Consider the following 42,303-nt stretch of genomic DNA (forward strand, 5'->3'; position numbering starts at 1 on the left):
TCGGTGCACGACTTGTGAATGCACCTTTTGAAACACCGGTTGGTGCAATAACGGCTTGTATTGGAGTCCCTTTCTTCCTATACCTTGCACGTAAAGAAGGGAGGGGAGAGATATGAGGGAAAAACGCTTTTCTCTGACTCTAGGGGTTCTATTCCTTTTACTAGGTATAATGGTTCTTATCAGTTTGAATATGGGTGTTGTCCAAATCGCTCCTCTGGATGTATTGAAAACATTAATAGGAAATGGTACGGAGAGACAGAAACTTGTATTGCTTGATTTCCGTCTTCCATCGATGTTTCTCGCTTTATTTGTCGGGGCCGGGCTCGGAGTTTCGGGTGCCATTCTCCAGGGGATTACCCAAAATGATTTAGCTGACCCAGGCATTCTTGGTATCAATACAGGAGCAGGCTTTGCTGTCATTATTTATATTTTCTTTTTCCAACAGTCGATGGCGATGGTTAGTGGGATCGGTATTTATATTTTGCCTGTGTTTGCGATTGTAGGAGCTTTTGCAGCTGCTTTAATTGTTTATGCTTTAGCATGGAAAAAAGGTGTGAACCCGATTCGCTTAATTTTGGTCGGTATCGGAGTGAATGCCGGATTCAGTGCAGCGTTGATCATTTTTCAAGTGAAAATGAACCCACAGGACTTCAACCAGGCGCTTGTCTGGTTGGCCGGGGACCTCTGGATGGGAAGTTGGAATTTAGTTTTTGCGGTTGTTCCGGTTGTCATCTGTCTTATTGGGTGGACGATCTACAAGTCTAAGACTTTGAACATTATGAATCTCGGGGACGCGATGTCTATGGGATTGGGAGTCCGGGTTGAAAAAGAACGGCGTGCCTTTCTGTTAATAGCTGTCGGGCTTGCCGGTCTCTGCGTCGCAGCAGGGGGCGGTATTGCATTTCTTGGGCTCGTCGCACCGCATGTCGCACGTCGGATTGTCGGACCGAAACATGAACGGATGGTTCCCGTCGCTGCTTTGATTGGAGCGATGTTTTTAGTAATGGCAGATACGATCGGAAAAAATATCATCGCACCCGCTGAAATTCCAGTGGGGATTGTCGTTTCGATCATCAGTACCCCTTATTTTGTCTACTTGCTTATGAAAACCCAATAGAAAAAAGGAGTTTGCAATTATGGAAGATTTGTATGATGTAACGATCATAGGTGGAGGCACGACGGGGCTTTACTCTGCCTTTTATAGCGGAATGCGGGATATGAAGACGAAAGTGGTGGAATATCAACCAAGTGTTGGCGGTAAGGTCTCCTTTTTTTATCCAGAGAAGAAAGTTTATGATGTCGGTGGACTTCCTGGAATTACAGGGGAAGATCTTGTACAGAACGTGACAGAACAGGCAGAAAGTATGGAGCCGACATTTGTGACAGGGATGAAGGTTGCCTCTATCGAAAAGCGAGAGGACGGGGTTTTCGTACTGATGACAGAAAACGGGGAAGAGCATTTTTCTAAAACGGTGCTAATCGCTTCTGGATTGGGAACGTTCGAAATGCAGCCATTAAAAGTAAAAAACAGCAAACGTTATGATGGGAAACAAATTCATTATACGATCCAAAACCTCGAGCAATACCGGGATCAGAAAGTTGTGGTCGTTTCACAAAATCGTGTTGGCATCGATTGGTCTCTAGCGCTGGAAGGAGTCGCCGAAGAAGTGCATATCGTCAATCGCAGCGATGAATTCAAAGCTGTATATGAGCAGGATGTAGAAAAACTAGAATCCTCTTCCGTAAGAATTCATAAGGAACGGGAAATCAATGAGGTGCATGGGGACGATAGGATGACTGGAATTGTACTCGATGACGGGACGGTTTTAGATGTCGATCATATCCTCGTATACGAAGGGTTGCAAATTGATAAAAGTTTGTATGACGAATGGGGATTGGAGACGGATAAAGGCCGGATTCCTGTTACTACTGACATGGGTGCAAGCATTCCTGGTGTGTTTGTAGCTGGTGATGCTGCTGTTTATCCGAGTAAGACGATGTTGATTGGGTCAGGGTTCAATGAAGCGATGGCGGCTGTAAATAGTGCCGCGAAGTATCTTGATCCAAAAGCGAAAGCTCAAGTATATAGTACGGTGATTTATAAGCATAAAGAGTGATAGAAAAAAGCCCGAACCGCCAATGTGAGCGTGGTTCGGGTTTTTTTCCTTTTTTGTAAGAGCTGGAAAGGAATATAATCCGAATCCAACTGAAAAGGTTAAATGACATTAAAATAACGTGCTTCTGGATGGGCGAAAACCATTGCAGTTACGGATGCTTCTGGTTCCATCATGCACTCTTCCGTCAACTCGATGCCGATGTCTTCCGGACGGAGGAGCTGGAACAACTTTTTCTGATCATCAAGGTCCGGACAGGCTGGGTATCCGAATGAATAACGCTGGCCCTGGTATTTCGCAGAAAATCGCTCTTGCATTGTAAAATCAGTAGGATCTGGGAAGCCCCACTTATCGCGAATCTGCTGGTGTACCTGCTCTGCTAATCCTTCCGCGGTTTCAAGGGCTAATGCTTGAATCGCATGACTTTCCAAGTAATGCCCTTGTTCTTTCAGCTCGACAGCCCGCTTGCGGATGCCTTTTCCAGCCGTGACGGCGAAAAACCCGACATAATCCATTTCGCCACTATCAACCGATCGTAAATAATCGGCCAAACATAAGAATGGCTCTTTGTTTTGTCTTGGGAAGGTGAAACGTTCGATGACTGTCTCTTGATCTTTCGGGTCGTAAATCAGTACATCGTCTCCATCGGATTGTGCTGGGTAAAAGCGGTACATGGCAGTAGGCTGTATCCATGCTTCCGTTTTTGCTCTTGCTAATAATCCATCTACAACCCCTTTTAGATGAACTGCTTTTTCGTTTCCCTCAGCGAGCAGTTTATTGAATTTTCCCTTTAGCCCGAGATGATGCCCGATGAGCATCTGCATGTTGATGTAAGGTTCGATATGGGCGACAGGATGCTCGCGAATGACATGCTTTTCAAAATCGTGTGGTTGGTATACAGGTACGGTCTTAGATACGGACGATTTCGGTTTTACAGCAACAGCCGTACCGCCCGTGTCTTTAGGAGCAGTTTTGGTAACACGTGAAAGGGCTGCCGCTTGTTTTTCCGCCTGTTCTCCAAGAAATTGATCACGCTGATCATCATTACTGAGCTGATTTGAGATGGAAAGACCATCCATGGCATCCTTCGCATATAGGACAGGGCCCCCATACTCGGGGGAAATTTTCGTATGGGTGAACTTCCGGGAAAGAGCAGCACCACCGACGAGGATCGGTAAGTCGATTTCCTGCTGCTTCAAATCCTGAGCTGTTAATACCATTTGTTGGGCAGATTTGACGAGCAAACCAGACAGCCCCACAATTGTAGGTTCTTCCTGTTTGATTTGCTGGATCAACTCTGCCGGTGTAACCTTGATCCCTAAGTCGACGACATCGAACCCATTGTTGCTCAAAATAATTTCCACAAGGTTTTTGCCGATGTCATGTACATCCCCTTTAACGGTTGCAAGCAATACCTTTCCTTTTTTGTTCGATGTGTCGCCTTTTTCCATATGTGGTTCCAAATAGGCGACAGACGTCTTCATTACTTCAGCGCTTTGTAAAACTTCCGCGACGATGAGTTGATTGTCATTGAACAGGCGGCCAACTTCTGCCATACCGTCCATTAACGGTCCATTAATGATAGCAAGAGGCGTTTCATATTCGGCCAGCGCTTTTTCTAAATCAGGCAAAAGACCTTCTTTTGTCCCTTCTACAACGTAATGAGCAAGGCGCTCCGCGAGGGTCATCGTGGACGTCGGTACTTTAGTTTCTTTTTTCTTACCTCTATAAAAAGCGGTGAATGAAGCCAGGGTCTCCTCACTTGTTTGGAAAAGGAGCTCATCGGCTAAGTCGATTTCTTCCGCGGCAATGGATGCATAACGTTCTAGTTTTTCTGTATTAACGATCGCGTAATCGAGTCCTGCCTTGGTGCAATGATACAAGTATACAGCGTTCAATATTTCGCGGCCGACGGGTGGCAATCCGAAGGAGACGTTACTGACGCCGAGAACGGTCTGACATAAAGGGAGGTGTTCTTTGATCAGTCGTATCCCTTCAACCGTTGCCTCTGCCGAACCGATATACTGTTCATCCCCTGTACCGACAGGGAAAACGAGGGGATCAAAGATAATGTCCTGTGGGTTTATGTTGTATTCTTCGACGAGAATATCATGTGACCGTTGAGCGATTTCAAGTTTCCTTTGTGCTGTGACAGCCATGCCTTCTTCATCGATCGTCCCCACCACTAGTGCTGCACCGTACTGTTTGACGAACGGGAGCACTTCCTTGAACCGTTCTTCCCCGTCTTCTAAGTTGATGGAGTTAATGATCACTTTCCCTTGCGAATAGGTAAGTGCTTTCTCTATGACATCGACATCGGTCGAGTCGATTACGAGTGGAACTTTAACCTTGTTGACGACTTGTTTCATGAATGCTTCCATGTCCTGGATTTCGTCGCGGTCCGGGTCAGCCAGACAAATATCGATGACCTGTGCCCCTTTTTTCACTTGAGCACGGGCAATCTCGGAAGCTTCTTCAAACTTCCCTTCTGCAATTAGACGCTTAAATTTCCTTGAGCCGATGACGTTTGTGCGTTCGCCGACGAGAATCGGGCGATCCCCGGGATCATCATAGATCAGTGGCTCAATGCCAGAGACTGCGTGAGCATGAGCGTCAGGAGCTGTTCGTGGCTGGTATTTTTCAACCGCTTCCGCAATGGCACGGATGTGTTCAGGTGTGGTTCCGCAACAGCCACCGACAACGTTCAGCCATCCTTTTTCAGCAAAACCAGCCACTTTTGCAGCGAGCGATTCCGGAGTTTCATGGTAAACGCCTTCTTCGTCGGGAAGGCCAGCGTTCGGGTAGCAACTGACTGCTGTTGTTGCGAGCTCAGACAAGGAACGGAGGTGGTCACGCATGAACTCCGGGCCTGTTGCACAGTTCAATCCGACAACACTCGGTTTCATATGCTCTAGGGAAAGATAAAAGGCTTCAATGCTTTGACCGGCGAGGGTCGTCCCCATTGGTTCGATCGTTCCGGATACTATCAACGGCATTTCTTTTTGCAAGTCTTCGGTTGCCTTAGTAATACCTAAGAATGCCGCTTTCACATTAAGCATATCTTGACTCGTTTCTAATAAAAGGATGTCGACGCCACCTTTTATCAGACCGCGTGCCTGCTCTTCATAAGCATCTGCCAGTGCTTCGAATGTGGTACCCCCAGTAACGGAAAGGGTTTTCGTTGTAGGCCCCATCGCACCGGCAACGAAGCGGGGGCGGTCAGGGGTGCTGTAACGGGCCGCTGCTTTTTTGGCTATTTTAGCTGCTTCGATATTGATTTCTTCTGCCAGGTGTCCAAGGTCATATTCGTCTAACACAAGATCTGTCGCCCCGAAGGTGTTTGTTTCGATAATGTCTGCTCCTGCCTCCAGATAGCGGGAGTGAATGGAATCCAGTAAGCTTGGATAAGTAAGGTTTAAGTATTCGTTACACCCTTCATATTCCTCGCCTCCGAAGTCTTGTGGAGAGAGGTTTGCTTCCTGTAGCATCGTCCCCATCGCCCCGTCAAGGATAAGAATTTTTTTCTGCAGTTGTTCATCAAACCATGCGGATGCCATTGGAAACCTTCCTTTCTCGCTTTGCGCTTTGCTCTTTTATATATTTCGTCAACTCAACGGTTATATCGTAACGCAAAAATGGAGTGATCAAGTAGATTCCGTTGAATAGATCCAGTGCCGTATCAATTAATGATTTGGAGATACGGATGCCCTCTGCTTGTGCTTTTGTTTTGTCTGTACCGGCAAGTTCCATTTTTTCCAGGACCTCTTTGGCAAGCGTGATTCCTGGTACTTCGTTGTGTAAAAATTCGGCGTTGCGTATGCTCGTCAGTGGCATGATGCCGATGTAAATGGGAGCTTCTATATGTTTTGTTGCTTCGTATGCTTCAATCATCTGCTCTTCATTGAACACAGGCTGACTGATGAAATAATCTGCTCCATATTTGATTTTCTTTTCCATTCGTCCTACGGCGCGGTTCAAGTTGCGCACGTTGGGATTAAAGGCAGCGGCTACAGAGAATGAGGTACTTTCGCCTAAAGATTTACCGGAGAATGAAATGCCTTTATTCATCTGTTTGATGTAATGAATCAAATCGAACGAATTCAAATCATATACGGAGGTGGCACCAGGGAAGTCGCCTATTTTTGTCGGGTCCCCGGTGATCGCTAGAAGTTGACGGATACCAAGCGTGTGCAACCCCATCAAATGAGATTGTAACCCGAGCAGGTTGCGGTCCCGGCAGGCGATGTGGACGAGTGGGTCGATATCGTACTTTTCTTTGATAATAGAAGCAATAGCTGTGTTACAGATGCGTGGGGAAGCGAGTGAGTTATCAGCAAGTGTTAGAGAATCTATACCTGCTTCGCGTAATGCTTCAGCTCCTTGTAAAAAGCGCTCTGTCTTCAGTTTTTTCGGTGGATCGAGTTCGACGATAATCGATCGTCCTTTTTTTGCTTTCTCATGGAGGTGTGGGCGAGTATCCTTTGGTGCGGCAGCTATGACTTCTGTCTCTTTAGTAAAAGGAACCACCTTATCCTTAATAGGTGCTTTACCTTTGACGCGAGCGACAATCGCTTCAATATGTTCAGGTGTTGTGCCGCAACAGCCGCCAATGAGTCTTGCCCCTTGTTCATAAAGAGATTGAGCACTTTTCTGAAAGTAGGTCGGGTCGGTCGGATAGACGAGTCTACCATCCTGGAAAGCTGGTAAACTGGCATTTGGATATGCGGACAGTACTGCTGTTTCAGGAAGAGGGACTTCTTCTAATGACTGTATCGTATGGTAGGGGCCGAGGCGGCAATTTACGCCTACCACGTCTGCGCCTAAGTCTTCCAGTTGTTTCAGGGCAGCTGGAAGAGAGGTGCCATCCTGAAGGACACCTGCTTCGTGCATCGATACTTGAGCAATGATTGGCAAGTTGGTTTCTTTTCTGGCAATCTCTAATACAGTCCTTATTTCTTCTAGGTCGTAGTAGGTTTCAAGCAGAAGGCCATCGACTTTTTCAAACAGAAGGCAATAGAGCTGTTCACGGAAACTCCGTTTGATTTCTTCTATGGAAACGGCTTGTTTCCGCACGCCACGAATGCCTCCGATTGTTCCGACAACATATCGCTTCCCCCCCGATGCTTGTTTGGCAAGGCGAACTGCTGCTGTATTGATTTCTTTCACGTGATCTTGCAGGCCATAACGGGTGAGTTTAATATAGTTAGCCCCGTAAGTGTTTGTCTGGATAACGTCGGCTCCTGCATGCACATAGGCACGATGGACATTCAACACTTCTTCCGCATGGGAGAGGTTTAGTTCTTCAAAACATCGGTCAATCCCATAAGAGTAAAGAAGGGTGCCCATCGCTCCGTCTCCGATTAAAGTTTTATTTTGTAAATCTTCGCGTAAGTCCATGGTTCAACCTCCTGTTTGTAAAAGTGTGTAGGCTTCTGTTTTCCCGAGTGCCTGCTCAAAGTCTTTGATCAAGTCGTCTGGGTTTTCAAGTCCGACAGACAAACGGAGCAGGCCATCCGTAATGCCGCGTTTCTCGCGTTCTGCTTTCGGCATGGAAGCATGAGACATTCTTGCAGGGTAGGAAAGGATGGATTCGACTGCCCCAAGACTGACGGCATAGACGGGAAGCTCTACATGCTTAGTGAACTGACGGACAGCCACCTCGTCTTTTAAACGAAACGAAAGGACGGCTCCGGAACCTTCGGCTTGGTGAGAATGGATCGAGTTGCCTGGGTGACAACGGAATCCTGGATAATACACGTGTTCCACTAGAGGATGATTGCTTAATGCATCTGCGATTTTTACAGCAGAAGCGGCGGATTGTGTAATTCGGCAATGCAGAGTTTTCAAGCCGCGAAGCACGAGCCAACAATCGTGTGCGCCTAGAATGGATCCGAATGAATTTTGTAAAAAGCCGAGTTGTTCTCCGATTTCTTTATTTCGAGTGGCGGCGAGGCCGGCGACGACATCGCTATGCCCAGCGATGAATTTTGTTGCACTATGCAAAACAAGGTCAGCGCCAAGGTCAAGCGGACGCTGTAGAGCAGGGGTCATGAACGTGTTGTCGACAAACGTCCAACAATTGTTCGCTTTCGCTAATTTCGCAACGGCACGGATATCCGTGATTTCCAGCGTCGGATTTGATGGCGTTTCGATATACAAGAGCTTCGTATTCGGTTGGATAGCAGTGGCCACGGAATGGAGATCCGTCATATCTACGAATGTGTGATCGATTCCAAACCTTTGAAGAACGTCATGGATCATTCGGAATGTCCCGCCGTACACATCCTGGGTAATGACGACATGATCTCCTTTCGACAAAAGCATGAACGCGGTGGATATGGCCGCCATTCCTGAGGCGAAGGCGTAGCCGTGAGTTCCGTTCTCAAGGCCGGCGATCGTGTCTTCGAGTGCTGTTCGCGTCGGATTGCCAGACCGGCTGTAATCATAAACGCCTGGCTGATCGAAGTCCTGCTGATGGAAGGTGGATGATTGTTGGATCGGAACGCTGACGGCACCTGTGTTCGGGTCGAATTTATGGTCATTGTGCAACAGACGAGTTTGCAAAGAATGATCGGTCATCGTAATGATTCCTCCTTAGGTAGTTGATTCAACGTGTATTCTAGATCTTGAATTAGGTCATCGATATGTTCAACACCGACAGAAAAACGAAGCAGGCGGTTACACACGCCGTAGCTGATACGAGTTTCTTCTGGGATATCTGCATGTGTTTGGGTGGCCGGATAGGTAATGAAACTTTCCACACCCCCGAGACTTTCCGCAAAGCTGATGAGCTTCAAATGCCGTAAAAAAGGGTCCACATATGCTTCTGATTTTAGTCGGAAGGAAACCATCCCCCCTTTTCCAGGATAAAAAATATCTGTCACCTGTGGATGGTTCTCGAAATAAGAGACGATTGCCTTAGCGTTTGATTCGTGTTGTCTCATCCGGAGAGGGAGGGTCTTCATCCCGCGCATGACGAGCCACGAATCGAAAGGGGAAAGGACGGCGCCCGATGTGTTTTGGTGAAAGGCGAGTTTTTCGGTCACGTCTTTTCCTTTACTGACGAGAATCCCTGCGAGGACATCATTGTGACCAGCTAAATATTTCGTCGCGCTATGGATGACGATATCGGCCCCTTCTGTGATGGGCTGTTGCAAGACAGGTGTGTAAAGGGTGTTATCGACGAGCAACAATAAATCGTGAGCTTTCGCCAGGGTGGAAAATTTCTTTATGTCAGTTGTGTGCATCAAAGGGTTTGTCGGTGTTTCAATATAAATCGCTTTTGTCCGCTCGTTTATATGACCGCAGAGCTGTTCGAATTGGTGGGGATCACAGTAATGGAAACGAAGATCGTATCGCTCTGCCATATACTCGAATAAGCGGAAGGTACCGCCGTATAAATCTTCGGAAACAATGATTTCATCGCCTTTTTTAAAAAGCGATAAGGCTGTCTGGATAGCGGCCATACCTGAACTGAAGGCAAATCCAGCATCACCGCCCTCAATATCAGCGATGGATGATTCAAGAATTTGACGGGTCGGGTTTCCTGTTCTTGTATAATCGAACCCGGTAGATTCTCCAAGACCGGGATGTCGAAATGGGGTAGAAAAATAGACGGGTGGATTAATAGCCCCTGTCGGTTCATCATGCTGATTTCCTGTCTGGACAAATTTTGTATCGGTGTGAGGACACATGGAATTCACTCCTTTATTAGGTTCATGCGTTTATACTTTAAAGATATAGAAAAATGAAAAAAGCCTTCTTAAAGAAGAAGGCTTTTGTGTGTAGGGCTCTTCTTCTTATCTTTCAAGTTGAATAAACAACTTGCTGGAGTTAGCACCTTTCTGGTCGCGACCAGGGGTTGCTGAGGCTTCACAGGGCCAGTCCCTCTGCCTCTCTTGATAAGAGATTCGATTGTAATTTTTTCTAATTGCTGACTACTCTACACTACTCAGAAAGTTTTGACAATATGCAAGAAAGAATTTTTTGAAAAATTTTGGTATAGAAGAAGCCTGCTTCAGAGAAGCAGGCTGTTTCATGTGAGGGCGTAGAGAACATTTTTATTTCTCGTCTGTTAATGGCAAATTCCTAAATTGTAGAGAATCGTCTTTAGCTGAAGTGCCAAAGTACCTACCCAAAACAAGTGAGTAACGATGCTGATGCTGTACCATGTCTTCTTTTTTGATAGATGATTCCTCTTCTTATACATGAAGGCAATCATGGGAATAGTTATGATGGAAAAAACAGCTGTCAGACCGAGGATGCCTTTATAATCACGAATCCATATAAAGTCGTTGAAAAGGGGGACAATAATCGTTGAAGTATAGATGACATTAAGGAAGTAAATCCCCATTGCCCAGGAGATAATCATGAATAAGAGGGTGATCAAAAGAGGATAAGTTTTCACGCACACAACTCCTCGCTTCATTAATCCGATTCGTTTACTCGGGTTAATGTTATCCTACGTTCCCATTCAGAAATTGTCAACCATTATCCATACTCTTTTTGATGGGCCTTCTTTTTCTTCAAATATTCTTCATCCTCCTGGGCTTTCTTCCATTTTACTTCGAAAATCCTGGCTGATCCGGGCTTTTTCTTCATCGATTTCCCGCTCGTTGATATTCCCGTTTTGATCATACTTCTTTCCGCTTTCGTAATTAGCATACCTCCTCGAGCGGGTATAGCCCATTTGTAGGAACTTTCTTGCCATATCCATTCCGACAAAATCTCCGTCTTGTTTGTAATCCAAAAACATTCGATAAATTTTTTCTGAAGATTCTTTGGCTATCTCTGGTATTTTGAACCTCCAGTAGGGCAGGATTTCACTTTTATAAGGCTAGACGAGAAGAACGCCTTGCTCCCCCCTGCCGACTCGATATTTTCCGGACTCTTTCCGAAAATCTATATGATCGAAATCGAGGTTATAATCAAAGGCCATATTATCCTGACCTTTCCGTGTTTTCAACACCAAACATGTTTAGTTCTAAGTCCTGGGAAAGTTTTTTGATCAGCGCACCACCGGCCGTGCTGTTTCCTTTTTCATCGATAGCGGGTCCTACGATACCCAAACCCATACGGCCGGGGATGGAGCCTATAATACTGCCGGAAACCCCGCTTTTACATGGAAAGCCAGCTTCTACGGCAAAATGGCCAGAAGAATTGTACATGCCTGAACTCATCATAATTGCTTTTACCGTGCGAAGGTGGTGGGACGGGATTAACTTTTCCCCTGTGTCCAGATCAAGGCCCCCTTTAGCAAGGAAAAGTCCAACACGAGCAAAATCATGACCGCACATCATTACAGAGTTCATGCGGAAATAAAGGTCCAGTGCATCTTCTACATCTGAAACAAGGGTCCCTGTGCTATGCATGAAATAGGCGAGAGAACGATTACGTGCTCCGTTCGCTTTTTCGGATTGATACACCTCTTCACTCATTTCGAGCTCATGATTGTTGGTGATTTGACGTAAAAATTTCAGGTAGCGGTCGAAGCGCTTCTCTGCATTTTGTCCTTTGATGAGTGCAGCAACAGCAATGGCTCCAGCGTTGATCATCGGATTGAATGGCTTATGGGTGTCATAGGACTCTAATTGACTGATCGAGTTAAAGAAGTCGCCCATCGGTTCCATGCCGACGGTTTGAAAAACGCGCTCTTTTCCAAAATCCTGGAGAGCGAGCATTAACCCGATAATCTTAGAAGTGCTCTGCATAGGAACATATTGGTTTGTATCGCCAGCAGAAAAACATTCACCATCCGTCGTAATAATCGAGATACCCAGATAGTCTTTCATCGTTTCATCGAATTGGGGAATTGTCATATTTACACTGCCGGAAGAAGCGAAAGGCCGACTGTCTTCAATGGCTTCCTGGAGGTATTCATTCGTAAGCTCTTGCATGATTTAACTCCTTTTTATTGATTTAATCATTGGACCCTCTCTCCCCTGTTAGCTAACAAGAGAAGAGGGCTTTGTGTGACTTTTGTTCTTTAGAAAAACTCAAACGATTGTCTTGTTATTATGTACCCTTTCCATAAAGGGGGGTAAACAGGGGGGATAGAGATGAAGGGCAGGGATTTTACTGCGGGAGAATAATAAAGAGACTGGCACATAAGCAAAAAGCAACCAGTTAAAATCATGAAAATAAAAACGCATGAAATCAAGATTTTCAAATCAGATTTCATGCGTTTTATTCATTTTATAATGGTTTTGTCCCAGCCGCTTACACGTTATTCTTGCTTCAAATAACGTCGATCTTTAAGGAAAAGGCGCCAGAACAAAATGAAAGCCGGAATGAGGATGCCGAACCCTACTGCATAAACGATCAACATTTGGTAGAACGTTTCTGGATTTGTAAAACCATCCGCAATCGTAAGGTCCGGGTAAATCAAATATGGGAGGTGGGCAGATCCATAGGCATAAATGGCCACGGCATACTGCAAACCGATCATGATTACAGCAAAACGAGCAAGCCCGCGGTGCCCATCCTTCTTTTTGACAAAAAGAAGCGCATAACCGATAAGGAAGAATAACAAAGATAATCCGAAAGCAATCCAGTTTTGCTGGATGTTTTCAACGATCCACGAAGCTTCTGATGGAAACGTACCAATTGTCAGCATTGCAATAGCGATACTGATGGGGCCAAGCCAGAGAGAATGTTTCCGGAATGTATCATACGCATCCCAGTCTTCTGCTTCTTTCGCATAATCCATTAAGAACATGGCGGAAATGAACAATTCCGTTGATAACCCAAAAAGGATGTGCATGTACAAGGTCGGGTGGGTGAGCAACTCCCCGTACTGTAACCGAGGATAGTCGTTTTCAAAGATGACGAAGCCTCCTAAGGTAATCGGTAGAATACTGACGAGCAACGCAGGGATGATGAGTCCTGTAAAGCCGGAAGTGAGCCGAAGTAAATCTTGATATTTCCCTGCATGATGTTGGAAGACCATGAACGTTGTCCGTATAGTTAAAAGCAAAATGCCAAGGGCCACTGGGACAAGCAGTACACTTCCGAGGAGTGTCGTCGCGAACGGGAAGAAAGTGACGACAGATACGACGAAAATGACAAGAAAGACGTTGGTCACTTCCCATGTCGGGGAAAGGAAACGGTTTGCAATCTGGGCAGCACTTTTTTCCTCTTTTTTTCCGTATATCATTCCCCAGAACCCGGCTCCAAAGTCCAGAGACCCGAGGATGGAGTAGACGAATAGTAAACTCCAAAGTATCGTAATCGCAAGTGTTGATGCTTCCATAGACTATATATCCTTTCTGGGATTGATTTTCCTTACACTCCTCGTGCTTCCAAATCTTCTCTGACAGGGTTGTGTTTGAAGTAGTATCTCATCACAAATCCAGTGACAAATAATAAGGTGATGTAAAGAGTCATGAACAGATAGAAAAGAAATCCGACACTATTGGATTTAGTCGCTGCATCTTCCGTGCGCAGTACTTGATTGATGGTCCATGGTTGACGCCCGATACAACTGAAGCACCAGCCAGCCTCGATGGCAATCATAGCAAGTGGTCCACTGACGACGAGGATCGCTAGCAGCCAATTAGGAAATTCCCTCTTCAAAACGTGTTTCCAGAACAAGGCGAGGAATGCGACCAGGATAAGTACGGTACCAATCCCTACCATCACATTGAAAAGGATGTGGACATAGAGGGGAGGCCATAATTCTTCCGGGAATTCGTTTAGCCCGATCACTTCCGTATCAAATCGGTCGTCAGCCAGGAAACTGAGGGCATATGGAATTTCAATCGCATATTTCACCCGCTGATCTTCGAGAGAGGTGTAGCCTCCGATAGAAAGAGGAGCGTAACGTTGCGTTTCGAATAACCCTTCTGCTGCTGCGAGCTTTCTAGGGTTGTACTCATGAAGCATTTGCGCAGTATCGTGACCGTTGATTGCTGTTGCTAAAGACATGAGAGCTCCAAAGTAAAGGGCGATGGTGAGAGCTTTTTTATGATACGTTCGTTCTGCACTTGAAATTTTTCTTCTCATAAGACGAAGGGCGGCAATGGAGGCAATCAGAAAAGCGACAGTTGTGTAGGCGGACAAGGTGACGTGCATGGCCGTTACACCGAAACTAGGATTGAAGAAAGCAGCCCACGTGTCAACGTCAGTGATTTCACCGTCAGGAGTGATGTTGAACCCGGCTGGTGTGTTCATCCAAGCGTGGACATCTGTGATTAAAATCGCGGACGCAGTCGCACCTAGAGCCACGGAAATAATACTTACGAGTCTTAATGTTGGTGGCAGACGATCAGCGGCATATAAATAAATCGACATAAATACCGCCTCAATGAGGAAGGCGAAAATCTCCATTTGGAATGGAAGGGCGATGACTTGTCCGACAATCTCCATGAAATCGGGGAATAGAAGCGAGATCATGACACCGACAATGGTGCCTGAAGCAATTGACACTGCAAGTAAGATAGCGAAACCTTTCGTCCATCGTTTCGCCATCAACGCATAATCCGGATCTTTTTTAATAAAGTGCAAGACTTCCGCGATGATGATCATCACTGGAAGCCCGACACCGATCGTTGCATAAATGATATGGAACCCGAGCGAAGTTCCGAACAAAGCCCGGGCCATTACGACGATATCCATTGATCTCCACCTCACAAACGATTTCAATACAACGTTTATTTTTCCAATGTGATGGTGGATTATGCGTCAGGTGGAATGTTTTTCTACTAATACCATATACTCATCAATCGTAAATGATTGAACACGGCCATCCTCAACTATGATGGAGAAATGATGTTTTTCATCAGGAGATGCCTGCAAAAACAGAGATTCGACCTCTTCTTGTTCCTTTGGATTATCGATTGTCCGTTTCACCCAGTCAGGAAAAGGCATCTGCTTTTTACGCAACAACGGTTTTTGGATGAGAAGGTCATATGGTGGGAAAAGAGAGTCCCATTCCTTTTTCTTAAGTGCACGGACATGGCTATTGTCACGCTTTTTCTCGAAAGTATTGTAAAAATGATCAAGCTGGTCTTTTTCAGGAGCTATATTGTCGATCATTAAAAATTTTCCGTTTTGCTTTAACACACGACTAACCTCTTTAATGAACATCTTAGGTGATGGAAAGTGATGGGGAGCGATGCGGCATGTGACGATATCGAAACTCTCATCGATGAAGGGCAGGTTTTCTGCATCCGCGATCACGTATTCTATATTTGTCTTGTCGGTCAAATGGGTGGATGTGTTTTGCAGCATATCTTTTGTGAGGTCTGTTGCGAAAATAGTTTTTACATATCCACTCAAAGCTTTCGCGACGTGTCCACCACCCGTTGCGATATCGAGAGCTTTTTGGGAAAGAGTGGGCTGCATCCAATTGATGATCTCGTCTAGGTCGGATTGTTTTTTATGTGTGGAACTATCGACGTATGCTTGCTTGTTTTTCGAAAAGACTTCCCGGGCATTTTGTTTGATTTCTTCAGACATGGAAAATCCCTGCTTTCTGTTAGTTGATACCTTTATTGTAAGCGGAAGAACGTCTGGAAGATAATATTGATTTTTTATTAAAAGTGATCAGAAAGGCAAATGACTCTGTGAAGAAAGGTATATTCTTCTAAAAAATGGGCGAGGATGAGGGTAATAAAGCTTTGACATACGAAGGAATCCATTGTAACATGTGGAGAAGATACGTATAGTTTCGTTGACGAGAAGAGTAGGCTTTTATACCGATCTAAAAGAGAGTCGCTGGTGGGTGTGAAGCGATGGCGGGTATTGGCTGAAGATCATCTCTGAGAAGTTCTGCTGAAATTAATGAGAGTAAGTGGAACCGGTAGGCGGCCGTTATCCGTAATGTGAACCGAGAGCCGTGCTTTAAACAAAGCATGGAATATGGGTGGTACCGCGGAATAACATCCGTCCCTGTGTAATAACAGGGGCGGATTTTTGTTTTTAGTGTGGAGTCGATTGCTCAGGGACGTACGAACTGGACTGAGCTGTAGGAGATAAAGGAAACACGGAGAGCGAAGCGATTCGATGTTGACTTATCGTACAGAAGCGAGGGAAGTTACGCTAGTCCCTAATAGCCGGAACCGGATACAATTAAGTGTGGAGGCGACTGTTCAACGGCGTATGGACTGGACTGAGACGAAGGAGATAAAGAAAACACGGTGAGCAGAGCGAACCGATGTTGCCTTATCGTACGGAGTCGAGGGAAGTCTCACTAGCCGTTAGGAGCCGCAGCCGGATACAATTAAGTGTGGAGAGGGCCTGGGAGACACGACAAGCATAAGTAAAGCCGTGTTGGGAAAGAGGTTTCCCCCAACCGGAATTACTTATGACCTCGAGTGTCTGGCCCTCACAACCGGATATAATTAAGTGTGGAGGCGATTGTTTCCTCCGATGAGTGTTAGTTCTAATTCTATTTTCTATATAAATAATAAAAGGGTAAGAGGTGGAAGAAATGCGAAGTGTCAATACGAAAGAAGCTGCTTTAGACCGCGAGAATCGTGTCAAAGATTACTGGAATAAAGAAAATGTCTTCCGTCGCTCCATGAACGAGCGCGAAGGTGCAGAAACATTTGTTTTTTATGAGGGCCCACCGACAGCGAACGGCCTTCCTCACGCCGGCCATGTGCTTGGTCGTGTCATCAAGGACTTTGTCGGACGCTACAAAACTATGCAGGGCTATCAAGTGCTTCGTAAAGGCGGCTGGGATACACACGGTTTGCCGGTAGAACTGGAAGTGGAAAAGCAATTAGGCATTTCCGGAAAGCAAGAGATCGAAGAATACGGTGTCGAGAAGTTCATTGAAAAATGTAAAGAAAGTGTCTTCAACTATGAAAAAGAGTGGCGCGAATTCACGGAATCTATCGGCTACTGGCTCGATATGGATGATCCATATGTAACGCTTCAGGACCGTTACATCGAAAGTGTTTGGTACATCTTGAGTGACCTTCACAAACGCAACTTGTTGTCCAAAGGTCATCGCGTAACTCCATATTGCCCGAGCTGTCAGACGACATTAAGCTCCCACGAAGTGGCACAAGGGTATGAAGACGTTAAGGATCTATCTGCAACAGCGAAGTTCAAAGTCAAGGGCTCTGATAATGAATTTTTCCTAGGATGGACGACAACTCCTTGGACACTACCTGCAAACGTCACGCTAGCTGTTCATCCGGAACTGGATTATATCAAAGCGAAAAAAGATGGCGAAGTGTACATTGTTGCCGAAGCTTTGGCGGAGAAAAACCTTGGTGAAGAGTACGAAGTCGTTTCCAAGCATAAAGGTCATGAGTTTAAAGATGTGGAATATCAAGCACCATTCCCATTTGTGAAACCTGAACGCGGCCACTTCGTTGTCGAAGCAGATTTCGTTAACGCAGAAAGTGGTACGGGTGTTGTTCATATCGCTCCTGCTTATGGTGAAGATGACTACAATCTTGTAAAAGAAAATAACTTGTCTTTCTTTAATGTTGTTGACGGTCAAGGTCGTTACACAGCGGAGATCGCTCCATTTGAAGGTCGTTTCGTTAAAGACTGTGATGTGGATATTGTCAAATACCTTGCGAATGAAGGGCTGCTTTTCCATAAAGAAAAATATGAACACAGCTATCCTCATTGCTGGCGCTGTGATTCTCCATTGCTTTATTACGCAATCGAGAGCTGGTTCATTAAGACGACAGAACTGAAAGATCAGTTTATCAAGAATAACCAGGAAGTGACATGGCATCCGAACCACATTAAAGATGGCCGTTTTGGTAACTTCCTTGAGAATATGGTGGACTGGAATATCGGTCGTAACCGTTTCTGGGGGACGCCACTTCCGATATGGATGTGTGATTCTTGTGATCATCAGTACGCACCGCACAGTAAAGAAGATCTTCAGGAGAAAGCTATCGGCGATATCGGCGATGTGGAACTTCACAAGCCGTATGTCGATCGCGTACAAATGACATGTGAAAAGTGTAATGGCACGATGAACCGTGTACCTGAGGTCATTGATGTATGGTTCGACTCTGGTTCTATGCCGTTTGCCCAGCAGCATTATCCATTTGAGAACGAAGATCAGTTTGATAAGCAGTTCCCGGCGGACGTGATCTGTGAGGGAATCGATCAGACACGTGGCTGGTTCTACAGCTTGCTGGCTGTCTCCACCCTGTTCACAGGAAAAGCGCCATATAAACGCGTTCTTTCTACCGGTCATATTCTTGATGAAGAAGGCCGTAAGATGTCCAAGAGTAAAGGGAACGCCTTGAACCCGACAGATCTTGTGACGAAATTTGGTGCGGATGCTTTCCGTTGGGCGCTTCTGGCAGACAGTGCTCCATGGAACAATAAACGTTTCTCAGAGCGAGTGGTTATTGAAGCGAAATCGAAAGTGATCGACACGCTTGTGAACACGCACGGTTTTTACACGCTGTATGCCAACATCGATGGCTACACCTTTGATGCGAACGAAGAAGGTGAAAAGACACTGCTTGACCGTTGGGTTCTTTCCCGCCTGAACAGCGTTACAGGCGTTGTTGCAGAAGCGCTGGATGACTACGACTTCACAAAAGCGGCGAAAGCTCTTGAGAAGTATGTAGACGAAGTGAGTAACTGGTACATCCGTCGTTCTCGTGACCGTTTCTGGGAAGAAGGCATGACAGAGTCTAAGAAAGCAGCTTACCACACGCTTCACGAAGTGTTGACGCAGCTTAGTAAGTTAATGGCACCATACACACCATTCCTTGCAGAGGATATTCACCAAAACTTGACAGGTGAAAGTGTGCACTTGGCGTACTTCCCGAATGTTAATGAATCTGTTGTGAATACAAAGCTTGAAAAAGATATGGATGCTGTCCTCCAGGTGGTTGAACTAGCCCGTGGTGTACGTAATACAGAATCCATTAAGACGAAGCAGCCGCTTTCTGAGCTTGTGGTCATTCCAGTCAACCCGGACCAAGGGAAGGCACTGGAAGAATACAGCAACATCATCCGTGATGAGATTAATGTCAAAGAAGTTGTCGTGAAACAATCCTCGGATGATCTCGTCCGCTATGAAGTGAAGCTGAACTTCCGTGCTGCAGGACCAGTTCTTGGTAAGAACGTAGGCGTGGTTAAAGGTTATCTGGAGAAGCTTTCAGATGCAGAAGCAGCGAAAGTCGTGCAGGATGAAAAAGTCGTTGTCCCAACTGGAGATGGAGAAGTCGAAGTTACAATGGATCTACTTAATGTTGAACGTGTCGCTGATGCGGGACTGTCTATGGGATCCAACCAGGACTTCCACGTCGTCCTTGATACGACGATTACAGAAGAGCTTCGTCTGGAAGGTCTCGCTCGTGAAGTAATCAGAGTCATCCAGGATGAACGTAAACAACAAGACCTTCCGATCGATTTGCGTGTCGATATTGCACTTGGTGGCGATGCGGATGTGAAGGAAGCTATTAAGCAGAATGAACAATTGATCCGGGAGAATGTTCTGGTGAAAGAGCTGACAATCGGTGAAAAAGATGGAATGAAAGATTATTCAGTCGGTGACAACCAGCTGAAACTCGCTCTTCAGAAGTGAATGAAAAAGACCTGAGCATATTTTATGCTCAGGTCTTTCTATTCGGCTGAATATTAGTTTCTCAGGGTTCTTTATGGGCGGGATAAGGTTCTTCTTGAGGGAAGGTTGTATAATAATTTTATCAAGATAAGAAGGGTTTAATTTTTCGCTATCGAAATTAATTATGAAATGATTCCTAGTTCAGGAGGTTTTACTATGTTCAAAAAAATGGCCAGCGATGCTTTAGGGTTAAGTGATATTGGGAAAATCATCAAGAAAGAAGATTTTGATAAAGCGCAATCCGATGATTTTGTATTGACAGAGGACGGGGAGAAGATCCATTTCTTAATCAAGTCAAAAAGTGATGAGTATTGTTTTACGAACCGGGCGCTCATCCATCTGGATGGAGACAAGGCTACAAGCAGCAAACGAAATATTTATCGGTACGATTATTACCAGCATCCGATCCGTAATGTTTCTATAGAGACGGCAGGAACCATCGACTTGGATCTTGAAATTAAATTTTATATCGGCGACCAATATATGAGCATAGATATTGCCAAAGATGAAGGAGAGGCTATTGCTGATTTGTATAAATCACTGGTTGCTATTTCTCAAATTCAAGAGGAGAATCAACGCCAAACGAATTTTGCCAAAGACAGCATTGCAATGGCCCAGGATCTCATCCATGATAATCGTTTCCACGAGAGTGATATATCCAAGGAGTTCAGTGAAGCGGCTAACTTTGCTTATGGCTGGTTTACCGAAAAGTATAAGGAAAATACGAGAAAAGATTTTGACGATGTGTTTGAAAAATATATTCATAACTAAGGAAAGGGCTTGAGCATCTATGCTCAAGCCTGTTCTTTTATCATAGTGCCAGCGTATTGATCGTGGGGAAGTTTTGTGCCGTCTTCGAACCTTTTTGGATTTTTTAAGTAATTTAACATGAGGATAGTGTCACGGTAAGCCATGCGCTTGATGATTTGCTTTGGTCTTATGGATGAACCGTTTTCACTCTCTACTTGCAGTCCCATCAGCTTAAGCCCGACGGTCTGGTTGCTCCGGCGAATTTGGGCATATTCAAGGCTCCACATGACGAGAGTCGGGGTAATGAGTGCATGGAAAGCTTCGTTTTTAATTTTTTTACGCAATAACTGCTCGACACCTAATGTAACAACTGTTGAGATGCCGAAGTCGATACAGATAGCTTTCATTCTTTTTTTGTTGATAATATCCACGTGATCTCCTCCTTTCTTCCATAAAATACTAAAAAGGGGGAGAAGTCCAGTGTTTTGTATAAAAAATTGCCCACCCAGAAGAATTCTGAATGGGCAATTTTTAATGGATTTCAGTCTCTTTCAACTCATAAAGCGGTACTTTTTGTACGATATTCGGCTGATCCACCGGATGAATGCGTGCCATTTCGTTACGCTCTATCACTTCTTCGATGTAAATTTCACGATCCTCATGCATGACATGAATCATGTCTTCCGATTTGAAAATTTCTTTAGCGCGTTCTTTGTTCATTTACTCAAGCCCTCCTTTATTCCTAATATTCGCTAGAGAGGGCGCGGATATTCTTTTAGTACATAAATGGAGTTATGGCATTTTCCCCCCGGCGATAGGGAACTTTAAACAAAATCATGCCCGCGACAGCATCCGATCGAGCGCTTTTTTGGCATCAATGGCAATAGAATCCTCTACACGGATTAGATTTTGAGGATCGCCCTCCGCCAATGACTCGAGCGACCAGGCGAGGTGGGGAAGGTCGATGCGGTTCATCGTCAGGCATGGGCACATTCGCGGGTTCAGCGAAATGATGTGCTGGTCTGGATGTTCCTGAATGATGCGGTTGACGAGATTCATTTCGGTTCCGATCGCCCACTTGCTTCCAGGAGGTGCCTGTTTAATCGCTTGAATGATAGCATTCGTCGATCCTGAAAGATCGGACAGCTCAACAACCTCACGACTGCATTCAGGATGAACAATAATTTGCATCGTCGGGTGCTCCTTCCGAACTTGTTCCACATTACCCACTGTAAAGTTTTCATGAACAGAGCAGTGTCCTTTCCAGAGAATCACTTTCACATTTTCTAACGGACCATCATACAAAAGCTTTTCCATTATCGGGTCCCAAACGGCCATGTGATCGAGCGGAATACCTAAATCATAAGCGGTGTTACGACCGAGGTGCTGATCTGGTAAAAACAAGATACGTTCTTTTTGGGAAAAAGCCCATTGTAACATGTCGGCTGCGTTCGAAGAGGTGACGGTTGCGCCTCCGTGTTTTCCGACAAAAGCCTTGATGGCAGCAGTCGAGTTCACATACGTGAGGGGAAGGATCGTTTCATCAAAAGTGGCCATCAACTTCTCCCATGCTTTTTCCGTTTGCGTCATGTTCGCCATGTCTGCCATAGAGCATCCAGCACGCATGTCAGGGAGATAGACGTGCTGATCGTTACGTGTCAGGATATCGGCTGTTTCGGCCATAAAATGTACTCCGCAAAAAACGATCGCTTCTGCCTCGTGCTGGGAAGCAGAGAGTTGCGCAAGCTTTAAAGAATCTCCACGGGCATCAGCAAATTGGATGACTTCATCTTTCTGATAATGATGGCCTGGAAGGAACAATCTTGAGCCGAATTCTTTTTTTACTGTGAAGACGATTTTCTCAAGTTCTTCCGGGGACATTTCAAGGTAACGTCCAGGTAATGTGTTTTTTTCTATTGTTTCAAAAAGGTTCATCGAACTTCCTCCTTCATAGATGTAACGCGTGCACTGAAATCAAGGGCAGGAGCGGAATGGGTCAAGTACCCGAGTGATATATAATCTAGATTGAGCCCGCGGTAATCAGGCAGTGTGAACTTTGTAATTCCTCCGGATGCTTCTTTTGTTATCGATGCAGGAACGAGAGTGGATAAATACTCGATTTCTGCTGGGGAACGGTTGTCGAACATAATACAATCCACCCCGGCCTCTACAGCTTCCATGACTTGTAGTTCTGTTTCTGTCTCCACTTCAATTTTCACCATATGGCCGATTTTGTCTTTTGTAGCCGCGACCGCTTTTTTAATCGATCCGAAAAATGCGATGTGATTATCTTTCAACATTACTGCATCATACAACCCGTTCCGGTGATTGAATCCGCCACCAGTGCGGACTGCATACTTTTCAAAAGCGCGGAGGCCTGGTGTTGTTTTCCGTGTATCACAAATACGGATGTTTTCATCGGCGAGGGTATGAACCGCTTCATGCGTCAAGGTCGCAATTCCACTCAATCTCTGAACCAGGTTGAGAATGACACGTTCCCCTTTTAACAGTTCAGTAATAGGCCCCTCTATGGTAGCCAGGGGTTTTCCTGAAGACAGGAGATCTCCATCCCCTGCGTGCAGGTCGACATGAATGGCTGGATGCAGCATGTGGTAGCCATCTCGAATGATGTGCTCTCCACAAAAGGTGCCAGCAGACTTGGAAGTGAACACAATGCGTCCCCATTGATCTTCAGGAAAAAGAAGGTCACTGCTGCAGTCATAATCACCGATATCTTCTATAAGAAATTCCTCAAGCTTGCGCTTACGTGTTAACTGGTTCATGAAATCTCCCCATTTCGAAAGTTCTTTGCTGGATGATTTGTCTGTTTTGCCAGGTCATTTGTTCCTCAGGGAAATCGCTTCGGTGATGTCCTCCACGACTTTCCTCCCGCTCGAACGCTGATTTAGTAATCAACCAGGCGGTTTGCGCCATAAATACGGTTGTCATTTGTTCGGTTGTGAGCATGCTCATGTCAAAGGTATGCCATTGTTCTACATGATAGGATTCAAGCCATTCCAACTGTTGTAAAAGGGAATCCTTATGCCGGATGATGCCGACATTTGCCATCATTAACTCCTGCATCCTTTTCCGGGAGGGAAGGGGAAAGGGAAAAGCAGGCAATTGCACACTTTTATTTTCTTCTTCCTCTAAAAGAACAGGTTCTTTTTCATTTAAATGCTGCGCGAGCCTTTTTCCATAAACGAGTCCTTCTAACAGAGAGTTGCTGGCAAGACGATTAGCTCCATGGACCCCCGTGCATGCAACTTCCCCGATTGCATACAAGCCTTGAATCGTTGTCCGACCTAAAGTATCGGTTTCCACCCCACCCATGGAAAAGTGGCATCCGGGAACTACCGGGATGAGTCCTTCTGCAACGTTGATTCCATTTGATACACAAAGGTTAGTAATACCAGGGAACTTATCCTGGAAATCGTCGATCATGCGGATGTCGAGATAAACATCGTGACTGGCTTGCCTTTTTTGAAAAATGGTTTGAGAAACGATGTGCCGGGGAGCCAGGTCTTTGAGTGGATGGATATCATCCATGATTGGTTGCTTTCGTCCATCGATAAGGATGGCACCTGCGCCGCGAACCGCTTCGGAAATCAATCCTTTTGGTTGACCGTTTATGTATAAAAGGGTCGGATGAAATTGGATGAATTCCATGTCAGTAAGCGTTGCACCAGCCTGGTAAGCGAGTGCCATTCCGTCTCCTGTTACAGAACATGCGTTAGAAGTAAAGGAATATACCTGCCCGCACCCGCCTGTCGCTAAGATAGTATCGGGTGCATAACACTCATGAATAATCCCTTGTCTATCTTTACTTCTTACGCCCTGACAGGAATTATTTTCGTTCAACAGTAATTGGAACACGAAGTGATATTCGAAAACTTGAATGTTGTCGGGGACTGTTGCTTTCAAATGATTGATAAGCACTTTGCCTGTCTGGTCACCGCCGCCATGGACAATTCGGTTTTGGTGATGTGCTCCTTCTTTTCCAAGTGCGAATACGTTGTCTTCGCTACGATCGAAATTACATCCTCTTCGGGCAAGTTCTTCGATAATCGCTGGTGCTTCTTGAGTCATTCGGAGAGTTGAGGCATGGTCGTTTAGTGACCTTCCGGCAATGACTGTGTCGACAAAATGGAAATAGGGATGATCTTTATCGCCCATAGCAGCTGCAATTCCGCCTTGCGCCAAAGCAGAATTTCCGTCACCGAAAGATGTTTTTGTGAAAAGAATCACATTTTTGTCTGTGCAAAGATGTTTGCAAAGTTGTAGGGCAGCCACGCCGCTTCCAATGATGATCACATCCGCTTTTTTCATTGACATCAAAACCCCCAAAACTATACATGTGTATTGACACCTATGTTTACATATTATTAAACTATTGACAAGAGTTTTGACTGAAATGAGGGAGAGAAAATGAAAAGGTATTTCGATTATGCGGCAACCTGCCCTTTGGACGAAGATGCTCTTAATGCTTACGTCCATGCGGCCCGCAACTACTTTGCCAATAGCAGCAGTCTTCATGACCCTGGTTCAAAAGCAAAACAATTATTGGAGCACTGCAGAAGAAAAATGGCTGAACTGCTTCTTGTTGAAGAGGAAGGCGTTTATTTTACAAGTGGAGGTACAGAAAGCAACGAAATCGGGTTACAAGCTTTGCTGGATGCAAGTCAGGGGAAACATATCGTCACAACAGATGCAGAACATTCATCGGTCAGGAATCTTATGAAAAAATATCAAAAAGAAGGGTATCTCCTATCAAAAGTTCCTCTGACAACAAAAGGGATGGTCGACATGAAGGCTTTCGAACAGGTGGTTTGTGAGGATACAGCGATAGTAGCGATTCAGCATGTAAACGCAGAAATTGGTACCATCCAGCCTATTAGGAGTATTTCTGCCATATGTCGGGAGCGGGGAATTTTACTCCATAGTGATTGTGTACAGACCTTTGGAAAAGTGGATTTGTCTGAAGTTGCGCCTTATGTGGACAGTCTCTCTGTATCCAGTCATAAGGTGTTTGGACCAAAAGGTGTCGGTGCCGTGTATGTTAGACCAGCGCTATCCTTTATGCAGAGAATTCCAGGTAGCACGCATGAGTCGGGTGTCCGTCCTGGAACCATTAATATTCCAGGCATAGCAGGTTTTACAGTAGCCGCTGAAAAAATGGTGAATGGTCTTGAAGATCAGCAACAGCTCTTCCTTCGTTTGAAACAAACATTTTTGGAAGAGATGAAAGGGAAAGCGTGCGAATTAATCGGTGAAGTTTCTGATAACCCCGTTCCAATCATCGGTTTGTGTTTAACCGATATTGAGGGCCAATGGGCAATGCTTGAGGGGAATCGGCGAGGTTTTCACTTTTCTACAGGAAGTGCCTGTGGTGTCCAATCCACCGATCCTCCAGCGACACTGCTGGCAATGGGACTGTTGGAACCACAAGCTAAAACTTTCATCCGTATTTCTTTCGGTCATGAACAAACGGCATCCGATGTCGAAGAGCTTGCTCGCTTTTTAACGGCGATTTTAAGGAAGGTAGAAAAAGTGTGAATATTGATGGGTTATCCCAAGGGAGAGTGCAGTTTTCTACACGTATCTGCGGGTCAGGGGTAAGAGGATGTCCTACGAGTACATAGTTTGTCCCTTTCTCACATAGGTTGAAGGGTGAGAGGGGGAAGCAGATGGGTTTATTGCATGAGTTCAAGCAGTTTGCGGTGAGGGGAAGCGCCGTGGATATGGGAGTCGGGATGGTGCTGGGAGCGGCTTTCAGTGGGTTTATCGATTCATTGGTTACAGACATCTTGCTGCCGCCTGTTGGAGTACTGTATACGAAAATGAATTTCGAAAATATGTTCCTGAGTCTTGATGGTGTGAATTATCCTTCCATCACTGCCGCTAAAGAAGCGGGAGCAGCAACGATTAACTACGGCCTGTTCATTACGGTATCGGTTCGTTTTCTGATTATCCTGTTTGCTGTTTTTCTCGTTGTGCGGCAACTTAACCGTTGGAAAAAACCTCATCAAAACCCACTGCACGCTATGACGAAAAAGGAGTGTCCGTACTGTTGTATGCCTATTCCTACCCAGGCGGTGATCTGCCCGAATTGTTCTTCGGCGTTAGAAGTGCATCCATCCCCCCGGCAACACCGTAGTACCCCTAAGTGGCGCATCAAATAAAATGGTGTAACCGTCCATGTGGAGGCAAGGATAAACTCCATGTATTATGCACGAATAAACAGAAAAAACCCCTCTCCCTTTCAAATGGAGTATAGTGTGAATACTCGTTTCTGAAAAGGAGAGGTGTAGAAAGGGGGAACGGGGGGTTGAAGCAATAAAAAGATTACTCTTCTTCATCATCCATGGCATCGTCATCTTGCATGTCATCTTCAGAACCTGAACTATCGTCACCTTCTGTATCACTCTCGTCCTCACTCATATCATCTTCCGTACCCGTATCCCCGTCGCCCATATCGCTTTCTGTGTCATCCGTTTCTTCCTGATCTTCCATTTGGTCTTCTTCCATGTCACCACCATCTCCACCCCCACAGCCGGCTAAGGTGAATACAGTTGCAATTCCAAGGGTCATCAGCCACTTTTTCATTTTCTTCCAACTCCTTCCCTATTTGTAGCCCCTATCCCCTTTTAAAAACCATTTAAACTTAAAAATGAAACTTGAGGCTTTGGACCTCGTATAGAAGTCAGAGGTGGTTTTTTTGAAAAAAGTTATCGTATTTATTCTGGCCTTGACTTTGAGTTATACACTTGTCCAGTGGGGATCAGGTTGGATGCTTACTCTCATGTATGATAGTGGTCCATCCACTTTAGTTATGGAAGAAAGCAACACATTCTTGATTCGTTTGATGCCTATGCTGGTCCTGATTTTGCCATTAGTTATGGCCTTTTATATTACAGTCTTAATTTGCCGAGGGGGAGAGGGGAAGAGATGGAAATTGTAAATGTCGGTCATCGGCCGGATCTTTTTGAAAAATCGATACATGTATTTTGGGACCAGTGGGGAAATCGGCTCCAGGTTGTTAGCTCATGCTTCTAAAGAGGTGGCGGAGCTTGGCTTTTTGGATTTCTACTTGTCATCAGATCTTGAGGGTTACTATGAAAAATATGGCTGGAAACATGAAGGGCAAGCTTACGGAGTTTTTGGTGATCCCATTAAAGTTTTTCAAAAGAGAAGCGGTTGATATCCAATAATTTCAAAGTGTAAAACATTATTGATTCTTGCCTAATTGGACATTCTACGTATATGAATGCGTAGGAGGTATTATGGTGGAGAACAAAGTCAGCCGTTGGTGCTTGCTCAGTATGGCTTCTATTCCTCTCGTCATGACATTAGGGAATTCGATGCTGATTCCTGTCTTGCCGATTTTTGAAAAAAAAGTGGGGATTACATCTTTTCAATCCAGTACTATTATCACCAGTTATTCCTTAGCGGCGATTTTTCTGATTCCGGTGGCAGGGTATTTGTCAGATCGCTTTGGAAGAAAAATTATTATTCTTCCCAGTTTGATTTTAGCGTTCATCGGCGGTATCATCGCTGGTTTCGCTTCATGGAAGCTGGAGGACCCTTTCATTTGGATAACAGTCGGCAGGGTTTTACAAGGGATGGGAGCTGCTGGTGCGACGCCTATTATTTTGCCGCTTGTCGGGGACCTTTATAAGGATGATGATGAGCAAGCGAGCTCCTGTTTAGGGATCATAGAGACTTCAAACACGTTTGGCAAAGTACTCAGTCCAATTCTGGGTTCGTTATTTGCTGCCTTTTTATGGTTTTTGCCGTTCTTTTCTATTTCCTTCTTCAGTTTAATTTCGATTGTCCTTGTCTTCTTTTTTATCAAAGTACCTAAAGGGAAAAAGGAAAAACCGCAGCCATTCAAGCAATTCATCAAGAAGACGAAAGATATATTCAAACAAGAAGGCAAGTGGCTTTTCCCTGTTTTTCTTTTAGGTGTATATGCAATGCTCGTGTTGTTTGCCGTGTTATTTTTCATGTCTGATATATTAGAGAAAACCCACAATATTGAAGGGGTGAAAAAAGGGTTCGTACTAGCAGTCCCACTTTTCACATTATGTGTAGCTGCCTTTTTAACAGGGAAAAAAATAAAAGGAGATACGGCAGTAATGAAATGGGTGCTTATCATTGCCCTTCTTATGGTGTCCGGAAGTGTTATATTCGTCGGTTTTGTCTATGAGAAGCTGATTCTGCTTTTAGTAGTGACAAGTGTGCTTGGAACAGCTATCGGAGCAATGTTGCCAACACTCGATGCGCTAATTACGGAGGGAATCGAAAAAGAGGAGCGAGGCACAATCACTTCTTTCTACAGTTCCTCCCGTTTCATCGGTGTTGCAGCTGGCCCACCAGTAATGTCCATTGTAATGAAGGAATATTTGAATATCAGTTATATTGCAAGTGGAGTGATGGGGGCATTGCTTTTAGTGATCGTCTTGATTTTTATTAAGGCTGATGAAGGTAAATCAGAGGAAAAAACAGCATGAAGAAAGCGCCTCTCCTATGGGGGCGCTTTTCATATTTAACAGTATTCATTGTAAGCATTCGTTAAGTTCGCAACAATTTCTTCCACTTCATAGTCTTCGATTTCTTCGCGAGGGATGAAATGAAGTACCTGACCGTCTTTCATTAGCGCCATGGAAGGGGAAGAAGGTTCATAGCCTTCCAGGTACTCACGCATGCGTGTGGTCGCTTCACGATCCTGGCCAGCGAAAACAGTCACGAGATGGTCTGGACGCTTTTCGTTATTTAGAGATTCACGGGCAGAAGGGCGAGCGAGTCCGGCAGCACACCCACAAACAGAGTTGATCACGACAAGAGAGGAACCTTTTTTCTCACTGATAAACGCGTCCACTTCCTCAGGTGTCGTCAATTCAGTAAAACCTGCATTTGTTAGTTCGTCACGCATCGGTTGAGCTATTTCTTTCATATACGCTTCATACGGATTCATAATGTTAGCCTCCTATTGTTGTTTCTTTTTCGTAGCCTGTGTCATTTGGTGCCAGACAGACCCTTTTGCTTCTTCGCCGCCTTTAATACGTTCGATCGCCATATTGACTTGCATACGCACTTCGAATTCTGGATCATCTGCCGCTTCTTTCAAGGCAGGTAAAGCGGCTTCGTCGCCAAGTTCATAAAGGAACATTGCAGCTCGCCATCGCACCAGCTTATTCGAATCTTTTAGTGATTCAATCATTTTCGGCATCGCTTCTTTAAAACCGAGATCGGAAATACAGTCCCCAGCGGTACGGCGGACGGTGACTGACTTGTCGTTCAGGGCCTTGTAAAGATAAGGCAGTGTTTCGATTTCTTCAATCATCCCTAAATAAGCAGTAGCCAAACGTCGGATGGATGCTTTATCATCATCTAAAGCTTTGTCCAGAACACGGTAATCCTCGGCTGTCGGATCCATTCGGTCTAATGCCGCATAGCGGACTTTCCAATCGTCATCATCCAACGTTTCCAATGTAACTTTCGACTTTTCCTGCTGGGGTTCAGCAGAATCTGAGTCTTGGTCAAACGCTTGTTTAACAAGGGACTCCAGTCGTTCGTTGTCATAACTGGCCGAAATCTCTTCTTTCACTTCTTCACCGATTTCTTCGGCATCTCCATAACGTGGGTTCTGTTCGACCCATTTGCGCTCCATAATCATGTTCGGGGAAGCTGGTGCTGCTTTCATAGCCGCTTCCATGAAACGTTCAGGCAAGCCGACACGTGCTTCTGTTTCCCCTTCTTCAAGCTTTACTTGCATAGGTAATCCACGGAACATCTGTACGAAAACACGGACTTCACCGAAGTGTTCATCAGGTTCCGCTTTCGTTTGACCAGCAGCGTTATCTGTCACTTCTGAGCCGAACACTTGCCGTACCTCTGGAAGGAGTTCTTCCCAAGATACACGGGCATTCCGTTCTAATGCGATGAAATCTGTGACATGGTATAACCCTTTGACCCCCTCAATTTCAAACAATTTTTGAATAAAATCAGGCGCATCATTCAAGTCATCGCCTTTTTTATAGTTATGAGTCTCACCGTCTGGCAGCTTCTCATTCAAGTTGATTTTCATTGAGTTCGGACTGGGCGTTGGTTCGATGGATACGATTTTCATGAATCATTCCCCCTAAACGCTTCTTATCATCTATATTTTATCAAAGATCATGGGTCGTATCCACGGATCGGATTGTAGGTTAGTCTCATAGTCCAAAAAGCCATATCATCGTGGGCCATCTTTCAACCATAAGTGTATTGTTAGGGAAGGATAGGATTAACTGAACAAAGAGCCATCAGAAATGCTTCGTAAAGGGTGAATTTGTAAAAACTTATTAAATACTGAAACCAATAAGGTCTTTCTACGTAAACTAGATGAGTTGAAAAAGGAGGATATAGAATGTCGAAGCCTGTCATGCAGTTGAAAGATGTGAAAAAGACAATCGGCAAAACCCCCATTATCAAAGGATTGAACTTTGATATATATGGCGGGGAAGTGTTTGGATTTCTGGGTCCGAACGGTGCTGGTAAAACGACAACAATTCGAATGATGGTCGGCCTGATGGAGATGACAGAAGGGGATGTCATGATCAAGGGTCATAGTATAAATAGCGATTTTAAAAAAGCGATTCATCATGTAGGGGGAATTGTCGAGAATCCGGAAATGTATCCGTTTATGAGTGGCTGGAAGAACTTGCTCCATTATGCAAGAATGATGCCTGGAATATCAGAAGACCGGATTCATGAGGTCGTCCAACTGGTCGGTTTAGAAAAGCGGATCAAAGAAAAAGTCGGAAAGTATTCGTTAGGGATGCGGCAACGACTTGGGATTGCTCAGGCCCTTTTACATAAGCCGTCCGTATTGATTCTTGATGAACCAACCAACGGACTTGATCCTTCTGGAATCCGGGAGATCCGTGCATACATACGGAAACTTGCGGAAGAAGAAGGGGTGGCAGTCATCGTTTCCAGCCATATCCTTTCAGAGATGGAAATGATGTGTGACCGTATCGGCATTATTAAAAATGGAGAATTGATTTCGATTCAAACCGTTAGGGATGCCCTGGAACAAACAGAAGAAAAGGAAGTATCCATGGAAGCGACTCCTGTCGATGATACGGTTGCAGCGTTGAAGGAGATGACAGGGAAAGATGTCAATATACAAGAAGGCAGGTTGACTTTCACAATTGACAGGGAGAAGATTCCGACGGTCATCGCCGGCCTTGTTCAGAAGGGGATACAAATTTACAGTGTGAATGTTAATCGCTCGACACTCGAAGATAAATTTTTAGATTTGATTGGAGAGGGATCCATTGAGTAACTTTTTTAAATTGATTAAAAATGAGCAAATGAAACTCTATAACCAGAAGGCGACCTGGATTATGGCGATTATCCTTGTTATTTTGATTATAGGGGCTGGAGTAATTTTCAAAGTGGATGAAACCTTCACGGGAGGCGAGGCTCCGACGGGGGACAATTGGAAGGAAGAGTTGCAACAACAAAACGAACAGTTGATGTCTCCTGATGGTCCCCCCGATGTCGAATATCCAGGCTATATGAATGTAGAGGAAAATCAGTACCGAATAGAAAATGATATTAAACCGACAGAATACAATGTATGGGATTTCGTCCGGGAAAACCGGGGGCTTGTTGCTCTGGTGAGTTTGTTTACCATCATCGTAGCTGCTGGAATCACCGCTAACGAGTTCCGGTGGGGAACGATTAAACTATTGTTGATCCGTCCAATTTCACGTACGAAGATTTTATTTGCTAAATATATATCCGTGTTAATTTACGCGTTGACAATGCTGTTTGCCCTCTTTGTTTTATCCTTTATTGTGGGCTCTCTCCTATTCGGAATGGATGGTTTCGCTGCCACATATGTTTATAGTCAGGCAGAAGAAATCAAAAGTGTGAACATCTTTTCCTTTACGGTTTTCCAATATTTATTGAGTTTTGTAGAATTAATGATGATGGCTACATTTGCCTTCATGATAGCAGCCGTGTTCAGGAACACTTCGCTTGCCATAGGATTAGCAATCTTCCTTATGATGGCAGGTAGCTCCATCGTTGTGTTCTTCATGGATAAAGGGTGGGCGAAATATATATTGTTCGCCAATACTGATTTAAATCAGTTTATCGAAGGAACACCGTTCTTCTCTGGAATCAATCTAGGGTTTTCTATTGCCGTTTTAGCGGTATATTATGTACTATTCATGCTTTTATCATGGGTGTTCTTTACGAAGAGGGACGTGGCAGGCGCATAAAAAAAGGAGGAGATAGATTATGAAACGAACAGTGGAAATGGTATTGACGATCATTGGAATCGTCCTATTCGGATTGCCGGTTTTATTAAGTGGAATAATGTTGAACGCGAAAGACAACCCCCAGATACGGGAGGAAATGGAAAGTTTTATCAATTCCCCTGAAGTGCAAATGGAAGGTGAAGTCACCTCCTCTGACTTAGGGCAAATGATGGACATGATGGGATCTTTTGCAATGTTCATTCTGATCGCTTCTTTGATTGCAATCGGGCTCGGCATCCTTGCGGTAATATTCCTTAAAGGCAATAAAAAGCCAAAAGCAGCCGGGATCATTTTAATAATATCGGCCATCGTGATGACATTTGCAACGGTCTTTATTGGAATTTTCGGTGGTGTTGCTTACTTGATTGCAGGTATTGTTGCACTCGTACGTAAACCGAAAACACCAGTCGAAGAAGAAGGAACCATTAATTATTAATACTACGAGACACAGCATCCTGATGGAAGCTGTGTCTTTTTTATTGATTATATAGTTTTAATATTGTGGAGTTTTGCCAAATTAAAAGGGAGGAGCGTAATCGTAAAGGTCTCATAAGACCCATTGACATCAAAGATTTTCCTGATGGTGAAGACCTTCTTGTTTTCGCACGGTTGATGGCTGTCGCTGATGCCTTTAAAAAGGATTTCTCTATTTCAACATGCTCTGTCTATTATCCAATATGAAAAGGGGAAAAAGCGCTGGACTGGGGCCGGGCGCTTTTTTATCGTCTAGAGTTGAGGATTAACTTGTGAATAACTTTTTATTGTTTTTTTTGATTCGGTATGCCAGATGGACACTGTAAAACAGGGTGTTCCGTGGCGTAACCTATATCAAGGCGTCAAATATAACGTTCTTAATCTAAATACCTGTTCATTTCATCTACGTTCGCAGGTTGGCGATCATAAACACGACCTTCTTGAGGCCTGTACCCACTCCCGCCACAAACTTTACACGTATAATGCCATTCTTCATCGTCCATTAATAATCCATCTCCATCACAAGCTAGACAAAATTGTTCTCTCGTCATCCATGATCCCTCTTTTCCTTTTTTTGTTGGGGAAAATTTACATCCAATCATCTTAGGTGAAAAACAGAAACATTCGCACTAGCTACTTTCTATAAGTCCAGCTCTAGCGCTAAGCCACTCTTTCCATCTTACAAAAGGAAAACCTGCTTAACTCGAGTGGTCTTTTATGTGTTTCGTGTCTCACAGGGCACATTTGCTTTATTTAATGGTTATCCTTACCTTCTCTCAATTGATGAATGTTATGCAGGGAGATTACTGTTTTACTGAAAAGGGAATGAGGCAATCAATTGGAGGGATAGTTATGGCAAATGAGGAAGGTCTTAAGCAATCAGAAGAGAATGATTATAAAGCAACAAGCCAAGGTGAAAAAATAGATACCCCTGGGCGTCAGTTTTATATTCCTTCCCAAATCGTTGATGAATTCGGGGAAAAGGGAAGAGATCATTTGAATAAACCTTTCAGTGCTCAGTTCTTATTGGCGTTGAAGGCAGGGTCATTCATGACGTTTGGAGCTGTATTTTCTGTACTCCTTGCTATTGGTGTGGAAACGAAGGGAATCTATCACCTTCTTTCAGGACTTGGGTTTGCTGCTGGATATTCCATGGTATTTATCTCAGGAGCCGTCCTTTTTACAGAAATCAATGTATTGTTGCCGTCGTACCTATTCAATAAAACAGGACTTATGAAAACGAATATTTATAAATTTTGGATGTCCACCTATATAGGTAACATCCTTGGAGCCTTTCTAGTTGCATTGCTTATTCAATCATCTGGCTCATTGGCGACATCCTTTTACCCGGAACTGGATATGTATTTAGAGCACAAAATGAAGTTCATGGACCATGGTATGAAAGGTTGGTTTCAAATCCTCGTGTCAGGAGTTTTGGCCAACTGGTTGATTGGAATGGCTGCTTTCTTAACGACTGCTGCTCGTGACTTGACAGGTAAAATTCTTGGAACAATGCTTCCGGTTGTTCTATTTGTAGCAGGGAACTTCCAGCACAGCGCCGCTAACATGGGATACTTCAGTATGGGACTTTTGGCGTCAGACAAGTACACATGGTATGAATATATTTTCTTCAATCTCGTGCCTGCAAGTATTGGGAATTTAATTGGTGGTGCAATTCTCGTGTCCTTGCTGTTTTCTTATGCATATAAGGAGGACATCCAAACCTCCCTGGGGAAAAATAGAGGAAAAGGAGGCATGAAAAGGTGAAACAAATTATTGCAATGGGTGGAGGCGGATTCTCGATGGAGCCGGAAAATCCACTGCTCGACGATTATATCCTAGCTCAAGTGAAGAAGGAAAAGCCGAAAATCTGCTTTATTCCGACAGCGAGTGGTGACTCTGATAGCTATATTGAGCGTTTTTACCAAGCGTTTAAAGAGAAGGCAGAAGCCACCCACCTCTCTTTATTTAAACCACCGGCAAGAGATTTACGGAGGTTTTTGCTCGACCAGGATATTGTGTATGTCGGCGGCGGCTCGACAAAGAATTTACTTGTACTCTGGCGTGAGTGGGGGCTTGATAAGATTTTACATGAGGCGTGGGAAAATGGAGTCATCCTTGCAGGCATAAGTGCAGGCGCCATTTGTTGGTTTGAAGAGGGAGTAACAGATTCTTATGGCGATCAGCTGGAGCCGCTTTCTTGTCTCGGTTTTCTCCCTGGCAGTTGTTGTCCCCATTATGATGGAGAAGAAAATCGTCGTCCTGCCTATACCTCATTCATAGAGAATGGTTCCATCCGACCGGGTTATGCCCTTGATGATGGAGCAGCCATCCACTTTGCCGGGACGGAAGTGAAGAAATGTGTTAGCTCAAGAAGGGATGCTTATGTGTTTCAAGTTCAGAAGGTAAATGGAGAAGTAGTTGAAAAAGAGTTGGAATGATCCAAGTTAAAATAATCCCCTCGTGCTGAATATAGGCATGAAGGGATGGTTGTTTCCGGAACAGAAGGACATCCAGGAATATGGGTGTCCTTCTGTACTTTATATGGAAGCATTATTCGAAAAGGAGTATTTCCGGGTCTTTTTTATAGGTGTGGACGAGCATTGCATGTAGTTGGCCGCGGTGGTGGTACATATGCGCAACTATTTGGATGAGCCACTCAAAACGAGTATTTGTCACGCCCCACCAGGACGTCGTTTCTGTGTACAAATGCTCTTCTGTGTAATTTTCAAACTGTGCTTTTAATTGTGAAAAGTTTTCAAATAGTCGATCCATGATTTCTTCTTTCGTCTTCATTGATACGGTTTCATAGTAGCGCTCCATTTGCTCTTTGGAAGCTCCTTCTGTGATGTGCCCATCAGCAGCTGGGATAGTCGCGATGTGCTCGAGCAGTTCCCCGATAGAATATTTACCTTCCGTAGGTCTCAAGTCCAAATCTTTTTCGGAAAGTTGACCGACTATTTCGGAGATGGATGCTATAACGATTTCTAATTGATGAAACGCGCTCTGACAGTACATATTCATAGGAACACAACCTTATTAAAAATTGTTATTCCTCCTGTTATTCTCCGGCGTTCGACTGAATCCCTTTCAAAAGCAAAAAACAACAATAAATGACGAAAATCGCCCTATATCTTTTTACATAAATGCATTGACTCTGACGTTACGTGATAGATTACCTTTATATATGAGGTGATCACCATTGTATAAAGTGAAGGAAGTTGCAGAAATCGCGGGAGTCAGTGTGCGTACGCTGCACCATTACGATCATATCGGCCTGCTGTCACCAGGCAATGTGAGCGCAAGTGGTTACAGAATGTATGGGGAAGCAGAGCTGGCACGCTTACAGCAAATTCTTTTTTTTAAGGAATTGGATTTCCCCTTACAGAAGATAAAAAGCATTCTTGATGATCCGGCGTTTAATCATGAAGAAGCTTTAGAACAACATCGAAGAATTCTGTTGGAAAAGAAAAAACGCCTGGAGCGTTTGATTCATTCTGTAGATCAGACACTTGGAGCTATAAGAGGAGGAGAAACAATGGGGAGCGAAGAACGTTTTAAACCTTTTAGTAAAAGGGAGATCGAAGCCCATCAGAAAAAATACGAAAAAGAAGTGGAAGAACGTTGGGGGGATACGGCGGCATATAAAGAATCCAAACGAAAGACGGCTGGTTACTCAGATGATGATTGGAAGATGATTCAAGAAGAAGGAAACAGGATCGATGAGGAACTGGTAGCTCTTATGAATCGAGGACCTGAGAATGAAGAAGTGCAACGGCTAATCAGCAAGAAACGTCAGCATATCACGGATTACTTCTATGATTGTAAACCGGAGATTTTCCGTGGACTTGCGGACATGTATGTCAACGACCCGCGTTTTACGAAGAATATAGATAAATGGAAAGACGGCTATGCGAAATTTTTAAGGGACGCAATGCATGTTTACTGTGACAACCTGGATAAGGAATAAGGAATGACAGATATAATAAGACTTTATTGTATGACCTGGTCACCCAAATCATGGGTGACCAGGTCATACATTTATTTCCATTTAACGCGGTCGACAAATAAGACCATTATGGACTTTGATGTATCCATGACGCAATATATCAAATCCTGATTCATACATATAGAGCCCCATCTGTTCAACAGTCATTAACTCTCTATAAGTGTGATTCATAACGTCCGCCATAACATTATAGTAAAGACGGGAGCGAAGCTGATTTCTTGGGGTAGTTAAAATTGCATAGCCTCCGTCCTTCAAAAAGCGCCGGTGCCAGTCAGCCACTTCATGTTTATACTCATCTGGAAAATGCTCAAGGAGACCAACGGATAAAACAATATCAAACTCTTTTCCGAAATCTAAATTGCGAATATCATCTACTATATATTCGATATTCAAATCTTCCTTATAAGTGATCTTCCATTGACCCGTGTTTGGGTTCTCACCAAGGAAGGGATAACTGTCAGGAAACTCCGCAAAACGAGTGTTCTTACAATATTCATCGTAATCCACCATTACAATATAGGCTCCAGGATACATCGCCCCTAGCTGCATTGCTTCATATCCTTCAGCTGCACCCAAGAAAAGAATTCGCGGTTTTTTTAGATGCAACCCTTCAAAAAGCGCTCTTTTACCGCGAGGGTCCCAAATCCCGTCCTGGATTCTATGGACGTAATTACACAGTTGTAATTTAATGAGATCCCCGAGAGCGTGTTTAACTTCCTTAGGTTTAAATGATTGAAGACTTTTCAAAAATTCCCTTTTGCCACGGGTCTTTTCTTCAGGTACGTCTTTAACGAACCATTCATGAAAGGATTTATTGAAGTATGTCCAGGCGGTGTGGGGGTCCATTGTTCTGTTGACTTGCTTCTCCCAATCGGTCCTTTCTTTTGAGTACTTAGAGACTTCATAAGGTCTTCCGATATCTTTCCATGATAAGAGGGACCAATCGGATACGGTATTCCGTTTTATAAACTTGTTGTACTCCTTCTCTGAGAGTCTTCTAAGATCGACACGATATTGTGGCAAAACATAGGATTCATCCATATTCTCTACATTAAATGGTTTAGGTTGACGTTCATTACTTACCGTCTCTTTTAACATCTTACCTACCACCTCACCTTATTGTTATAGCCAACTATACTCCTTATTGAAAACGTTTACAATGATTAGCGGAAGCCTGATTTACTTTTATTGTAAGACCGGGCCTTCCAATATTTGGGTGACCTGGTCTTCCTATTATACCTAAACCCGGTTAACAATCTTCATCATAGAACAGAATCATACTTTTGATAAAATGATGAGGATTGATCGTATAAAAAAGAGCACAGCAACCAAAATCAAATAGAAAATCTTCATTTGCCACAAAAGAGGTAATGTGAATATTTCCATTTAATCCATCAGCTTACATACATAGGTATTTTTAACCGGTACCACCGGATTATTACATTGAAGTAAAGATGATGTAATGTTTGAAAAGTGATTGTTGCCTTGCTGTTATTGGGCTGAGAAATATACGTGTTATAGTAAGAAATATGATTTTGAGACAGCGCTTAGCCGACGGTTGAGCGAAAGCTGTTTTCCAAGGAGGAATTTTTACATGATGAAAAAAACAATAGTTTCTTTGGCGGCGGTCGCATCGGTTTCGGCAGTAACAGCAACAGCAGTAAGTGCAGATGAAATTAAAGTTAAAAAAGGGGATACTCTTTGGGGCATAGCTCAAGATTATGGAGTATCCGTGCAAGATATAAAAAATGAGAACGGACTATCCTCTAATGTGATTTTTCCGAAGCAGGTCCTTTCAATAAATGAAGGTAAAAATGTTAATGCTCAAACATCTTCTTCCAATAATGTGCATGTTGTGAAATCTGGTGATACACTTTATAGCATCGGACAAGCTAACGGAGTAAGTGTCGATCAATTGAAAGATTGGAATGGACTTCAAGATAATTTAATCGTTCCAGAACAAGAACTCTCTGTTCAAGGACCGAATAATAATGTAGAACAGAACCCTGAACCAGCCGATGCAGAGGCAGAAGCTAAACAAACTTCCAGTCAACCAGCAGAAGATGGGGTAGTAAAAACACTCAGTATGGAAGCAACAGCTTATACAGCTTTCTGTGAAGGGTGCTCTGGTACAACTTATACAGGTATCGACTTGAGAGCGAACCCTGATCAAAAAGTTATCGCTGTGGATCCTAATGTTATTCCATTAGGTTCTGAAGTACATGTAGAAGGCTATGGTAAAGCTGTAGCTGGTGATATCGGTGGCGCAATCAATGGGGACCGAATCGACCTATTCATGGCTGATCGCTCTGATGCAATCGACTTTGGCCGTAAATCAGTAGAAGTTAAAGTATATGAATAAAAAATTAAATAGATTAGATAAGACGATCCGCTTATGGATCGTCTTTTTTCTATAGTGCAACTTTGTAGAGGAATTATTGAAACAATGTCAACTTTGCTATAACAATCATCCAAATAACAATCCATTTACTTTCTCTTCACGGCAGCAATGGATGAATCTCTAATATTTATCTTTATCCTGGCTTCTTTATTATAGTGAAACCCGAGATATTTAATCTCCTATTTCTTTTCATATATAAACGCTCCTCCTCATAATCTAGAGGGGGTGTATCTTAGGGTTGATGCTCTTTGTTTAGCAAAAAAAGTAAAAAAATCCCCATAAATAGGTTTAAAAAGCAACCTGAGCGGAAACCGTTATACACCAATGATTCCTTGTATGTTGAGATTCTATAGAAAAATTCGTATAAAACATAATTTTATCTTGCTTTTCCGACGTTTTACTAATAATATCAAGAGGAATCATTTTATATTCTAAAAAGAAAAGGAGGTCACCACTATGACTCTGCTATACTCAAAAGCTCGTGAGCTTTTCGATCAGGATTACAAGAACAGCCCTGAAGCCCAAGCAGAAACAAAAGCGAAAGGCGTTAAGCGTACACGCAGTGGAAAGGTTCTATTCTCTTTCCGTAAGCAGAACAACAAGCGGAAATAGCATTAGAAGTGGTGAGGTTAGCTATGAGAAGTAACAAAAAGAGAATTAACATGGCAGACTTTTTAAAAGAAGTCGTCCCGTGGAATCAGCGCCCCGACGATAGAATCAGTCGATAAGGCGCTGATTTTTTATATGGACGATGTTTACATAAGGCAACTAGCGGTTATCGTATTCGCTAAGGAGGCGAATCGAATGAACATTCTTTCAAAAGAAGCGTTAAAAGGTGAGCATATTATAATCACGGGAGCTACAGGTGGTATTGGCTATGAAACCGCAAAAGAAGTCGTCCGTGCTGGAGGTAATATCACGATTACAGGGCGTAATGAAAGAAAATTGACAGCATTACGCGGGGAATGTGCCAGGATAAATGGGGAAGCACAAATTTACATTAGATTAGCTGACCTGAATGAAGCAGCAGATCGAAAGAAAGTCTCAGCCGAAGCTCGTCAGGCTCTTGGGGATGTTACTGGTCTGGTGAATTCTGCGGGTATTATAGGTGGTGGCCCTCTTGAAGAAACAAAGGAAGAGGACTTGCGTGAGGTGATGGAATTGAACTATTTCTCCACAGTGCTATTTACACAAGAAGTCTATCAAAATATGAAAAATCAGGGACGTGGAAGTATCGTCAACCTGTCTTCCTTATCCGGGTTACGTGGTACTCACTCTGGAACAGCCTATAGTGCCTCGAAATTTGCTATAACAGGTTTTACTCAGTCCTTCGCTCATGAAGCGATCGAGCATGGCATACGGGTTAATGCAGTGTGTCCTGGGTATGTGGATACATCTATGGGGCAAGAAGCGATTCGTGCAAAGGGAGAACGAAGAGGACGAAGTTATGAAGAAGAAAGAGTCTTTGCTGAAAAAGGAATCCCTTCTGGGAAATTGAGTGAGGCGGCTGAAGTCGCACGATCCATTGTGTACCTTCTGTCCGACGCTTCTACAAACATCGTGGGAGAATCGTTGAAAATTTCTGGTGGAAGTGTCATGCGCTAATTTTTTGGGGGAGGGGAAGTGCTTGTGCGGCCCGGGGTTGGGACACTATTAGGTTGAGATTACATAGAGTTGGATGATTTAAACTTTCCATCACTGTTCACAGAAAAAAAGCAAGTAAACGTATTCCAAGGGGTTGTAAAAGAAAACCCCTTTTTTGCTTTCTAATTAGAGAACTTCCTTATATTTCATAGTGGATGGCACTTAAGAGTTCAAAAATCACAACATTGTTGGTGGCTATATATTTGTTTGCGATGGAGAAGAAATGGGAATAGATGAAGTAATACTATATAAGGAGAGTGCACATCATGGGTCGACTATTGAAAAGAGTATTTAAATATGGTCCGATTGTTTACCCGATCATTAAAAAGTTTATGAATAAGCGTAAAGGCCGCTATTAAAAACGTGCAGAAAACCGCACGTTTTTTCTTCCTATATAATAAGGAAGGAAGTGAATGATTACCAACAACCTTTTCGTCTATGAAACTTAAAAGCTGAAAAATATTCATAAAAACTATTGCATCCAATAATTACGCATGATATATTATTATTTGTCGCGTTAAGAGAGCGGCTAGCCGCAACGGCTTAACAAAATAAATCATAAAAAATTGTTGACGAAAACGACAAGAAATGATATATTTATTAAGTCGCTGTTTTGAAGCGGCAAACAAAACATTTGATCTTTGAAAACTGAACGAACCAACCAGTACGTCAAGAAATCCCTTCTATAATAGAAGAGAATCAAAACAAGCACATTCGGTGTGCAAATGAGCAAGTCAAACTTAACTTTTATGGAGAGTTTGATCCTGGCTCAGGACGAACGCTGGCGGCGTGCCTAATACATGCAAGTCGAGCGCGGGAAGCGAGTGGATCCTCATCTGAGGTGAAGCTCGTGGAACGAGCGGCGGACGGGTGAGTAACACGTGGGCAACCTGCCTGTAAGACCGGAATAACCCCGGGAAACCGGGGCTAATGCCGGGTAATACTTTTCTTCGCATGAAGGAAAGTTGAAAGATGGCTTCTCGCTATCACTTACAGATGGGCCCGCGGCGCATTAGCTAGTTGGTGAGGTAACG

The 42,303-nt window shown here is 44.0% G+C and carries 39 protein-coding genes, 1 rRNA gene, 1 pseudogene, 1 riboswitch and 1 other annotated feature (1 of these 43 cut by a window edge); of the genes and pseudogenes, 20 read left to right on the forward strand and 21 right to left on the reverse strand.

Going from position 1 to position 42,303, the window contains the following annotated elements; genetic code table 11:
- The 3 genes in view from BMZ58_RS18580 to BMZ58_RS18590 are tightly spaced (at most 19 nt apart) and all read left to right on the forward strand, a layout consistent with a single transcriptional unit that may run on beyond the window.
- Positions 1-116 carry the end of a FecCD family ABC transporter permease gene (locus BMZ58_RS18580; protein WP_075038074.1) on the forward strand. The gene continues 862 nt to the left of window position 1, outside the view, so only the last 116 of its 978 coding nucleotides appear in the window; its start codon lies beyond the left edge, outside the window; its stop codon occupies positions 114-116.
- Positions 113-1,117, forward strand: a complete 1,005-nt coding sequence (locus BMZ58_RS18585) for a FecCD family ABC transporter permease (protein ID WP_075038037.1) — start codon at positions 113-115, stop codon at positions 1,115-1,117. The genes BMZ58_RS18580 and BMZ58_RS18585 overlap by 4 nt, the downstream gene beginning before the upstream one ends.
- 19 nt (positions 1,118-1,136) lie before the next feature.
- The gene (locus BMZ58_RS18590) at positions 1,137-2,117 is read left to right on the forward strand and encodes an NAD(P)/FAD-dependent oxidoreductase (RefSeq protein ID WP_075038038.1); all 981 of its coding nucleotides are present in this window, start codon (positions 1,137-1,139) and stop codon (positions 2,115-2,117) included.
- A gap of 98 nt (positions 2,118-2,215) precedes the next feature.
- Here BMZ58_RS18590 and metH read toward each other — a convergent pair whose 3' ends face one another.
- The 10 genes and pseudogenes from metH to BMZ58_RS18640 form a co-directional block, all read right to left on the reverse strand.
- Positions 2,216-5,671, reverse strand: coding sequence for a methionine synthase (gene metH / locus BMZ58_RS18595; protein ID WP_075038039.1), 3,456 nt, complete (start codon positions 5,669-5,671; stop codon positions 2,216-2,218).
- Complete coding sequence (locus BMZ58_RS18600; protein ID WP_075038040.1) at positions 5,652-7,511, reverse strand: bifunctional homocysteine S-methyltransferase/methylenetetrahydrofolate reductase; 1,860 nt, start codon at positions 7,509-7,511, stop codon at positions 5,652-5,654. Before BMZ58_RS18600 ends, metH begins: the two co-directional genes overlap by 20 nt.
- A gap of 3 nt (positions 7,512-7,514) precedes the next feature.
- Positions 7,515-8,693, reverse strand: a complete 1,179-nt coding sequence (gene metC / locus BMZ58_RS18605; protein ID WP_075038041.1) for a cystathionine beta-lyase — start codon at positions 8,691-8,693, stop codon at positions 7,515-7,517.
- Positions 8,690-9,808, reverse strand: a complete 1,119-nt coding sequence (locus tag BMZ58_RS18610; protein WP_075038042.1) for a methionine biosynthesis PLP-dependent protein — start codon at positions 9,806-9,808, stop codon at positions 8,690-8,692. The genes metC and BMZ58_RS18610 overlap by 4 nt, the downstream gene beginning before the upstream one ends.
- Before the next feature lie 102 nt (positions 9,809-9,910).
- Positions 9,911-10,022, reverse strand: a riboswitch (SAM riboswitch).
- A 166-nt stretch (positions 10,023-10,188) separates the two neighbouring features.
- Positions 10,189-10,521: a hypothetical protein gene (locus tag BMZ58_RS18615; protein ID WP_075038043.1), complete on the reverse strand. Its 333-nt coding sequence runs from the start codon at positions 10,519-10,521 to the stop codon at positions 10,189-10,191.
- An 83-nt stretch (positions 10,522-10,604) separates the two neighbouring features.
- Positions 10,605-11,052 (reverse strand): annotated as a pseudogene (locus BMZ58_RS18620) (DUF4385 domain-containing protein).
- A 1-nt stretch (position 11,053) separates the two neighbouring features.
- Positions 11,054-12,010 carry a glutaminase A gene (glsA, locus tag BMZ58_RS18625; RefSeq protein ID WP_075038044.1) on the reverse strand — a complete coding sequence of 319 codons (957 nt, stop codon included), beginning with the start codon at positions 12,008-12,010 and terminating at the stop codon, positions 11,054-11,056.
- Positions 12,011-12,339: 329 nt separating this feature from the next.
- A complete protein-coding gene (locus BMZ58_RS18630; protein WP_075038045.1) occupies positions 12,340-13,365 on the reverse strand; it encodes a cytochrome d ubiquinol oxidase subunit II in 1,026 nt (341 codons plus the stop codon).
- A gap of 32 nt (positions 13,366-13,397) precedes the next feature.
- Positions 13,398-14,729 carry a cytochrome ubiquinol oxidase subunit I gene (locus tag BMZ58_RS18635; protein ID WP_075038046.1) on the reverse strand — a complete coding sequence of 444 codons (1,332 nt, stop codon included), beginning with the start codon at positions 14,727-14,729 and terminating at the stop codon, positions 13,398-13,400.
- Positions 14,730-14,795: 66 nt separating this feature from the next.
- A complete protein-coding gene (locus BMZ58_RS18640) occupies positions 14,796-15,572 on the reverse strand; it encodes a class I SAM-dependent methyltransferase (RefSeq protein WP_075038047.1) in 777 nt (258 codons plus the stop codon).
- A gap of 205 nt (positions 15,573-15,777) precedes the next feature.
- Positions 15,778-16,009 (forward strand) — a binding site (T-box leader).
- 536 nt (positions 16,010-16,545) lie between these two features.
- Here BMZ58_RS18640 and ileS point away from each other — a divergent pair.
- Positions 16,546-19,635, forward strand: a complete 3,090-nt coding sequence (gene ileS / locus BMZ58_RS18645) for an isoleucine--tRNA ligase (RefSeq protein WP_075038048.1) — start codon at positions 16,546-16,548, stop codon at positions 19,633-19,635.
- Positions 19,636-19,830: 195 nt separating this feature from the next.
- Positions 19,831-20,445 carry a PH domain-containing protein gene (locus tag BMZ58_RS18650; RefSeq protein WP_075038049.1) on the forward strand — a complete coding sequence of 205 codons (615 nt, stop codon included), beginning with the start codon at positions 19,831-19,833 and terminating at the stop codon, positions 20,443-20,445.
- A 23-nt stretch (positions 20,446-20,468) separates the two neighbouring features.
- Here the strand turns inward: BMZ58_RS18650 and BMZ58_RS18655 are convergent, their stop codons facing one another.
- From BMZ58_RS18655 to nadB, 5 genes are all read right to left on the reverse strand, one after another.
- Entirely contained in the window at positions 20,469-20,855 is a 387-nt protein-coding gene (locus BMZ58_RS18655) for an RDD family protein (RefSeq protein WP_075038050.1), read from the reverse strand.
- Positions 20,856-20,955: 100 nt separating this feature from the next.
- On the reverse strand, positions 20,956-21,144 hold the full coding sequence (locus BMZ58_RS18660) for an H-type small acid-soluble spore protein (protein WP_075038051.1): 189 nt from the start codon (positions 21,142-21,144) through the stop codon (positions 20,956-20,958).
- A gap of 114 nt (positions 21,145-21,258) precedes the next feature.
- Positions 21,259-22,359, reverse strand: a complete 1,101-nt coding sequence (gene nadA, locus BMZ58_RS18665) for a quinolinate synthase NadA (protein WP_075038052.1) — start codon at positions 22,357-22,359, stop codon at positions 21,259-21,261.
- Positions 22,356-23,207, reverse strand: coding sequence for a carboxylating nicotinate-nucleotide diphosphorylase (gene nadC, locus BMZ58_RS18670; protein WP_075038053.1), 852 nt, complete (start codon positions 23,205-23,207; stop codon positions 22,356-22,358). Before nadC ends, nadA begins: the two co-directional genes overlap by 4 nt.
- A complete protein-coding gene (gene nadB / locus BMZ58_RS18675; protein ID WP_341864791.1) occupies positions 23,188-24,759 on the reverse strand; it encodes an L-aspartate oxidase in 1,572 nt (523 codons plus the stop codon). Before nadB ends, nadC begins: the two co-directional genes overlap by 20 nt.
- A 93-nt stretch (positions 24,760-24,852) precedes the next feature.
- Here nadB and BMZ58_RS18680 point away from each other — a divergent pair, with 93 nt between their 5' ends.
- Positions 24,853-25,980, forward strand: coding sequence for an IscS subfamily cysteine desulfurase (locus BMZ58_RS18680; RefSeq protein ID WP_075038054.1), 1,128 nt, complete (start codon positions 24,853-24,855; stop codon positions 25,978-25,980).
- Positions 25,981-26,111: 131 nt separating this feature from the next.
- Positions 26,112-26,606 (forward strand): large conductance mechanosensitive channel protein MscL, encoded by a 495-nt coding sequence (gene mscL, locus BMZ58_RS18685; RefSeq protein WP_075038055.1) that lies wholly within the window; start codon positions 26,112-26,114, stop codon positions 26,604-26,606.
- Positions 26,607-26,769: 163 nt separating this feature from the next.
- Here the strand turns inward: mscL and BMZ58_RS18690 are convergent, their stop codons facing one another.
- On the reverse strand, positions 26,770-27,030 hold the full coding sequence (locus BMZ58_RS18690) for a hypothetical protein (protein ID WP_075038056.1): 261 nt from the start codon (positions 27,028-27,030) through the stop codon (positions 26,770-26,772).
- Between the two features lie 112 nt (positions 27,031-27,142).
- On the opposite strand from BMZ58_RS18690, the gene BMZ58_RS18695 reads away from it, so the two are divergent.
- The 3 genes from BMZ58_RS18695 (at position 27,143) to BMZ58_RS18705 (ending at position 28,937) form a co-directional block, all read left to right on the forward strand.
- Positions 27,143-27,385, forward strand: coding sequence for a hypothetical protein (locus tag BMZ58_RS18695; RefSeq protein WP_075038057.1), 243 nt, complete (start codon positions 27,143-27,145; stop codon positions 27,383-27,385).
- Positions 27,386-27,625, forward strand: coding sequence for a hypothetical protein (locus BMZ58_RS18700; protein WP_075038058.1), 240 nt, complete (start codon positions 27,386-27,388; stop codon positions 27,623-27,625). It abuts the gene before it with no gap.
- Between the two features lie 82 nt (positions 27,626-27,707).
- Positions 27,708-28,937: an MFS transporter gene (locus BMZ58_RS18705; RefSeq protein WP_075038059.1), complete on the forward strand. Its 1,230-nt coding sequence runs from the start codon at positions 27,708-27,710 to the stop codon at positions 28,935-28,937.
- 35 nt (positions 28,938-28,972) lie between these two features.
- Here the strand turns inward: BMZ58_RS18705 and BMZ58_RS18710 are convergent, their stop codons facing one another.
- Together BMZ58_RS18710 and BMZ58_RS18715 are read right to left on the reverse strand one after the other, a co-directional pair.
- Positions 28,973-29,401, reverse strand: coding sequence for a BrxA/BrxB family bacilliredoxin (locus BMZ58_RS18710; RefSeq protein ID WP_075038060.1), 429 nt, complete (start codon positions 29,399-29,401; stop codon positions 28,973-28,975).
- A gap of 12 nt (positions 29,402-29,413) precedes the next feature.
- Positions 29,414-30,556 (reverse strand): conserved virulence factor C family protein, encoded by a 1,143-nt coding sequence (locus tag BMZ58_RS18715; protein WP_075038061.1) that lies wholly within the window; start codon positions 30,554-30,556, stop codon positions 29,414-29,416.
- Between the two features lie 279 nt (positions 30,557-30,835).
- Here BMZ58_RS18715 and BMZ58_RS18720 point away from each other — a divergent pair, with 279 nt between their 5' ends.
- From BMZ58_RS18720 to BMZ58_RS18730, 3 genes are read left to right on the forward strand one after another with little or no spacing between them, the layout of a single operon-like run.
- Positions 30,836-31,756 (forward strand): ABC transporter ATP-binding protein, encoded by a 921-nt coding sequence (locus BMZ58_RS18720; protein WP_075038062.1) that lies wholly within the window; start codon positions 30,836-30,838, stop codon positions 31,754-31,756.
- Positions 31,749-32,702 carry an ABC transporter permease gene (locus BMZ58_RS18725; RefSeq protein WP_075038063.1) on the forward strand — a complete coding sequence of 318 codons (954 nt, stop codon included), beginning with the start codon at positions 31,749-31,751 and terminating at the stop codon, positions 32,700-32,702. The genes BMZ58_RS18720 and BMZ58_RS18725 overlap by 8 nt, the downstream gene beginning before the upstream one ends.
- Positions 32,703-32,721: 19 nt before the next feature.
- Positions 32,722-33,177, forward strand: a complete 456-nt coding sequence (locus BMZ58_RS18730; protein ID WP_075038064.1) for a DUF4064 domain-containing protein — start codon at positions 32,722-32,724, stop codon at positions 33,175-33,177.
- Between the two features lie 415 nt (positions 33,178-33,592).
- Here BMZ58_RS18730 and BMZ58_RS21265 read toward each other — a convergent pair whose 3' ends face one another.
- Positions 33,593-33,766 carry a hypothetical protein gene (locus BMZ58_RS21265; protein WP_167360118.1) on the reverse strand — a complete coding sequence of 58 codons (174 nt, stop codon included), beginning with the start codon at positions 33,764-33,766 and terminating at the stop codon, positions 33,593-33,595.
- 301 nt (positions 33,767-34,067) lie between these two features.
- Here BMZ58_RS21265 and BMZ58_RS18735 point away from each other — a divergent pair, with 301 nt between their 5' ends.
- Both BMZ58_RS18735 and BMZ58_RS18740 read left to right on the forward strand, forming a co-directional pair.
- Positions 34,068-34,982 carry a formate/nitrite transporter family protein gene (locus BMZ58_RS18735; RefSeq protein WP_075038065.1) on the forward strand — a complete coding sequence of 305 codons (915 nt, stop codon included), beginning with the start codon at positions 34,068-34,070 and terminating at the stop codon, positions 34,980-34,982.
- Complete coding sequence (locus BMZ58_RS18740) at positions 34,979-35,656, forward strand: Type 1 glutamine amidotransferase-like domain-containing protein (RefSeq protein ID WP_075038066.1); 678 nt, start codon at positions 34,979-34,981, stop codon at positions 35,654-35,656. Before BMZ58_RS18735 ends, BMZ58_RS18740 begins: the two co-directional genes overlap by 4 nt.
- A gap of 112 nt (positions 35,657-35,768) precedes the next feature.
- Here BMZ58_RS18740 and BMZ58_RS18745 read toward each other — a convergent pair whose 3' ends face one another.
- Positions 35,769-36,239 (reverse strand): DinB family protein, encoded by a 471-nt coding sequence (locus tag BMZ58_RS18745; protein ID WP_075038067.1) that lies wholly within the window; start codon positions 36,237-36,239, stop codon positions 35,769-35,771.
- Between the two features lie 187 nt (positions 36,240-36,426).
- Between BMZ58_RS18745 and BMZ58_RS18750 the strand changes: the two genes are divergently transcribed.
- Positions 36,427-37,185 carry a MerR family transcriptional regulator gene (locus tag BMZ58_RS18750; protein WP_244151663.1) on the forward strand — a complete coding sequence of 253 codons (759 nt, stop codon included), beginning with the start codon at positions 36,427-36,429 and terminating at the stop codon, positions 37,183-37,185.
- A gap of 81 nt (positions 37,186-37,266) precedes the next feature.
- Here the strand turns inward: BMZ58_RS18750 and BMZ58_RS18755 are convergent, their stop codons facing one another.
- A complete protein-coding gene (locus tag BMZ58_RS18755) occupies positions 37,267-38,322 on the reverse strand; it encodes a class I SAM-dependent methyltransferase (protein WP_075038069.1) in 1,056 nt (351 codons plus the stop codon).
- A gap of 499 nt (positions 38,323-38,821) precedes the next feature.
- On the opposite strand from BMZ58_RS18755, the gene BMZ58_RS18760 reads away from it, so the two are divergent.
- The 4 genes from BMZ58_RS18760 to BMZ58_RS18770 all read left to right on the forward strand — a co-directional run.
- On the forward strand, positions 38,822-39,586 hold the full coding sequence (locus tag BMZ58_RS18760) for a 3D domain-containing protein (protein ID WP_075038076.1): 765 nt from the start codon (positions 38,822-38,824) through the stop codon (positions 39,584-39,586).
- Between the two features lie 495 nt (positions 39,587-40,081).
- Positions 40,082-40,237 carry a hypothetical protein gene (locus BMZ58_RS21270; protein ID WP_167360119.1) on the forward strand — a complete coding sequence of 52 codons (156 nt, stop codon included), beginning with the start codon at positions 40,082-40,084 and terminating at the stop codon, positions 40,235-40,237.
- A 192-nt stretch (positions 40,238-40,429) separates the two neighbouring features.
- Positions 40,430-41,230 carry an SDR family NAD(P)-dependent oxidoreductase gene (locus tag BMZ58_RS18765; protein ID WP_075038070.1) on the forward strand — a complete coding sequence of 267 codons (801 nt, stop codon included), beginning with the start codon at positions 40,430-40,432 and terminating at the stop codon, positions 41,228-41,230.
- A 785-nt stretch (positions 41,231-42,015) separates the two neighbouring features.
- Positions 42,016-42,303 (forward strand): 16S ribosomal RNA (locus tag BMZ58_RS18770); the annotation flags it as partial.

Origin of the sequence: Halobacillus dabanensis (assembly GCF_900114165.1) — a bacterium.
GTDB lineage: Bacteria > Bacillota > Bacilli > Bacillales > Halobacillaceae > Halobacillus > Halobacillus dabanensis.

What these genes read in the sequence shown, in the direction of transcription:
- BMZ58_RS18715 (WP_075038061.1), bottom strand. Translation starts at nt 30,556, where the DNA reads ATGAAAATCGTATCCATCGAACCAACGCCCAGTCCGAACTCAATGAAA.
- BMZ58_RS21265 (WP_167360118.1), bottom strand. Translation starts at nt 33,766, where the DNA reads ATGACGAGAGAACAATTTTGTCTAGCTTGTGATGGAGATGGATTATTA.
- BMZ58_RS18735 (WP_075038065.1), top strand. Translation starts at nt 34,068, where the DNA reads ATGGCAAATGAGGAAGGTCTTAAGCAATCAGAAGAGAATGATTATAAA.
- BMZ58_RS21270 (WP_167360119.1), top strand. Translation starts at nt 40,082, where the DNA reads ATGACTCTGCTATACTCAAAAGCTCGTGAGCTTTTCGATCAGGATTAC.
- BMZ58_RS18630 (WP_075038045.1), bottom strand. Translation starts at nt 13,365, where the DNA reads ATGGAAGCATCAACACTTGCGATTACGATACTTTGGAGTTTACTATTC.
- metC (WP_075038041.1), bottom strand. Translation starts at nt 8,693, where the DNA reads ATGACCGATCATTCTTTGCAAACTCGTCTGTTGCACAATGACCATAAA.
- BMZ58_RS18720 (WP_075038062.1), top strand. Translation starts at nt 30,836, where the DNA reads ATGTCGAAGCCTGTCATGCAGTTGAAAGATGTGAAAAAGACAATCGGC.
- metH (WP_075038039.1), bottom strand. Translation starts at nt 5,671, where the DNA reads ATGGCATCCGCATGGTTTGATGAACAACTGCAGAAAAAAATTCTTATC.
- BMZ58_RS18760 (WP_075038076.1), top strand. Translation starts at nt 38,822, where the DNA reads ATGAAAAAAACAATAGTTTCTTTGGCGGCGGTCGCATCGGTTTCGGCA.
- BMZ58_RS18610 (WP_075038042.1), bottom strand. Translation starts at nt 9,808, where the DNA reads ATGTGTCCTCACACCGATACAAAATTTGTCCAGACAGGAAATCAGCAT.
- BMZ58_RS18650 (WP_075038049.1), top strand. Translation starts at nt 19,831, where the DNA reads ATGTTCAAAAAAATGGCCAGCGATGCTTTAGGGTTAAGTGATATTGGG.
- nadB (WP_341864791.1), bottom strand. Translation starts at nt 24,759, where the DNA reads ATGTCAATGAAAAAAGCGGATGTGATCATCATTGGAAGCGGCGTGGCT.
- BMZ58_RS18585 (WP_075038037.1), top strand. Translation starts at nt 113, where the DNA reads ATGAGGGAAAAACGCTTTTCTCTGACTCTAGGGGTTCTATTCCTTTTA.
- BMZ58_RS18660 (WP_075038051.1), bottom strand. Translation starts at nt 21,144, where the DNA reads ATGAACAAAGAACGCGCTAAAGAAATTTTCAAATCGGAAGACATGATT.
- mscL (WP_075038055.1), top strand. Translation starts at nt 26,112, where the DNA reads ATGGGTTTATTGCATGAGTTCAAGCAGTTTGCGGTGAGGGGAAGCGCC.
- BMZ58_RS18755 (WP_075038069.1), bottom strand. Translation starts at nt 38,322, where the DNA reads ATGTTAAAAGAGACGGTAAGTAATGAACGTCAACCTAAACCATTTAAT.
- BMZ58_RS18710 (WP_075038060.1), bottom strand. Translation starts at nt 29,401, where the DNA reads ATGAATCCGTATGAAGCGTATATGAAAGAAATAGCTCAACCGATGCGT.
- BMZ58_RS18690 (WP_075038056.1), bottom strand. Translation starts at nt 27,030, where the DNA reads ATGAAAAAGTGGCTGATGACCCTTGGAATTGCAACTGTATTCACCTTA.
- ileS (WP_075038048.1), top strand. Translation starts at nt 16,546, where the DNA reads ATGCGAAGTGTCAATACGAAAGAAGCTGCTTTAGACCGCGAGAATCGT.
- BMZ58_RS18635 (WP_075038046.1), bottom strand. Translation starts at nt 14,729, where the DNA reads ATGGATATCGTCGTAATGGCCCGGGCTTTGTTCGGAACTTCGCTCGGG.
- nadA (WP_075038052.1), bottom strand. Translation starts at nt 22,359, where the DNA reads ATGAACCTTTTTGAAACAATAGAAAAAAACACATTACCTGGACGTTAC.
- BMZ58_RS18600 (WP_075038040.1), bottom strand. Translation starts at nt 7,511, where the DNA reads ATGGACTTACGCGAAGATTTACAAAATAAAACTTTAATCGGAGACGGA.
- BMZ58_RS18680 (WP_075038054.1), top strand. Translation starts at nt 24,853, where the DNA reads ATGAAAAGGTATTTCGATTATGCGGCAACCTGCCCTTTGGACGAAGAT.
- BMZ58_RS18700 (WP_075038058.1), top strand. Translation starts at nt 27,386, where the DNA reads ATGTCGGTCATCGGCCGGATCTTTTTGAAAAATCGATACATGTATTTT.
- BMZ58_RS18765 (WP_075038070.1), top strand. Translation starts at nt 40,430, where the DNA reads ATGAACATTCTTTCAAAAGAAGCGTTAAAAGGTGAGCATATTATAATC.
- BMZ58_RS18705 (WP_075038059.1), top strand. Translation starts at nt 27,708, where the DNA reads ATGGTGGAGAACAAAGTCAGCCGTTGGTGCTTGCTCAGTATGGCTTCT.
- BMZ58_RS18745 (WP_075038067.1), bottom strand. Translation starts at nt 36,239, where the DNA reads ATGAATATGTACTGTCAGAGCGCGTTTCATCAATTAGAAATCGTTATA.
- BMZ58_RS18640 (WP_075038047.1), bottom strand. Translation starts at nt 15,572, where the DNA reads ATGTCTGAAGAAATCAAACAAAATGCCCGGGAAGTCTTTTCGAAAAAC.
- nadC (WP_075038053.1), bottom strand. Translation starts at nt 23,207, where the DNA reads ATGAACCAGTTAACACGTAAGCGCAAGCTTGAGGAATTTCTTATAGAA.
- BMZ58_RS18590 (WP_075038038.1), top strand. Translation starts at nt 1,137, where the DNA reads ATGGAAGATTTGTATGATGTAACGATCATAGGTGGAGGCACGACGGGG.
- glsA (WP_075038044.1), bottom strand. Translation starts at nt 12,010, where the DNA reads ATGCAAGAGCTTACGAATGAATACCTCCAGGAAGCCATTGAAGACAGT.
- BMZ58_RS18730 (WP_075038064.1), top strand. Translation starts at nt 32,722, where the DNA reads ATGAAACGAACAGTGGAAATGGTATTGACGATCATTGGAATCGTCCTA.